Here is a 57227-nt window from a genome sequence, read left to right as displayed (position 1 = left end):
CGGCGGCCTCCTGGGCCGCCCGCAGCCTGCGCGCCCGCCGGCCCTCGCCCTCGATTCCCGGGGCCGGCGCGGTCTCGGCCTCCGGCAGGTCGTCGTCGACCTCGCGGCGCCGCCCCGGCAGCGCCATGACCAGCACGACCAGCGCCAGGAAGCCCTGCGCCCACACCCATCCGGTGTGTGCCGCGGAGGTCTCGTGGACCAGGTCCAGCCGGCCGCCCCCGGCGGGCAGTTCGAAGCCCTGCGCCCAGCCGTCCACGGTGACCGGCTTCAGCGCGCGCCCGTCGAGCGTCGCCCTCCAGCCCGGGTCGGCCGCGTCGGCGATCCGCAGCACCCGGCCGGCGGGGCCGGCGGGGACCTCGGCGTGGGCCTCGACCGGGCCGGCCGCGACGGTCACCGGCTCGGCCGCCTCGCCGTCGCGCGCGTCCTCCCCCGGCTTCCCGGGGACGACGGTGATCCGGGCGACCTGGTCGTCCACCCGCCACAGCGCGCCGCCGTCCTGCTGGCTCAGCCGGGTCAGGCCCGGCGTGGAGTCCAGCACCCGGGCGATCTCCCGGGGGGCGCCGTCGCGCACCAGGACGTAGCGGACGGCGTAGCCGCCGAGCTGGCCGGCCTGGTCTGCGCCGGAGCCCGCGACCAGGTTGCCGACGACCTCGCCCAGCCGCTCGTCGCCGCCGGTCCCGCGGGTCAGATCGCCGTCGCCCAGGCGGGCGCCGGAGCCCCGGACGAGGGTGTAGGAGACCCGGGACGCCCCGCCGGAGACGGTGTCCGGGCCGGCGCTCTCGCCGTCGAGGACGAGGGTGCGCGGCCGGTCGCGGGTGCCGCTCTCCTCCGCGACGAACGCCGGCACCTGCACCGGGCTGCGCCGTGACAGCGGCCCGTCCGCTCCGGCCGCCATCCAGGCGGCGGCGGACACCAGCGGCGCCGCGACGGCCGCGGCGGCGATGAGCGCGGCGACCGGCTGACGCCAGCCGAAGCTCTGCGCGGCGACCCGGCCGTACGCGCCCTCGGCGCCGACCGCGGCGGCGGCCAGCAGCGCCAGTCCGTAGACGAGGGTGGCCGGACCGGCCCAGCCGGAGCCGCCCGCGAGGACGGCGAAGACCAGGCCGGTCAGGGCGGCGGACCAGGCGGCGAGGATCGCCGTCCGCCGCTCGGAGCGCAGCAGCGCGGCGAGCGCGGCCAGCACCACGCCGGCGAACAGCGGGCCGCCCAGGGTCCCCGGTCCGCCGGGGTCGAGCATCAGCAGCCCGGTGGCGGAGGCGGTGCCCTCGCCGTACGGCAGCCCCGCCTCGTCCAGGAAGGCCGAGGGGCTGGTGAGCAGCCTCAGGGACCACGGCGCGAGCAGTGCCAGCGGGACCGCCAGCAGCACGGCGCCGCGGACCGCGTAGGCCGCCGCGTGGGCGCCCTGCCGCGCCCGCAGACCCACGACGGCCAGCGTGAGCACGGCGGCGACCGGCCAGATCACGGGGGTGAAGGCGGTGGTGAGGGCGAGCAGCAGAGCGCACGCCCACACGGCGCGCCATCCCGGCTTGTCGCCGGTCCGACTCAGGCCCGAGGCGGCGACCGCCGCGCGGGCCATCAGGGGCAGGGTGACGGCGAGGACGGCGGTGCCGAGCCGGCCGCCCGCCAGGGCTCCGGTGACGGCGGGGAGGAAGGCGTAGGCGACGCTGCCCCAGGCGCGCAGCAGCCGGGAGGAGACCAGCGGCCGGGAGGCGAAGTAGGCGGTGAGCCCGGCCAGCGGCACCGAGCACACCAGCAGCAGGGTGAGGGTGAATCCGGTGCTGCCGAGGAAGAGGGTGGAGAGGGTGGCGAGGATCGCCAGGTACGGCGGCGCCCACCCGGTGCCGCCGACGCCGACCGGCTGCCAGGACTCCAGGTGGCGGGCCCACAGGTCGCCGACGTCGCCGGGCGCGGGCAGCAGCGCGCCGCCCGCCAGGGCGCCGCCGCCCAGCAGGTTGCGGCAGGCCACGAGGGAGGCGAGGAGGAGGACGGCGAAGAGCACGGGTGCCGGTTTGCGGGCGATCCGCTTCAGCCGGGCGAACTGCTCGACCTCCAGGAAGTCCGCGTCCTCGTCCCCGGGGCCGGTCTCGACGGCGCCGTGCCGCCCTCCGGAGGAGAGGTCGGGGTCGGAGCGTCCGGCGAAGTTGCTCGCGACCTGCTCGACGGTGGCCCTCACCGTCGCACCGGGCGGCGGGAAGAGGGGGCGCATGTCGGAGTGGCTCACGACGGCTCTGCCGCGTCTGCGCCGGGCGGCGAGGACGAGGCCGGGGCGCAGCAGGACGCCGATCAGCCCGGTGAACTCGTCGAGCGCCTGCCCGGGCACCTTGCCGACCAGATAGGCCAGCATCCGCAGGAGGGTGCCCAGCACCAGCCTCAGCAGGACCCAGGGCAGCAGCTTGCCGGGGGCGTTGACGAGCAGGGTGTAGACCGCGCCCGCCTTGTCCACCCGGTGGGGGCCGGCGACCGAGCGCCCCACGCAGTCGATGGGCCGCCGTTCCCGGGCGGCGGCCTCGGCGTGCCGGAGGACGGCGTCCGGCGCGACGAGCACGCGGTGGCCGGCGGCCTGGGCCCGCCAGCACAGGTCCACGTCGTCGCGCATCAGGGGCAGGCGCCGGTCGAAGCCGCCGAGCTCCTCGAAGACGTCGCGGCGTATGAGCATCCCGGCCGTGGAGACGGACAGCACCTGCCGCACCTGGTCGTACTGGCCCTGGTCCTGCTCGCGCCGGTCCAGCCCGGTCCAGCGGCGCCCGCTGTTGGCGATGGAGACGCCGACCTCCAGCAGCTGGCGGCGGTTGTACCAGCTGCGCAGCTTGGGGCCGACGACGGCGGCCGAGGGGCTGGAGTCGGCGACCCGCAGCAGTTCGGCGAGGGCGTCCGGTTCGGGCGCGCAGTCGTCGTGCAGCAGCCACAGCCACTGGACGGGCTCGCCGTGGGGCAGTTCGGGCATGTCGTAGGCGTCGTCGCGCCAGGTCCGGGTGACCGGGTCCCAGCCGCTGGGCCGCCTGAGGTACGGCAGTTCGCCGGGGCCCAGGACGGGCGCGGTGCGGACCGCCTCCTCGACCGCCGCGCCGAACCCGGTGCGGCGGGCGAGGTGCAGGACCCGGTCGGGGCCGAGGGCCTCGGTGAGCAGCCGGGCGGAGTCGTCGGCGCTGCCGGTGTCGGCGGCGACGACGTTCTGCACCGGCCGCTCCTGTCCCATGAGTCCGGCCAGCGCGTCGGGCAGCCAGCGCTCGCCGTCGTGCGCGACGAGCACGGCCGTGACGACGTGCCGCGGGAACTCCGGTGGCCGGTCGGAACCGGACGCCCCTGGCTGGGGGGAAGCGAACGCTGCTGTGGCCGCCTCGTACTGGGCCGCCGGGTGGCTGTGCACGGACATCGGGGTAGGGGCCCTCCGGCCGGGGTCCGGGGGTCGCCCCCCGGAAGGCTGCTGCGTCGGACTGGCTGTGGACTGAGCCGGACGCGGGGCCGCACGGGCGGCCGCGTCGTGGATGGCCCCCACAGTAATGGCTGGGCGCGACCCGCCGTTCGGGGTCCCGCTGTTCGAGGGCGGGACCGGTCTCGGAAAAGCGGTCCGCCCCCCGCGCGGTGCGGGGGGCGGACCGGAGGCTGTGGGAAGTGTGCGGCGATGCGTGCCGGTTCGTCAGGGTTCGGAAGCCGGTCGGCCGGGCGGGCGGTCGGCGCCGGCGGCCCGGCGGCAAAGAGGCCGGCGGACCGTCAGACGGCCGCCTTCTTCAGCCGGCGGCGCTCACGCTCGGACAGGCCGCCCCAGATGCCGAAGCGCTCGTCGTTGGCGAGGGCGTACTCCAGGCACTCGGAGCGGACCTCGCACGCGAGGCAGACCTTCTTGGCCTCCCTCGTCGAACCGCCCTTCTCGGGGAAGAAGGACTCGGGGTCGGTCTGGGCGCACAACGCGCGCTCCTGCCAGCCGAGCTCCTCGTCCGCCTCGTCGACCAGCAGTTGTTCGAACAGCTCGACCATCCGTGCGCCCCTCGTCTGTCTTTATGTCCCCGTGATGCCGTCGTTATCGATCCCGGCCGAACGACACGAGTGAAATTACAAGTGTGTGCATCCACCCGAGTCAAGCCGGGATCTGCTATTGGGCCCGTTATTCACTCTGCGGAACCAAGGCCCTACATCATGTGTTTAAATCACTACAAACTATGACACGCAGATCGGACATCTCGCTCACTCCTTCCTCCCTGCCCGGAAGGACGCGAGCGGCGCCGACCGCGTTGCCCTCCCCCTGCCGAAGAGAAGTCGATCACAGTTGGATCACATCTCCGCAACGGCGTTCGTCTGTGCGGATGTTGCGCCACGTGTCCGCCTCCGGCCCGCATAAACCTTTCAGCTGCCCCTGCGACCGGATGTGGTGAAGGACACCCGCCAAACGGGCCATCCGGTTGACAGCGGGACGGAGTACCCGTTCTTCTTGATGTCATGCCAGCGATTCGCGCGTTCGATCCGGCCCGCCGCCGCGGGGCCCTTCGCGCTGCCCAGGTCTCCTGTCGCTGTTGCTGTCGCTGAGGCGTCCGTCGAAGCACCGAGGCCCCGCCTCCCCTCCGCTTCCCCGCCTCCTCCCCACCGCCCGGCCGCGCCGGGTTCCCTCCCGCTCCCCCTGCTCTGCCTTCGCTCCAGAGGACCCCCGAACGTGAACAGCGACGTCGAGATCGCCGGCGACCCGCTCGCCATCCCGCACCTCCTGCCGCCCGTCCCCGCCCACCCCTCCACCGTCGCCGGGTTCGCCGGCCTGGCCCGGACGATCGCGGCCGACCGCGCCGCATGGACCCCGCTCGTCCGCTACGACGCCACCACCCGCTGGTACCACCGGCTGCGCACCGGCCCCGGCTACGAGGTCTGGCTGCTGAGCTGGCTGCCCGGCCAGGGCAGCGGCCACCACGACCACGGCCCCTCCTCCGGGGTGCTCACCGTCCTCGACGGCGAGCTGACCGAGCGGAGCGCGGGCAGGGTCCGCGCTCTCGGCTCAGGCGCGCAGCGGGTCTTCGCACCCGGCTACGCGCACGAGGTCGTCAACGACACGCTCGAACCGGCGGTCAGCCTCCACGTCTACTTCCCCGGCCTCACCGAGATGCCGATGCACCCACCGCACGCCCTTTCGTGCACCCCCGCGCACCCGGACACCTCCGCGCACCGGGCGCCGTCCCCCGGCTGACGGCTCCCGGGCAGATCCCGCCCGCCACCCGACCTCCACCCCCGGAGGACAGCCTCCGGCCGAGAGCCCCGCCCGTCACCCGACCTCCACCCCCGGAGGACAGCCTCCGGCTGAGAGACTGTTGGGCATGCAGCGCATTGTGGTTCTGGCCGGGGGCATCGGTGGTGCCCGCTTCCTGCGTGGACTGAAGAAGGCCGTGCCCGACGCCGAGATCACGGTCGTCGGCAACACAGGTGACGACATCCACCTCTTCGGCCTCAAGGTCTGCCCGGATCTCGACACGGTGATGTACACCCTCGGGGGAGGCATCCACGAGGAGCAGGGCTGGGGCCGCGCCGACGAGACCTTCACGGTGAAGGAGGAACTGGCGGCGTACGGCGTCGGGCCGGACTGGTTCGGCCTGGGCGACCGGGACTTCGCCACCCACATCGTCCGTACGCAGATGATCGGCGCGGGCTATCCCCTCAGCGCCGTCACCGAGGCGCTGTGCGCGCGCTGGAAGCCGGGCGTCCGGCTGCTGCCGATGACCGACGACCGGGTCGAGACCCATGTGGTGATCGAGACGGAGGACGGCGGCCGCAAGGCCGTGCACTTCCAGGAGTACTGGGTGCGGCTGAGGGCGGCCCCGCCCGCGCAGGCGGTGGTGCCCGTCGGCGCCGAGCAGGCCAAGCCGGCGCCGGGCGTGCTGGACGCCGTCGCCCGGGCCGACGTCATCCTCTTCCCGCCGTCCAACCCGGTGGTCAGCATCGGCACGATCCTCGCCGTGCCCGGCATCCGCGAGGCGATCGCCGACGCCGGAGTGCCGGTGGTGGGCCTGTCCCCCATCGTCGGGGGCTCCCCGGTGCGCGGGATGGCCGACAAGGTGCTGGCCGCCGTCGGCGTGGAGGCCACGGCCGCGGCCGTGGCCGCGCACTACGGTTCGGGCCTGCTGGACGGCTGGCTGGTGGACACCGTGGACGCGGACGCCGTGCCCGAGGTCGAGGCGGCGGGCATCCGCTGCCGTGCCGTGCCGCTGCTGATGACCGACGTCGACGCCGCCGCCCGGATGGCCGGCGAGGCGCTGGCGCTCGCCGAGGAGGTGCGCGGGTGAATGGCCCGGCGAAGGTTCCGGAGTACCGCGTCTGGGCGCTGCCCGGCATCCCCGAAGTACGGCCCGGCGACGACCTGGTGAAGCTCATCGCCGACGCGGCCACCGCGCCCGGCCTGCCCGGACTGGCGCACGGGGACGTGGTGGTGGTCACCTCGAAGATCGTCAGCAAGGCCGAGGGGCGGGTGGTGGAGGCCGCCGACCGCGAGGCCGCCATCGAATCCGAGACCGTGCGGGTGGTGGCCCGGCGAGGCCCGGCGCGGATCGTGGAGAGCCGGCACGGCTTCGTGATGGCCGCGGCCGGGGTCGACGCCTCCAACACCCCCGCCGGGACGGTGCTGTTGCTGCCCGAGGACCCGGACGCCTCCGCGCGCCGCATCCGCGACGGCCTGCGCGGGGCGCTGGGCGTCGAGGTCGGCGTCGTGGTGACCGACACCTTCGGCCGGCCGTGGCGCGAGGGCCAGACCGACGTGGCGATCGGCGCCGCCGGGGTGCGGGTGCTCCAGGACCTGCGCGGCGGCACCGACATGTACGGCAATCCGCTGGGCGTGACGGTCACGGCGGTGGGCGACGAACTGGCCGGAGCCGGCGAGCTGGTGAAGGGCAAGGCCGACGGGCTGCCGGTCGCGGTGGTCCGGGGCCTGCCCCAGCACGTGGTGTCCGGGGACGGCGACGGCGGGGAGGACGGCGCGGAGGAGGCCGGCGCCCGCGCGCTGGTCCGCGACGCGGCGAACGACATGTTCCGCCTGGGCACCTCGGAGGCCGTCCGGGAGGCGGTGACGCTGCGGCGCACCGTCCGGGAGTTCACCGGCGAGCCGGTGGACGGCGCGGCCGTGCGGCGGGCGGTGGCCGCCGCGGTCACGGCCCCGGCTCCGCACCACACCACGCCGTGGCGCTTCGTCCTGCTGGAGTCCGGGGAGGCGCGCATCCGCCTGCTGGACGCCATGCGCGACGCGTGGGTGGCCGACCTGCGCCGGGACGGGAAGAGCGAGGAGAGCATCGCCAGGCGGATCCGCCGCGGCGACGTGCTGCGCAACGCGCCGTACCTGGCGGTGCCGTGCCTGGTGGCCGAGGGGGCGCACGCCTACCCGGACGCGCGGCGGTCGGCCGCCGAGCGGGAGATGTTCGTGGTCGCGGCCGGGGCGGGCGTGCAGAACTTCCTGGTCGCCCTGGCCGGCGAGGGCCTGGGATCGGCGTGGGTGTCCTCGACGATGTTCTGCCGCGACGTGGTGCGGGAGGTGCTGGACCTGCCCGCCGACTGGGACCCGATGGGCGCGGTGGCCATCGGCCGGGCGGCGTCCCCGCCCAGGCCCCGTCCCCCGCGGGCGGCGGACGACTTCACCGTCGTCCGCTGAGGGGGCCGGCCTCCGGGGCCCGCCCGGGGCGTGCGGCCGGACGTCCGGCCGCACGCCCCGGGTTCACAGGCGTGCGATGTCGACGCGCGGGAAGCGGGGCGCGCGCCGGGGCGGCGTGCGTCCCGTGGCCAGGATCAGCCGGGTGGCGCGGTGGCGCTGGCCCGCGTAGGGGGCGAGCAGTTCCAGCATCCGCTCGTCGTCGCCGTCCCGCTCGCCGGTGAGGGCGTAGACCACCTGTCCGGGCAGGTGGAGGTCCCCGACCGACACCGCGTCCGCGGCCCCGAGGACGCGCTGGAGCGTCTCGGCCGCCGTCCACGGCCCGATGCCGGGGATCGCCGTCAGCCGGGCCGCGGCCGCCGCCGGGTCCATGCCCGCCGCCTCCTCCATGCGGCGGGCGCGGGCGACGGCGCGGAGGACGGTCGAGGAGCGCTTGTGGTCCACGCCCGCCCGGTGCCACTCCCAGGAGGGGATCAGCGCCCAGGTGCGGGGCTCGGGCATCACGCGCATCGGCTCGGGAACCGGCCCGGAGGACGTCCCGGCCGGTCCCGGCGCGGGTTCGCCGTAGCGGCGCAGCAGCCGCCGCCAGGCGCGGTACGCCTCCTCGGTGGTGACCTTCTGCTCCAGGACCGAGGGGATCAGCGACTCCAGCACCAGCCCGGTGCGGACCAGCCGCAGTCCGGGGAGGCGGCGGTGCGCCAGGGCGACGAGCCGGTGGCGGGGGACGAAGGCCGAGGGGTCGTCGTCGGCGCCGAGGAGGGACGGAAGGCCGTCGAGCGCCCACTCGGCGCCCGGCCCCCACGCCCGTGCCACCACCTTGCCCGCGCCCGCGTCGGGCTCGACGCACAGGGTGGCCGGTCCGCACGGGGTCCGGGTGGCCCGCCAGACCGCGCCGCCGACCGCCCGCTGGGCGGGGTCGTACGCGCCGCGCTGGAGCACCCGCAGGTTGCGGTGCAGGTCGTGCGGTCCCCAGGGCTCCGGCGGGGCCCAGCGGCGGGTGGACACCGCGCCCGTCACGGCCGGATGCCCCCGGTCCCGGCGGAGGGGGCGTCTTCCGTCGCCGGTTCTTCCGTCACCGGTCCTCCCCGCTCCCTGGCTGTTCCCGGTCGCCCGCCGGCGTCGCGCCGGCGGCCGGGCCAGTGTAGGCCCGTCCGCCGGCGCGGCCGGGGGTCCGGGGGCGGGGCCCCGGGCCGGGAGCGGGGGCCGGCGGGCTACCTGCCCTGCAGACGGGCCGCGTTGTTGCGGATGGTGCCCAGCTTCGCGTAGAGCCGGTCGCCGGGGCAGCCGGTGACGTAGCCGTCCCGGTGCCCGGAGACGGTGTTGAACCTGACCTTGGTGCCCTTGGCGTACTTGCCGCCGCCGGAGGTCAGGACCGCGGTGCCCTTGGGGTTGACGCCGTGCAGGCCGAGCTTCCACGCGACCAGGCGGGAGACGGCGTTGACCGCGGCGCCGGAGGGGTTGGTGCTGTTGTACGTGCCGAGGACGGCGATGCCGGTGCTGTTGGCGTTGAAGCCGTAGGTGTGGGCGCCCATCACCGGCTTGGCCACGCCTCCGGCGCGGCCCTCGTAGATCTTTCCGCACTTGTCGACGAAGAAGTTGTAGCCGACGTCCCGCCAGCCGTTGCTCTTGACGTGGTAGCGGTAGATGCCCCGGATGATGGCGGGCGCTTCGGAGCAGGAGTAGCTGTTGCTCCCCGCCGTGTGGTGGACGAAGGCGGCCTTGACGGTGCTGGTGTAGAGGAACGAGCCGCGGATGCTCTCGTCGGCTCCCCAGCCCCGGCGGGTGACGATGGACGGGCGCGGGCCGATGGGCGCGAGGGTGGCGGCGTTCAGTTCACCGGCCGGGAGGGTGTCCGGGACGTCGGCCGGGAGGGTGCTCGGGGTGACGTCCGGGGCGGGCTCCGCGGGTTGCCCGGCCTGCTCCGCCTCCTCCGCCTGCTCCGGGTTCTGCCCGGTGCCCGTCTCCGACAGGTCGGCCTGGGACGCCTCCCGGTCCAGGGCGGGGATCTCGTGGGAGCCGACCGGGGCGAGTCCGGCGTTCGCCTCGCTGCTGGCGCGGGCCTGGGGGGTGAGGTCGTCGGCGGGGTCCTCGCCGGGGTTGACCAGGTCCAGGCGGAGCCCCTCGGGCAGTTCCGCCGTCCTGCCGGAGTCGGCGGACTCCTCCGGCAGGACGCGGACCTGCACGCCGTCGGAGTCGCCCACCCACAGCGGGGCCGTGGCCCCGCGCAGCGCGCCGCCTCCGCGTTCGTCCGAGTCGGGGTCGGGGAGGTCGGCGTGGGTCTCCAGGTCCTGCCAGGAGGACCAGGCGCCGGTGCCGGCGGCTCTGGTGCGCACCTGGACCCGGCCGTGCAGCTCTTCCTCCGGGTCGTTCCAGACCACGCCGAGCAGCGAGAAGGGTTCCACCTCGCGCGCCGGGAGGCCCAGGGACACGCCCTCGTCGGGCGGGCCGGACGGGCCGGGGGCGGGGGTCGCGCCGGGTTGGGTGAGCGGTACGAGCGGCAGTGACTGGGTGCTGCCCGGCAGCCGGGAGGAGGTCACGGGGACGGGGGCGGACGCGGTGGCCGCGGAGGCGCCGGCCGCCACTCCGGTGGGCAGGACCAGCGGGAGCGCCGCGGCGGCAGCGCAGGCAACGCCGATCGAGGATGCAATGAATGCACGCATAAATCCGATAGTGGGCAGAATCGGTAACACTGTCGAACGGAAGAGTGACCGACCGTGACGACCGGACATCCCCGCCGCCCGCCGGCGCCGATCCGCCCCGGCGGGCGGCCCGCGTACCCTGGCGCCGATGAACACCACCGACCGCACCCCCGCCGACCTGCTGCGATCCGCGCTGGCCGCGGACGCCGCCCGCCCGCTGGTGACCTTCTACGACGACGCCACCGGCGAGCGCGTCGAACTCTCCGTCGCCACCCTCGCCAATTGGGTGGCGAAGACGTCCAACCTCCTCCAGGACGACCTGTCCGCCGAGCCCGGCGACCGCCTCGCCCTGCTGCTGCCCGCCCACTGGCAGACCGCGGTCTGGCTGCTCGCCTGCTCCGCCACCTCGGTCGTCGCCGACCTGACCGCCGGGCCCGCCGCCGTCTCGGGCGCCGACCTCGTCGTCAGCGGCCCGGACACCCTCGACCGGGCCCGCGCCTGCACCGGCGAGCGCGTCGCGCTCAGCCTGCGCCCCCTGGGGGCCCGCTTCCCCCAGGCGCCGGACGGCTTCCTGGACTACGCGGTCGAGGTGCCCGGCCAGGGCGACCACTTCACCCCGTACTCCCCCGCCGACCCGGACGCGCCCGCTCTGACGGTCGGCGGCGAGGAACTGACCGGCGCGCAGATCGTCGAACGCGCCCGCGCCGACGCCGCCGCCCGCGGGCTCGGCCCCGGCTCGCGGCTGCTGTCGGTGCTGCCGTACGACTCCTGGGAGGGGGTGTCGGCCGGGCTGTTCGCACCCCTGGCCGCCGGCGGCTCGGTCGTGCTGTGCCGCCACTCCGAGCGGCTGGACGCCTCGGCGCTGGAGGCGCGGAGGAAGAGCGAGCGCGTCACCCACGTCGCCGGCTGACCCGGCCGGGAGGGGGCCCGTCCGGCACCGACCCGCGCCGGAGCGCCCGGGTGCGGGGCGGCGCCGGACGGCCGGTCGCCGCCCCGGCGATTTTTCCGCGCCGTCCGTACAACCCCGCGCGCCTTTCGGGTGTCTGTACAGGAGACCGGCGACCGCACGCCTGTGCGCGTACACGCCGCCGACCGTGCGAGGGATGAACGCAGACGTGACCGAACCAGAGGGTGCGCGCCCGGCCGACCTCCCGCTCCGCCCCCGTCGCCGCTGGCTGCGCTGGACGGCGCTGGGCGCCTCCGTCGTCGTGCTCGGAGCGGCCGGAGCGGTCTGGGCCCTCTACAGCAGACTCGACGGCAACATCCGTACGGATGTCGAGACCGTCAACCAGTTGCGGCGCTTCGAGAGCGAACGCCCGGAGCCCGTCGTGCGCGAGGCGGAGAACATCCTCCTCATCGGCTCCGACGACCGCGGCGGCGACAACGGCAAGTACGGCCGCGACAACGGGACCCAGCGCTCGGACACCACGATCCTGCTCCACCTGTCCGCCGACCGCTCCAGTGCCACCGGGGTGTCGATACCGCGCGACCTGATGGTCGAGATACCCGAGTGCGAGCGGCCGGACGGCACCACCACCGGGGCGCGGTTCGCCCAGTTCAACTGGGCCTTCCAGTTCGGCGGCGCGGGCTGCACGATCCGCACCGTCGAGAAGCTCACCGGCATCCGCGTGGACCACCACGTGGTGGTGGACTTCGCCGGCTTCACCAAGCTGGTGGACGCGGTCGGCGGCGTCGAGGTGTGCCTGGCCGAACCGGTGGACGACCCCGACGCCCAGCTCAGCCTGGACGCCGGTCCCCAGACGCTCGACGGCGAGCAGGCGCTCGGCTACGTCCGCACCCGCAAGGGCATCGGCGACGGCAGCGACACCCAGCGGATGGCCCGTCAGCAGGAGTTCCTCTCCCTGCTGGTGCGCAAGGTGCACGACGAGGGCATCCTGACCGATCCGGGCAGGCTCTACTCGGTGCTGGACGCGGTGACGTCCTCGCTCACCGCCGACCCGGGCCTGGACTCCCTCGCCGAGCTCTACGACCTGGCGGACAGCGTGCGGGGCATCCCGGCGGACCGGGTGCGGTTCATGACCGCGCCGCGGCAGCCGTACACCTACGATCCCAACCGCGACGAGCTGGTGCAGCCGGACGCCGACCGCCTGTTCACGGCGCTGCGCAACGACGAGCCGGTGCCGGAGCCGTCCTCGGAGGCCACGGCGTCGCAGGGCCCGGACGCGGAGACCACCGGTCCGGGGACCACCGCCCCGGGCTCCCCCTCCCCCACGGAGAGCGGGACCGGAGTGTCCAGGGCCGGGTTCGCGACGCCGGACGCCGGAACCGGAACACCCGGGCCGACCGCCTCGCCGTCGTCCGGTGCGCGGGCGTCCGCGGCCGGAAGTCTCTGTGGACGAGCCGGATGAAGCACGCGCCGGGGCGGGCCCGGGAGAGCCCGAAGAACATCGAGGGGCATCGGGAGCCACCGAGAGAAACAGCACACCGGCAGGCCCCGAAAAATAGCAGGAAATGCCCCTTTGGCGAAGAAGAGAACTTGCCGACAGGGGTGCTCCGCACTGGACTGTCCCAGATAGTGTGAGCAACCCGGTGCGCTCGCCCAGGCCGCTGCGCACCGCACGATGACTGACCAAGCGCCTTGACACCCTGAGGACGGGCGCTGCGTGGCACCGACGGAGGATTCAGGCGACCGTGGACGCGCAAAGCCGTGGGCGGGCGGGTGACATCGACCCCGCAGACCAGTGGGTGTTCGACCCGGACACCGGTGACTACAGACTGCGACTGCCTTCCTCCGAAGCGCGAACAGCCTCCGCTCCGGCCCCGCCCTCCGATTCCCCCCCTTCCGCCCCGTCCGGCTCCCCGGCTCCCCGCGTCCCCGGCTCCCGCGCCGGCGGCGCCCGGTCCGGGGCCTCCCGGACGGCGAACCGCGGATCGGCGTCCCCCCGCGGCGAGGTGCCCCGGCAGCGCCGCAGGCGCGCGGCGGCCGACGCCGGCCCGGCCGGGGACGACGCCCCGGCGGCCGGCAAGCAGGGCAGCCGGCGCAAGCCCAGGCCGAAGAACTCCCGCAAGAAGAAGGCGCTGATGTGGACCGGCGGCGCGACGGCCTTCCTGCTCGTCGGCACCTCGGCCGCCGCCTACTTCGCCTACCAGCACTTCAACGGCAACATCAGCACCGTCGACGTCGGTGACACGGGCGGCGGCGGTTTCGGCGAGGGCGGACCGATCAACATCCTGCTGATCGGCACCGACAAGCGCACCGGCAAGGGCAACGAGGGCTACGGGGACAAGGGCAGCGGCGGACACGCCGACACCACGTTCCTCTTCCACGTCTCCGAGGACCGCAGCAACGCGACCGTCCTGAGCATCCCCCGGGACCTGATCACCGACATCCCCGACTGCCCCACCAAGCAGCCGGACGGCTCCACCAGGATCATCCCGGGCACGCCGGGCACCCGGTTCAACAACAGCCTCGGGCAGGAGGGCCGTGACCCGGGCTGCGCCATGCGCACCGTCAAGGAGCTGACGGGCCTGGACGTCCACCACTTCATGATGGCCGACTTCAACGCCGTCAAGACGCTGACCACCGCGATCGACGGCGTCGACGTCTGCCTGGAGAAGCCCGTCAAGGACCCCAAGTCCAAGCTGGACCTGCCCGCGGGCGAGAGCACCATCATGGGCGAGGACGCCCTGGCCTTCGTCCGCACCCGGAGCAGCTTCGGGAACAAGAGCGACCTGGACCGCATCAAGGTCCAGCAGCAGTTCCTGAGTTCGATGATCCGCAAGCTCAAGTCCAACGACACCCTCACCGACCCGGGCAAGCTGTGGGACCTCGCGGAGGCCGCCACCAAGGCGCTGACGGTGGACACCGGCATAGGCACCATCAAGAAGCTGACCCAACTCGGCCAGGAGATCAGCGGGATCGACACCAAGAACATCTCCTTCGTCACCCTGCCGGTGGAGGACAACCCCGCGGAAAGGGTCAAGGCCACGGTCGTCCTCAACGAGGCCAAGGCGCGGCCGCTGTTCGCGATGCTGCAGAACGACGTCTCCCTCACCGAGGTGGAGAAGAAGGAGAAGGCGGCCAAGGACAAGGCCAAGAAGGAGCAGGAGGCGCTGCTCAAGGGCGACCGCGCCGAGGCGTCCGACGTACGGGTCGAGGTCCTCAACGGCGGGGAGGTCGCCGGCGCCGCGCAGACCACGCTCACCTGGCTGCAGAACTCCCAGGGCGTGCTGAAGTCCAGCAACGGCGGCAACGCGCCCGAGAAGATTGCCAGGACGACCCTGGAGTTCGCGCCCAACCAGGCCGACCAGGCCCGCAAGCTCGCGGACATCATGGGGCTGCCCGCCTCCGCCCTGAAGCAGGGCACCGAGGACGCCGAGCCGCTCGAACCGATGACCCTGACGCTGGGCTCCGACTTCAAGGGGGCCGGAATCCCCATCGCCGCTCCGACGAAGGTTCCGGAGGACCTCCCGAAGGTGGAGGCCGACAAGAAGATATGCGCCGGATGACGCCCGTGTGCCGCATCCCGGCCCGGGCCGACGACAGGGGAGGGCCCTTTGGGGCACAGCACCGTACGGGGGGAGGGGGCGCGCGGGAGGCGCTCCCCCGGTGCCGGGGATCTCGGCCGGAACGACGGCCACCGCGACAGGACCGGAGAGAGCGACGGGGAGGGCTCCGGGAGCGGCGGTGACGGTGGCCGCGGCGCGGTGCCCGGGCCCCGGGACGGCCGGCGGCCCGGGGCTTCCCGCCGCGCGCGCCGGCCGCGCCGCCGCGTGCGGGTGCTCCGCTGGGCGGCGCTCGGCCTCTCCGTGCTCGTCCTCGGCACCGCGGGCGCCGGCTACCTCTACTACGAGCACCTCAACGGCAGGATCGACAAGGACCCCCTCAACCTCGGCGACAGGGAGATGGGCTCGTCCGCGCCGAACGCGGCGGGCCAGCGCCCGCTGAACATCCTCCTCATCGGTTCCGACAGCCGGAACTCCGAGGAGAACCTGCGCCTCGGCGGCGCCAGGGACTCCCGGGGCTCCGAGCCCCTGGCGGACGTCCAGATGCTGCTGCACCTGTCGGCCGACCGCAGCAACATCTCGGCGATCAGCATGCCGCGCGACACCATGCTGAGGATCCCCAGGTGCACGGACCCGGACGACGGCACGGTGTACCCGGCCGACACCACGCCGACGATGACCAACGAGAGCCTCGGACGCGGCGGGCCCGGCTGCACGGTGGCCACCTGGTACGAGCTGACCGGCATCCCGATCGACCACTTCATGATGATCGACTTCGCGGGTGTGGTCTCCATGGCCGACGCCGTCGGCGGCGTCCCCGTCTGCGTGGACGCGAACATCCACTCCCGCACCCACGACGGCAAGGGCTCCGGGCTCAAGCTGACGAAGGGCACCCACCACGTCCAGGGCGAGCAGGCCCTGCAGTGGCTCCGCACGCGCTACGGGTTCGAGGACAACAGCGACCTCGGCCGTACCCGCGCGCAGCACATGTACATGAACTCGATGGTCCGCCAGCTCCGCAAGAACGCCCGGCTGTCCAACCCGGACAAACTGCGGCGGCTGGCCGAGGCCGCGACCGACGCGCTGGTCGTCGACCAGGGGCTGGGCAGTATCGGGAAACTGCTGGACCTGGGGAACGAGCTCAAGAAGGTCCCCCCGTCGCGCATCACCATGACGACCATGCCGTGGGTCTGGTCGCAGACCCACCGGGGCCGGGTGGAGCCGAAACCGGGTGACGCCGAGAAGCTGTTCGCCATGGTCCGGGACGACGTCCCGCTCGACGGCAAGGGCGGCGGCAAGGGCCGCAAGGACGGGAAGGGCGGCGGCGGGACCGGGAAGGCGAAGCCGGCGGATCCCGCGGCCGAGAAGTCGGAGATCGGCGTCGTCGTCCGGAACGGGACCGGGCACGACGCCCGGGGGCCGGTGTCCGGCCGCGCGTCCGCCGTCGCCGCGACACTCGTCTCGAAGGGCTTCACCCGGGCCGCGTCCGACCCGGCGCCCAGCCCGCGGGAGAAGACCGTGATCCGCTACCCGGACGCCGGCCTCGAAGGCGACGCCCGGGCGGTCGCGGACGCGCTCGGCCTGCCCGCAGACGCGCTGCGGAAGTCGGACGAGGTCACCGGGATCACCCTGATCGTCGGCGCGGACTGGCGCACGGGGACGCTCTACCCCCGGGCCGGGAAGGACGACGGCGGGGTGCCCGCCTCCGCCCGCGCCCTCAGCGGCGGCGACACCGGGGCCTGCATGCACGTCAACCCCGCCTTCACCTGGTAGCGCAGGTGGCCCGGACGCGCGGAGCGCGCGTCCGGGCCACCTGTCCGCCGGGTTCCTCCGCCGCTACGCGTCGGCCCGCGCCGCGGCCACCGGCCCCCGGCGGCTGGCCTTCACCTTCTCCGCCAGCTTCCGCGGGCTGGTGAGGAAGCCCCAGCCCCACGACATGTGCATGGTGGCCAGGGCGAGCGGGATCCTCACCCGCGCCCTCAGCGGCAGCCCCCTGCCCGCCGGGACCGATCCCGCGGTGATCGCCGCGAGGTAGCCCGCCGGGACGACCAGGCCCCACGGGGTGACCAGCGCGCCCGTCACCAGGCCCGCCGCGATGGCCACCACGGCCGCGGGCGGCGCCAGGTAGCGCAGGTTGATCGAACCGGAGTGGTAGCGGGCCACCACGTGCCGCCAGCGGCCGTAGTCGCGGTACTGCCTGGCCAGGGCGCGCACGCTGGGACGCGGCCGGTAGGAGACCAGCAGTTCCGGCGAGAACCAGATCAGCCCGCCGTCCTGGCGGATGCGGTAGTTCAGCTCCCAGTCCTGCGCCCGGATGAACTCCTCGTTGTAGCCGCCCAGCCGCTCCAGCACCTCGCGGCGGAAGACGCCCAGGTAGACGGTCTCGGCCTCGCCGGCCTCGCCGCCGGTGTGGAACGCCGCGTTGCCGACGCCGATGCGCGAGGTCATGGCGGCGGCCACCGCCTTCTCCCAGTCGTTCTCGCCCTCGGCGTGCATGATGCCGCCGACGTTGGCCGCGCCGGTCTCCTCCAGCAGCCGCACGGCGGTGGCGATGTAGTCCGGCGAGAGCATCCCGTGCCCGTCCACCCGCACCACGATCGGATGGCGGGAGGCGGCGATGGCGGCGTTGAGCCCCGCGGGGGTGCGGCCGGTGGGGTTGGGGACCGTGCGCACCCGCGGGTCCTCGCGGACCAGTTCCGCGGCGACCTCGTCGGTGCGGTCCTCCGAGGGCCCGAGGGCGATCACGACCTCCAGCTCACCGGCGTACTCCTGCTCCAGGATGTGCCGTACGGAGCTGCGCAGGTACCGCTCCTCGTTGAGCACCGGCATGATCACGGACACCGCGGGCGGCGCCGCGGCCGGGGAGGGGGATTCGGCTGGAGACGTCACCGGGCCACGGTACCGCGAACGGGTGAGCACCCTGCACGGCAGCCGGGTGGACCGCGGATCCCGGACGGCGTGTGGTCGCGGTCCGTAGATCGTATGGACCTATGTTGGCCCCTTCCCGGCCCCCGCCGCCACGGAGGTGGTTCCCCGATGCCCGCACGGTTCCGTCAGCGCGGCCGTCATGCCCGTCCCCGGTCCAGGCGGAGCTTCTCGTCCCGCTGGGGTATGCGGGCGGCCACGGCCGTCTCCGCGATGGTGCTGCTGGCGGGCGGCATCGGTCAGGCGGTGGTCAGCCGGCTGGACACCCGGCTGGAGCGGGTGGACCCCTTCCGCGGGCTCAGCCACCGGCCCGCGGCCGGCGACGGCACCAACTTCCTGGTCGTCGGGACCGACGACCGCAGCACCGTCACCGAGGAGGAGAAGCGGCGGTACTCCCTCGGCGGCACCCCCTGCAACTGCACCGACACGATCATGCTCGTGCACCTCTCCGCCGACCGGGACCGGGCCAGCGTGGTGAGCATCCCCCGCGACTCCTACGTCGAGTTCCCCGAGCACACCGACCCGGTCACCGGGGAACGCCGCACGGGCCGCACCGGGAAGATCAACGCCGCCTACTCGATCGGCGGGCCGGGCCTGACCGTGCGCACCGTCGAGGAGATGACGGGCGTGCGCATCGACCACTACCTGGAGGTGGGCTTCACCAGCTTCATGCGCACCGTCGACGCCCTCGGCGGGGTGCCGGTGTGCACCACACGGCCGCTGAGCGACAGCCGCAGCGGCCTGGACCTGCCGGCCGGCACCACCCGGCTGAACGGCGGTCAGGCGCTGCAGTACGTGCGCGCCCGGTACATCGACCCCGACGGCGACCTCGGCCGCATCAGACGCCAGCAGCGCTTCCTGGCCGCCGCCATCGACGAGGCCACCCGCAGCGGGGTGCTGACGAACCCCGCCCGGATCGGCCGGATCGCCTCCGCCCTGCTCGGCTCGGTGCGCGCCGACCCGGAGTTCGGCGCCGGCGAGATGATCGCCCTCGGCCGGGCCATGCGCGGTTTCACGTCCGCCTCGTCGGAGTTCGCCTCGGTGCCGGTGGCCGACCCCGACCACAACGTGCCGGGCGTCGGCTCGACGGTGGTCTGGGACCGGGAGGGGGCGGAGAGGCTGTTCGCCGCGCTCCGCCAGGACCGCCCCCTGGCGGGTGCGAGGACGGCGAGCGCCAAGAACCCGGAGGGTCCCGGCGGGAGGGCCGGACGGGAGGGGACGTCCCGGGAGCCCGAGCCCCTGCCGGTCGGGGTGGACCCGAAGACGGTCCGCGTCCAGGTGGAGAACGGCACCGCCGTCGCCAACCTCGGCGCGTGGCTGGACCGGGAACTGCGCGCCACCGGCTTCGACACCACCGGCACCCCGCGTCCCGCCGACCGTCAGGACGTGCGCCGCACCGTCATCCGCTACGACCCCGAGTGGGACCGCTCGGCCCGGGCCCTGGCCGCCGCCCTGCCCGGCGCCCGGCTGGAGAAGGCCGCGGGCCAGGGACCGGTGATGAGGGTCACGGTCGGCGCCGACCCCCTGGAGGTGCTGCGGGTGCGGCTGCGCCCCGACGTCCCGGAGCCGCGGGAGAGCGCGGGGAAGCGGGAGAAGAGCGCTCCGGCGGTCACGGGGGACGAGGTCGTCTGCCCCTGACGCGTCCCGTCCGGCCCCGGCCGCGTCTAGTCGTCGAGCATGCCCTCCGCCGCGCGCCGGTCGCGCAGCTCCTTGATCGCCCGGCGGCGGGCGAGCCGGTGGGTGCGCCGGATCTGGGCCTCCTGCCGGCGGCGCTCGTCCCGCTCGGTCTCGGGGATCACCGGCGGCACGGGCCGGGGCCTGCCGTTCTCGTCCACCGCGGTGAACACCAGGTAGGCCGAGGCGACCTGGGTGGCCGGAGTGGACTCGTTCCAGCGCTCGGCCATCACCCGCACCCCGACCTCCATCGAGGTCCGGCCCGTCCAGTTCACCTGGGCCTTCACATGGACCAGGTCGCCCACCCGGACCGGTTCCAGGAAGACCATCTCGTCCATCGACGCCGTGACCGCCGGCCCGCCCGAGTGCCGTCCGGCCACCGCGCCCGCCGCGTCGTCGACCAGCTTCATGATCACGCCGCCGTGGACGGTGCCGAGGAGGTTGGTGTCGCCCGCCGTCATGATGCGGGACAGGGTGATCCGGGACACGGAAGTGGGCTTGCCCGGCAGATCGTGCTGGGGAGCCTGGGCCTGAATGGTCATGCCCCCCACCCTATGCGCCCGCCCGGGTCCGCCCCGAAATGCATCAGCTCCGCAACAGGCGCGCTTCCGTTCCGTCCCCCCGTCTGTGCCTCACCCGTTCGGAGGGGGCACACTGCCTTCCATGACTGACTGGCCCAACAGCGGCAGCGCCGGCCCGCGCCCGGACCCGACCCGTGCCATGCCGACCGACCAGCACGGCGGCTACGGAGGCCACACGGGCTACGACTCCGGTTACAACACCGGCCAGGTATACGCCGGTTCCGGCTACGGCGGGCCCCGCGGCGGCTCCGACCGCGGCGTCGTCGGCCCCGTCGACTGGGGCCGCCGGATCAAGTTCGGTCTGATCACCCTCCTCGTGGTGGCGCTCGTCTGGTCGGTCGGCACCTACTTCTGGGCCGACTCCAAGCTCCGCCGCGAGGTCGACCTCGGCATCGTGAAGGACAGACCGGAGGAGGGCGAGGGCACCACGTACCTGATCGTGGGCTCCGACAGCCGTGAGGGCCTGTCCGACGAGGAGCGGAAGAAGCTCCACACCGGCTCGGCCGACGGCAAGCGCACCGACTCGATGATCCTCCTCCACGTCGGCGACCAGGGGACCACGATGATCTCCCTGCCGCGCGACTCCTGGGTCACCATCCCGGACTTCACCGGATCCGAGAGCGGCAAGGACTTCCCCTCCCCCGGCGCCCGCAAGCTCAACGCGGCGTACTCCATGGACGGCGCCCCCCTGCTGGTCCGCACGGTCGAGTACAACACCGGCCTGCGCATCGACCACTACGCGGAGATAGGCTTCGGCGGCTTCGCCAAGATCGTGGACGCGGTCGGCGGCGTCGAGATGGACATCCCCCGCGACATCAAGGACAAGAACTCCGGCGCCGACTTCAAGAAGGGCCGCCAGACCCTCGACGGCGCCCAGGCCCTCGCCTTCGTCCGCAACCGCTACGAGGCCGGCAGCGACCTGGAACGCACCAAGAACCAGCAGAAGTTCCTGGCCGCCCTGGCCAACCAGGCCGCCACCCCCTCCACCGTCCTCAACCCCTTCCGGCTCTACCCGACGCTGGGCGCGGGCCTGGACACCCTGATCGTGGACGAGGACATGGGCCTGTTCGACCTCGCCTCGATGTTCTGGGCCATGAAGGACGTCACGAGCGGCGAGGGCACCTCGATGAACATGCCGATCGCGGGCAGCGCCCCGCAGGGCTCCCTCAAGTGGGACATGGAGAAGGTCAAGCTGCTGGTCGGCCAGCTGAAGAACGGTGAGAAGGTGACGGTCGAAGGCGACTGACCGCGCCTCACCCCCGCTCGCGCGCGGGGCCCGGACCGTCCGCACGGTCCGGGCCCCGAACGCGAAGGGGCACCCCCGAAGGGGTGCCCCGGGCCGCGGAGACGACGTGGAACGGCGCCTTACGGCAGGTTGCGGGACATCACGATCCGCTGGACCTGGTTGGTGCCCTCGTAGATCTGCGTAATCTTTGCGTCGCGCATCATCCGCTCGACCGGGTAGTCGCGGGTGTAGCCGTAGCCGCCCAGGAGCTGGACGGCGTCCGTGGTGATCTCCATGGCGACGTCCGAGGCGAAGCACTTGGCGGCGGCGCCGTAGAAGGTCAGCCCCTCGGACTTGCCGTCGGCGCCGAGGGTGACGCGCTCGGAGCGGGCGGCGGCGGCGTAGGTGAGCTGGCGGGCGGCCTCCAGCTTCATCGCCATGTCGGCGAGCATGAACTGGATGCCCTGGAAGTCGGCGATGGCCTTGCCGAACTGCTTGCGCTCCTTGACGTACCCCTTGGCGTAGTCCAGGGCGCCCTGGGCGATGCCGAGGGCCTGGGCCGCGATGGTGATGCGGGTGTGGTCCAGGGTCTTCATGGCGGTGGCGAAGCCGGTGCCCTCCTCGCCGATCATGCGGTCGGCGGGGATGCGGACGTTGTCGAAGTAGACCTCGCGGGTCGGGGAGCCCTTGATGCCCAGCTTCTTCTCCGGGGCGCCGAAGGAGACGCCCTCGTCGCCCTTCTCCACCACGAAGGCCGAGATGCCCTTGGAGCGCTTCTCGGGGTCGGTGACGGCCATCACCGTGTAGTACTCGCTGACGCCGGCGTTGGTGATCCAGCGCTTGACGCCGTTGAGGATCCAGTGGTCGCCGTCGCGCACGGCGCGGGTCTTCATGCCCGCGGCGTCCGAGCCGGCCTCGGGCTCGGAGAGGCAGTAGGAGAACATCGCGTCGCCCTTGGCGAGCGGGGCGAGGTACTTGTGCTTCAGCTCCTCGGAGCCGGAGAGGATCACCGGGAGCGAGCCGAGCTTGTTGACGGCCGGGATCAGGGAGGAGGAGGCGCAGACGCGGGCGACCTCCTCGATCACGATGACGGTCGCGAGGGCGTCGGCGCCCGCGCCGCCGTAGGTCTCGGGCACGTGGACGGCGTGGAGGTCGTTGGAGACCAGTGCGTCCAGGGCCTCCTGGGGGAAGCGGCCCTGCTCGTCCACCTCTGCGGCGAAGGGTGCGATCTTCGCCTCGGCGAGCGAGCGCACCGACTCGCGGAGCATCTCGTGCTCGTCGGACGTCCGGTAGAGGTCGAAGTCGGTCGGTCCCGCCACGGTCTCTCACTCCCTGGGTACGGTGCTGCTAATTACCGTTAAGTAACACAATTCTAGTGCCGGGGCCCGCCCCCGGCTCCCCCCGGTCGCATGACATTGCCGACACTGGCCGCGACACCGGCCGGTTATGCTCGCGGACAGCACCTCGCCCGTCCTCCAGGAGCACCCCATGGCCCTCAGAATCACCGTGATCGGCACCGGCTACCTCGGCGCGACGCACGCCGCCGCCATGGCCGAGCTGGGCTTCGAGGTGCTCGGCCTGGACGTGGTGCCCGAGAAGATCGAGACCCTGTCCCGGGGCCGGGTGCCGTTCTACGAGCCGGGGCTGGAGGAGCTGCTGCGCCGCCATGTCGCCGGGGTGGAGGGGTCGACCGGGCGGCTGCGCTTCACCACCTCCTGGGAGGAGGTCGGCGCGTTCGGCGACGTCCACTTCGTCTGTGTGAACACTCCCCAGAAGCAGGGCGAGTACGCCTGCGACATGTCCTACGTGGACAGCGCGGTCGACTCGCTGGCCCCGCACCTGACGCGGCCCGTGCTGGTGGTGGGCAAGTCGACCGTGCCGGTGGGCAGCGCCGACCGGCTGGCGCGGCGGCTGGCGGAGCTGGCCCCGGCGGGCGAGGCCGTGGAACTGGCCTGGAACCCGGAGTTCCTGCGCGAGGGCTTCGCCGTCGAGGACACCCTGCGCCCGGACCGCATCGTGGTGGGAGTGCGCTCGGAGCGGGCGGAGGAGCTGCTGCGCGAGGTGTACGCGAAGCCGGTGGCGGAGGGCTCGCCGTTCGTCGTCACCGACTTCCCCACCGCCGAGCTGGTGAAGACGGCCGCCAACTCCTTCCTGGCGACCAAGATCTCCTTCATCAACGCCATGGCCGAGGTCTGCGAGGCGGCCGGCGGCGACGTGGTGAAGCTGGCGGAGGCGATCGGGTACGACGACCGGATCGGGCGGAAGTTCCTGCGCGCCGGGATCGGCTTCGGCGGCGGCTGCCTGCCCAAGGACATCCGGGCGTTCATGGCCCGGGCCGGCGAGCTGGGCGCCGACCAGGCGCTGACCTTCCTCCGCGAGGTCGACTCGATCAACATGCGCCGCCGCTCCCACATGGTGGAGCTGGCCCGCGAGACGGTCGGCGGGACCTTCCTGGGGCAGCGGGTGGCCGTGCTGGGCGCGACCTTCAAGCCCGACTCCGACGACGTGCGGGACTCGCCCGCGCTGAACGTCGCCGGGCAGATCCACCTCCAGGGCGGTCAGGTGACCGTCTACGACCCCAAGGGGATGGAGAACGCCCGGCGGGTCTTCCCCACCCTGGCCTACGCCGGCAGCGCGCTGGAGGCGGTGCGCGGGGCGAGCGTGGTGCTGCACCTGACGGAGTGGCGGGAGTTCCAGGAGCTGGACCCGCAGGTGCTGGGCGAGGCCGTGGCGGACCGGCGCATCCTGGACGGCCGCAACACGCTCGATCCGGAGCTGTGGCGCAAGGCGGGCTGGTCCTTCCGCGCGCTGGGCCGCCCGGCCGCCTAGTCCCCGTCCCCCTCCGGGGGCCTCCCGTCCCCGGGGGACCGGCCCCCGGACGACCGCCGCGCGCGGTACGTCCGCATCTTCGCCCGGCTGCCGCAGACGGCCATGGTGCACCAGCGCCTGCGGCCGGCCGGGCTCCTGTCGTAGTACGCCCAGCGGCAGTCGTGCGCCTCGCACACCTTCAGGCGGGCCCAGGTCCCGTCGCCCGCGGCGGCGGCGACGGCGGCGGCGATCCGGGCGGTGAGCGCCGCGGCGCCCGGGGGGACGTCCGCGGGTTCGAGCGATGCCGCCCCCTCCTCGTCGACGGTCACGGTGAGCGGCGCGCGGCGCAGCAGCGCGGCCAGTTCGGCCGCCGTCCCCTCGGGCACCCGTGCGCCGGTGTGGGCCAGGCAGGCGGCGCGCAGGCCCTCGCGCAGCCGGACGACGTCCGGAACGTCGTGTTTGGTCAGCCCCAGCCCGGTCAACCCGTGGTCGTGCGCGAACGCGGCGAGACCGCCGTCGGCGGCGAGGGCGTCGGCTCCGGCCTCCACGTCCAGGGTGTTGATCAGGTCCCGCACCAGGCGGAGCCCCGGCGGGGTGGGATCCCGGTCCTCCTGCTGTTCCACCCTTGCCACGTTACTGCCAGAGCGCCATCATGGGGTAACTCGTTACCTGTTGAAGGCTTCAAGGAGTAACGAGTCTCGGGTACGGAAACCACCGCACAGGAGGAGCACCATGGCCATCACCACGCTGCGGGCCGTCGTCGTGCTGGACTGCCCGGAACCGGGGCGGCTCGCCGACTTCTACGCACGCCTGCTGGGCGGGAAGGTCGAGGGCGAGGGGCGCTGGGTCGAGGTGACGTTCGACTCGGGCGTGCTGAAGGACCGGACGCTGGCCTTCCAGGAGGCTCCCGGCCATGTGCCGCCCTCGTGGCCGAGCGCCGAGCGCTCGCAGCAGTTCCACCTCGACCTCTACGTGCCGCGGGAGGAGTTGGACGCGGCCGAACGGGAGGCGCTGGAGCTGGGGGCGGAGCTCCTGGAGGGCGACGACGGCGGCAAGCGCGACTTCCGCGTCTACCGGGACCCGGCGGGGCACCCGTTCTGCCTCTGCGCGGACTGACCGCGCCGCACGGGAGGAACCGGCCGGGGGATGGAGAAACCGAGCGAGGCGGGCGGGGAGCGAAGTGTGTGGACACTCCGCGCCCCGCCCGCCTCGTGCTGTCCCGGAGAGGGGTCACACGGTCCGCGGCGGACCGTTCGGCGTGGCTCAGATGCTGACGCCGTTGGCCCTCAGGTAGGCCAGCGGGTTGATGTCCGAGCCGTAGCCGGGACCGGTGCGCACCTCGAAGTGCAGGTGCGGGCCGGTGCTGTTGCCGGTGGAGCCGACGGCGCCGATCTGCTGGCCGACGCTCACCTTCTGGCCTGCGGCGACCGACATCGAGGACAGGTGGCCGTACTGGCTGTAGCGGCCGTCGTCGTGGCGGATGACGACCTGGTTGCCGTACGCGCCGCCCCAGCCCGCGGAGACCACGGTGCCGTTGGTGACGGCCTTCACCGGGGTGCCGGTGCCGGCGGCGAAGTCCTCGCCGGTGTGGCCGTTGGACCAGCGGGCGCCCGCGGCCTTGTAGGAGCCGGACGGGGCGGCGTTCACCGGGGCGGTGTAGCCGGCGGAGGCGTTGGCGGAGGCGCCGCCGCTGCGGTCGGCGCGCTCGGCCGACTGCCGCGCGGGCTCGGGGTTGGTCTCGGCCTTCTCGACCTTCTGCTCGGCCTTCGCCTCCGGCTTGGCCTCCGGCTTGGCGGCGGCCTTCTGCTGGACGGCAGTGCCGCCCAGGGAGAGCTCCTGGCCCGGGTGGATCACGTTGGGGTCGGCGCCGATGACCTGGCGGTTGTCCTCGTAGACCTCCTGCCAGCCGCCCGCGATGCCGTGGGCGTCGGCGATCTTGAACAGGGTGTCGCCGCCGACGACCCGGTACGAGGTGGCTTCCTCGGCCCGCTCGGCGCGGTCGGCCCGCTCCGGCCGGGCCTGCTCGGCCTCGGTCTCGTTCCCGGCCTCGGGCGCGGACTCGGGCTCGGGAGCCTGCTGCTCCTGGGCGGCCGGGGCCTGCTGCTCGTCCGCCTCGCCCTGTCCGTCGGGGGAGACGGCGGGGGCGGGGCCGCCCTTGGTCAGACCGGCCTTGACCGAGCACACCGGCCAGGCGCCCGGGCCCTGGCCGTCCAGGACCTTCTCGGCGACGGCTATCTGCTGGTCCTTGGTGGCCAGGTCGGCGCGGGGGGCGTACTGGGTGCCGCCGAAGGCCTCCCAGGTGCTCTGCGTGAACTGCAGGCCGCCGTAGAAGCCGTTGCCGGTGTTGATGCTCCAGTTGCCGGTGCTCTCGCACTGGGCGACTCGGTCCCAGGTGTCGACGGAGGCGGCGTTGGCGTTGCCGGCGGCCATCAGGGGCAGGGCCACACCGGCGCCGCCCACGGAGATGGCCAGGGACAGGCGGGCGAGGCGGCTGTTACGGGCACGACGATGACGTCCGCGTGCGGACATACGGGGCTCCTCTCCTACGCCTGCGAGGTGAGCTGTCGGGTTCGGGCTGGAGTTGCCCGGCCGTGTGGGCCACGACCTCCGGGTCGTGACACGGCTTCACCCCAAGCCGTCCCGTGCGGACACGGTCCGGCGCTTACCTTGGGTCCCCCGCTCCTGCCGATGACGGGTGTGGATGGTCCAGCCCGCTGCCGTCGGCAGGACTCGGCGTACCGACAGCGGGCCCGCCGCACATTCGTACGGCGCGGCCAGAACCGTAAACAGAACGTTTCCGCCATAACAAGCCGATGGGTCACAGGAAGCCCGTTTCGCAGCTATTGCCTGCGTCTCATTCGCGACCGTGCGTGACGGATCCGTCCACGCGGAGTGAGATCAGACGGCCCTGACAGCTCGTCATATCCCTTTTGTGACCAGGGGGTATGACAGAGCGGGACCTCCGGCCGCACGGAGTGCGACGGGCTCGGAGATCCCGCTCGTGAGTTGCGTCACCGACAGGGGTTCGGCGTCATCCGTCCAACTGCCCGATGGTGGCGATCGACGGGCCGCGCCGGGCCTGTTCGTCCCGGGCCACGGCCTCCGCGTCGCGGAGGACCCGCACCGCGTTCTCCCAGGTGAGCTTGGCCAGATCGGCCTCGGACCAGCGACGGTCCAGCAACTCGGCCACCAGGTTCGGATATCCGGACACATCACCCAGATCGGACGGAGTGAAGGCCGTGCCGTCGAAGTCGCCGCCGATGCCGACGTGGTCGATGCCCGCGACCTCGCGCATGTGGTCCAGGTGGTCGGCGACCGTCGCCGCCGTCGCCACCGGGCGCGGGTTGGCCTCCTCGAAGGCCCGCTGGACCTCCCGGCCCCGCTCCGTGCCGTCCAGGGGGTGGAGACCGTGGGCGCGCATGTTCTCGTCGGCGGCCTCGGTCCAGGCCACGGCGGCGGGAAGGACGAACTTCGGCACGAATGTGGCCATCGCCACACCGCCGTTGGCCGCCAGGCCCTCCAGCACGTCGTCGGGGACGTTCCGCGGGTGGTCGCACACCGCGCGGGCGGAGGAGTGCGAGAAGACCACCGGCGCCGTGGAGACCCGCAGGGCGTCCCGCATGGTGGCCGGCGCCACATGGGAGAGGTCCACCAGCATCCCCAGCCGGTTCATCTCCCGCACGACCTCTTCGCCGAACCGGGTCAGGCCGTTGTGGCGCGGGGCGTCGGTGGCCGAATCCGCCCAGTCGATGGTGTCGTTGTGGGTGAGCGTCATGTAGCGCACGCCCAGGCTGTACAGGGCGCGCAGCGTGGCGAGGGAGTTGTTGATGGAGTGGCCGCCCTCGGCGCCCATCAGGGAGGCGATGCGGCCCTCGGCCCGCGCCGCCTCCATGTCGTCGGCGGTGAGGGCGAGCCGCAGGTCGTCCGGGTAGCGGTCGGTCAGCCGCCGCACCACGTCGATCTGCTCCAGGCAGGCGCTGACCGCGGCGTCTCCGGTCAGGTCGGTGCGCACGTAGACGGACCAGAACTGCGCCCCCACCCCGCCCGCCCTCAACCGCGGGATGTCGGTGTGGAGATGGGCCGACTGGTCGCGCGCGATGTCGCGCCGGTCGAGGTCGTAGGCGACCTGCTCGCGCAGCGCCCACGGCAGGTCGTTGTGGCCGTCGACGACGGGGTGGGCGGCCAGCAGCGCGCGGGCCCGCTCCAGCAGTTCCTCGCCGCGGGCCACCTCACTTGCTCCCGAAGCCGAAGCCCGCGCCGCCCGCGGCGACCTTGGCCCGCAGCCGCCGGCCCTTCTCCTGGGCCTGCTCCTTCAACTCCGACTGGAAGCGCTCCATCCGCTCCCTCAGGTCCGCGTCGTGGGCCGCCAGCATCCGCACCGCGAGCAGCCCGGCGTTGCGGGCACCGCCGACCGAGACCGTGGCGACGGGGACGCCGGCGGGCATCTGGACGATGGACAGCAGGGAGTCCATGCCGTCCAGGTGCGACAGCGGCACCGGCACGCCGATCACCGGCAGCGGGGTGACGGAGGCCAGCATGCCCGGCAGGTGGGCCGCTCCCCCGGCGCCCGCGATGACCGCCTTCAGACCGCGGTCGGCGGCCCGGTCGCCGTAGGCGATCATCTCGTGCGGCATCCGGTGCGCGGAGACCACGTCGACCTCGTGGGGGACCTCGAACTCGTCCAGGACCTCGGCCGCGGCCTTCATGACGGGCCAGTCGGAGTCGGAGCCCATGACGATGCCCACGACGGGGGCCGGACCGGGGGTGGAAGCGGGGGTGGGGGCGTTGCTCATTCGGTGATGGTCCCTCGCAGGTAGGCGGCGGCGTGGGCGGCGCGCTCACGGACGTCCGCCAGATCGTCGCCGTAGGTGGTGACGTGGCCCACCTTGCGGCCGGGCTTCACGTCCTTGCCGTACATGTGGATCTTCAGCCGCGGATCGCGGGCCATGCAGTGCAGGTAGCCCTGGTACATGTCGGGGTAGTCGCCGCCGAGCACGTTGACCATCACCGTCCACGGCGCGCGGGGGCGCGGGTCGCCCAGCGGGAGGTCGAGCACGGCCCGCAGGTGGTTGGCGAACTGCGAGGTGACCGCGCCGTCCTGGGTCCAGTGGCCGCTGTTGTGGGGGCGCATCGCCAGCTCGTTGACCAGGACGCGGCCGTCGGCGGTCTCGAACAGCTCGACCGCCAGGTGCCCGACGACGCCCAGCTCGCGGGCCACCGTCAGCGCCAGCTCCTGGGCGTGGCCGGACAGCTCGGGCGACAGGTCGGGCGCCGGGGCGATCACGGTGTCGCAGACGCCGTTCACCTGGATGGACTCCACCACCGGGTAGGCCACGGCCTGCCCGTGCGGGGAGCGCACCACGTTGGCCGCCAGCTCGCGGACGAAGTCCACCTTCTCCTCGGCCAGGACGGCCACGCCCGCGCGGAAGGGGTCGGCGGCCTCCTCCTCGGAGCGCACCACCCACACGCCCTTGCCGTCGTAGCCGCCGCGGACGGTCTTGAGGACGACCGGCCACCCGCCGGCCTCCTCCGCGAAGCGCGCCACGTCCGCCGGGTCCGCCACGATGCGGTGCCTGGGGCACGGGATGCCGATCGCGGTGAGCTTCTCCCGCATCACCCCCTTGTCCTGCGCGTGCACCAGCGCGTCGGGGCCGGGCCGCACGGGGATGCCCTCCGCCTCCAGGGCCCGCAGGTGCTCGGTCGGGACGTGCTCGTGGTCGAACGTGATCACGTCGCAGCCGCGGGCGAAGTCACGCAGCGTGTCCAGGTCGCGGTAGTCGCCGACGACGACGTCGCGGACCACTTGGGCGGCGGAGTCCTGTGGGGTGTCGCTGAGCAGCCGGAACCTGACACCGAGGGGGATGCCCGCCTCGTGGGTCATCCGTGCGAGCTGACCGCCGCCGACCATGCCGATCACAGGAAATGTCACGGCCGTAGCCTATCGGCCGCCCGGACGGGTACCCCGTTCGGCGCAGGGTCGTGGCCCGGGCCGTGGATAACATGGCGGTCACGGAAGCGGAGAGACGGCCGGCACGAGCCGGCGGAACGGGGCAGCGGATCTCTATGGGGAGCTCCAGGGAAGAACGGCAGGCACTCCGCCTCCGCCTCCGGCGGCTCCGGCGCGAGGCCGCCAAGTTCGGCACGGTGGGCGCCCTGGGCTTCCTCGTCAACGTCGCGGTCTTCAACCTCTGCATCCACGGCCTGGGCCTGGCCCCGGTGCGGTCCGGGGTGCTGGCCACGGCGGTCGCCATCGCGACCAACTACCTGGGCAACCGCTACTGGACGTACCGGCACAGCGACAAGAGCCGGGTGTCCCGGGAGGCGGGGCTCTTCCTGCTGTTCAGCGGGATCGGCCTGGTGATGGAGAACGGGGCCCTGGCCGTCTCGCACTACGTGCTGGGCCTCACCTCGCCGCTCGCCGACAACATCGCCAAGAACGTCGTCGGCATGGGCGTCGCCACGGTCTTCCGCTTCTGGTCCTACCGCACCTGGGTCTTCCGCGGCGGCTCAGCCGGCGGCCGGCTCCTCGGCGTCCCGGCTGAGGAAGAGCGCGAAGACCGGCGGGTGCTGCTGAAGTAGCTCCAGCCGCCCGCCGTCCGCCTCCGCCAGGTCGCGGGCGACGGCCAGTCCCAGGCCCGTGGAGTTGCGCCCGCTGACCGTGCGCTCGAAGACGCGGGCGCCCAGCGCCGGGTCGACGCCCGGCCCCTCGTCCGTCACCTCGACCACCACCTGGTTGCCGGCGATGCGGGTGCGCAGGGCGACCGTGCCGCCGCCGTGCATCAGGGCGTTCTCGATGAGCGTGGCGAGCACCTGCGCCACCGCGCCCGGAGTGCCCACCGCCCGCAGGCCCGGCCGGCCGGAGCGGACGATGACCCGCCCCGCCTTGCGGTACGCCGGGCGCCACTCCTCGATCTGCTGCTTGACCACCTCGTCCAGGTCGAAGCCCACGGCCGAGCCCGAGCGGGGGTCGCGCGAGTTGGTCAGCAGCCGCTGCACCACGTCGGTCAGCCGCTCGACCTGGGCCAGGCCGATCATCGCCTCCTCCCTGATGGTGGCGACGGCGGCATGGTCGGCGGTGGGCACGGCGTCGGCGGCGTCGGCGGCCGAGACGATCTCCTCCAGCCGCATCGACAGCGCCGTCAGCGGTGTGCGGAGCTGGTGGGAGGCGTCCGCGGCCAGCCGCCGCTCGGCGGTGAGCATCCGGGCGATCCGCTCGGCGCTGGCGTCCAGCACGTCCGCCACCCGGTCCAGCTCGGGCACCCCGTAGCGGCGGTGCCTGGGGCGGGGATCGCCGGAGCCGAGCCGCTCGGCGGTCTCGGCGAGGTCGGTGAGCGGGGCCGCGACCCGGCGGGCCTGCCGGACGGCGAGGAACACCGCCGCGAGCACCGCGAGCAGCGCCACCGCCAGGATGATCAGCAGGGTGCGGCCCACCTCGGCACGGACCGTGCTCCCGGGGAGCCGGACGGTGACGGACACGCCCTGGGCGCCGACCGCGCGCTCCTCGATGACGTCCCCGGTGGGGCGCTCGCCCAGCTCGATGGGGGCCCGGCCGGGCACGTCGATGCGGACGTGGCGGTCCCCGGGCACCTGGGTGCGCATGGACTCGGCCGTCACCCGCTCCTCGGCGACGATGCGGCTCTCGACGACCGAGACCAGCCGCGCGGCGTCGGACCGGACGCTCTCGCGGGCGCTCCCCTCGATGGTGCGGGTCTCCACGATGACCAGCGAGATCCCGAAGACGGCGATCACGACGAGGACCACGGCCAGCGTGGAGTTGATCAGGCGTCTGCGCACGGCTCGGCCTCAGCCCTTCCAGGTCTTCAAAAGGTCCCGCTGGTTCCCGGGCCGGTCAGTCCTTCTCGAAACGGAAGCCGACGCCGCGGACCGTGGCGATGTAGCGGGGGTTGGCCGCGTCGTCGCCGAGTTTCTTGCGCAGCCAGGAGATGTGCATGTCGAGGGTCTTCGTCGACGACCACCAGGTGGTGTCCCAGACCTCGCGCATGAGCTGCTCGCGGGTGACGACCCGGCCCGCGTCGCGCACCAGCACCCGCAGCAGGTCGAACTCCTTCGCCGTGAGCTGGAGCTCCTCGTCCCCCATCCAGGCCCGGTGCGACTCGACGTCGATCCGCACGCCGTGGGTGGCGGCGGGCTGGGCGGGCTCGACCGAGCCGCGCCGCAGCAGGGCCCGCACCCGGGCGAGCAGCTCGGCCAGGCGGAACGGCTTGGTGACGTAGTCGTCGGCGCCGGCGTCCAGGCCGACGACGGTGTCCACCTCGTCGGCGCGGGCGGTCAGCACCAGGACCGGGAAGGTGTGCCCCTCGGTGCGCAGCCTGCGGCAGACCTCCAGACCGTCCATGCCGGGCAGACCGAGGTCCAGCACGAGCAGGTCGACGTCCCCCCGCTGTCCGGCCTCCAGGGCGCCGGGGCCGTTCTCCCGCACCTCGACCTCGTACCCTTCGCGGCGGAGGGCACGGGCCAGCGGCTCCGAGATGGAGGCATCGTCCTCGGCGAGCAGTACTCGGGTCATGGCCCGATGGTAGACCTCGCGGAGGCACCCCCGGAGATGTGTGCGAGCCACCCGGGAACCCCGGGACGGTTCCCCGCCCGGGTGTGAAATGCGCCTCCCGGCCCTGGGTACCCGTCATCCACCCGGCAGGCGGTGGCGTACCCTGACCCAGGCGTTTGCCCAGGAGCGGCGGTCACCGGACGCGCCCCGGCGCACCGGACCGCGGCCAGGGGGCCCTCCCGTCCGGGAGGGCGGGGAGAGCTCCGCGCGGGCTCCCCCGGGCCGGGCGCCGGCCGCCCGGGTCCGGCCGCACGGCAACGCCCAAGGACCTGTCGGCCTGGACCGGACGCGCACATGGGTGGGGGGCGCGGCGCCGGGGCCGACCAACCGCCCCGGGCGCGTGTGCACCACATCTCACGCGTCCCGACCGAGCAAGGAACCACCACCATGGCGTCCAGTCTCACGAAGGACTCCGCCGGCACGTCCGGCAAGACCTTCTTCGGCCATCCACGCGGCTTGGCCACGCTCTTCATGACCGAGATGTGGGAGCGCTTCTCCTGGTACGGAATGCGCGCCATCCTCGTCCTCTACCTGATCGCGGGCGTCCTCGACGGTCCGCTCGCCGGACGTGAGGCCCTCGCCGCGGCGATCTACGGCGTCTACAACGCCGTCGTCTACATGGCGGCCATGCCCGGCGGCTGGGTGGCCGACCGGCTCTGGGGGGCCCGCAAGGCGGTCCTGGTCGGCGGCATCGTGATCGCGGCGGGCCACTACACGCTGGCCATCCCGTCCGACGTGGCGTTCTTCGTCGGCCTCGGCCTGATCGCCGTCGGCACCGGCCTGCTGAAGCCGAACATCTCGGCGATGGTCGGCGGCCTCTACGAGGGCCAGCCCAGCGCCCGCCGCGACGCCGGCTTCACCATCTTCTACATGTCGATCAACATCGGCGCGATGTTCGCGCCGCTGGTGGTCGGCTACCTCGGCGAGAACGTCAACTGGCACCTGGGCTTCGCCGTCGCCGGCATCGGCATGACCCTGGCCGTCGTCCAGTACGTCCTGGGCGGCCGCTACCTCGGCGACGTCGGCCGGCACCCCGGGACCCCGGCCTCGCCGGAGGAGAAGCGCTCGGTGCTGCGCAAGGCCGCGCTGTGGACCGGTCTGGCCCTCGCCGCGCTGCTGGTGGACCTGGCCCTGGGCACCTACGACATCGAGCACGTGGTGAACTTCCTGGCCGTCCTGGGCGTGGTCGTGCCGATCCTGTACTTCGTCTCGATGTACCGGAACCCGGAGCTGACCGGCGAGGACCGGCCGCGCGTCAAGGCGTTCGTGTGGTTCTTCGCCACCGCCGTGCTGTTCTGGATGATCTACGACCAGTCCGGCTCGCTGCTGACGATCTTCGCGGACAACGACACCGACCGCATGATCGGCGGCTGGGAGTTCCCGGCCTCGTGGTTCCAGTCGGTCAACCCGGTCATGATCATCGTCCTGGCGCCGCTCTTCGCGAGCCTGTGGGTCTGGCTGGCCAAGCGCAACCGCGAGCCCGGCGCCCCGATGAAGTTCGCGCTGGCCATGCTGCTCATCGGCGGTTCCTTCGGCCTGATGGGCCTGGCGGGCGCCGCCGCGGCGAACAGCGAGACCGGCAAGGTCACCGTCTTCTGGCTGCTGGGCGTGTACCTGCTCCAGACGCTCGGTGAGCTGTGCCTGTCCCCGGTGGGCCTGTCCCTGTCGACCAAGCTGGCGCCGAGGCAGTTCGTCGGCCAGATCATGGGCCTGTGGTTCCTCGCCACCGCCACCGGCAACGCCCTCAACGGCTGGGCCACCCAGCTCAACGAGCCGATGGGCGACGCCGCCTACTACACCATGTGGGGCGTCATCGCCGTGGTCGCGGGCTTCGCCTTCATGACCGCCGGGAAGCGGATCCGCGCCCTGATGGGCGACGTGCGGTAGCGGCCCGCAGACGGAGACGAGCCGGGCCCCGGACCTTGCGGCAAGGTCCGGGGCCCGGCTCCGTCACGGAGGTCCGGTGAGGGGCCCGCGCACCCGGTGGGGCGGCCCGGCGGGCTCAGTCCGCGTCGGGCCCGGCGAGCTCGGCCCAGACTGTCTTCCCCGGCGTCCCGTCGGGGTTGCGCACCACGCCCCAGTCCAGGCAGAGGCGCTGGACGATGAACATCCCGTGTCCGCCGGGGCGGCCGGGACGGTGCGGCGTGCGCGGCGAGGGAAGACCGGCGCCCCGGTCGGCGACCTCGATCCGCAGCAGCTTGGGCCCGAAACCTATCCGGACCTCCTCGGGGCCGTCGGCGTGCAGGCAGGCGTTCGTCACCAGTTCGGAGACGACGAGGAGGGCGTCCTCGGCGGCGGCGCGCTGCTCGGCCGTGGCCGCGGGCAGCCATCCCCAGTCGTGGAGGGCCTGGCGGGTGAAGTCACGGGCGCGCGGCACGGCGCCGCTGGCCCCCATGAGCCGCAGCCTTCGAACCTGGCGCATCTCGCGCACCTGACCGACCGGTGCGGCTGCGGTCGTGGCCGTGCCCTCCGGCTCCGGGCCACGCTCGCCCGCCGGTTGCGGTCGGGTGGTGCTCATCAGTGCTTCACCTCACCGATTGACCAATTCGTCGGTTCTCGCTCGGTCTGCGGACAAACTGTTTCGGGGGCATTTCAGGGACTCTCCTGCCCGACCGCGCCGGGAGAACACCCCTCGATCCCGCAGGAATCATTTTCCCCGCGTAACGCTCTGGTTACGGCCCGGGACCCGGACGGGCTGCGGCCCTCGTCACGGCTTCTAGGACTGTGCCGTTTCCTTCAGGGCGTCGGCCAGGCTTTCGTGGAGGGCGAACACACCGTCGGCGCCCGTGATCTCGAACACACGCGCCACGACCGGCCGCATTCCGGCCAGGTGGATGCCGCCGCCGGCGGCCTCGGCCTTCAGTCTGGCGCCCAGCAGGACGTTGAGCCCGGTGGAGTCGCAGAACTCGAGCTTCGAGCAGTCGACGAGGACCAGCTTGCAGCCGTCCTCGAGCGCGCCCTCCAGCGGTTCGCGCAGCAGATCGGCGGTGTGGTGGTCGAGTTCACCGTCCGGTGTCACCACCAGACTCGCGCCGTGGCGCTCCACGTCGACCGTCAGCCGGCCCCGGTGGCTGGTGCTGCCGGGCATCCCGCGGTCCATGCACACCCCTTCACGTTCGTCGAGTGGCCGATCACTGCCGTCAGAAGATGGACGTTCGAACCCTACGCCTTTACCGCCGCAACCGGTAGCCGCACAACCAGCACATTGGGTCATATTCGGACAACCACCACTTGCCATGCCCCCGTGAGAGCAGGTAGGCGTAGGAGAAACCCCCGAAACACGTCGGCTTTGGAGGCGCCGCACCCCAGTAGTGCAGGAACGGCTTCGGCAGCCATATGCCGAGAACGATGGAGGACACCATGTCACCCCGGCTCGACGAATCGCCCGCCGCGTCGTCGATCGTATCGCCCGAACAGAGCGGGAGCGGGCATCCGGATGCGGCTCCGGAACAGGCCGAGCGCCTGGCCGACCGGCTCCGGCTCCCCGACATCCCGCCGTACGACGAGGTGGGGCCGCTGGACGCGCGAGCCCTCTCCCGGACCCTCTTCGAGCGCCTGAAGACGCTCCAGGAAGGCACGCACGAGCACGCGTACGTCCGCAACACCCTCGTCGAGCTCAATCTCGCCCTGGTGAAGTTCGCCGCCGCCCGGTTCCGCTCCCGCAGCGAACCCATGGAGGACATCGTCCAGGTGGGCACCATCGGGCTGATCAAGGCGATCGACCGCTTCGAGATCGGACGCGGGGTCGAGTTCCCCACCTTCGCCATGCCGACGATCGTCGGCGAGATCAAACGCTTCTTCCGCGACACCTCCTGGTCCGTGCGCGTCCCCAGGCGCCTCCAGGAGCTCCGCCTGGACCTGGCCAAGGCCGGGGACGAGCTCGCGCAGCAGCTCGACCGCTCCCCGACCGTCGGCGAGCTGGCCGACCGGCTGGGCATCTCCCGCGAGGAGGTGATCGAGGGGATGGCGGCCAGCAACGCCTACACCGCCAGCTCGCTCGACGCCCAGCCCGAGGAGGACGAGACGGAGGGCGCCCTCGCGGACCGCATCGGCTACGAGGACCACGGGCTGGAGGGCATCGAGTACGTCGAGTCCCTCAAGCCGCTGATCGCGGAGCTCTCGCCACGCGACCGCAGAATCCTCTCCCTGCGCTTCGTGGCGAACATGACCCAGTCCGAGATCGGCGAGGAACTGGGGATCTCCCAGATGCATGTCTCCCGTCTGCTCTCCCGGACGCTGGGCAAACTCCGCAAGGGGCTGCTGGCCGAGGAGTGACCGCGCCCCGCGCGGCGCCCTCCCCACCGACTCGTCGGGCCGCTCCGGCAGACGCCGGGGCGGCCCGGGCCGTCTCCGGGGGGCTCCCCCAACCCGGCGGACGCGGGACCGGGGCGCGGGACCGGGACGCGGGGACCCGGCGGAACGGGGCCGGCCGCGGAGGGACTGTGCGGAACGTCACAGCACCCGCGTGCCGCGCTGCCAGACCGCCGCCACCAGCGGAACGCCGGGCCGGTAGGCGAGGTGGACGTGCGAGGGGGCGTCCAGCAGCACGAGATCGGCGCGCGCCCCGGGCGTCACGCGTCCGATGTCGATGCGGCGCAGGGCCGCGGCGCCGCCCGCGGTGGCGGCCCAGACCGCCTCGTCGGGCGTCATCCCCGTCTCCCGGACGGCGAGGGCCACGCAGAACGGCATGGAGCTGGTGTAGGACGACCCCGGGTTGCAGTCGGTGGACAGTGCGACGGTGACGCCCGCGTCCAGCAGCCGGCGGGCGTCGGGGTAGGGCGCGCGGGTGGAGAAGTCGCAGCCGGGCAGCAGCGTGGCGACCGTGCGGCCGCTCGCCAGGGCGTCGACGTCGGCGTCGGTCAGGTGGGTGCAGTGGTCGGCGGAGGCGGCGTCCAGCTCGACGGCGAGCCGCACGCCGGGGCCGTGCCCGAGCTGGTTGGCGTGCACCCGCGGGACCAGGCCGCGGGCGATCCCGGCGGTGAGGACCGCGCGGGCCTGGTCGGCGTCGAAGGCGCCCCGCTCGCAGAAGACGTCCACCCAGCGGGCGTGGAGGGCGCAGGCGTCCAGCATCGGGCCCGTGACGAGGGCGACGTAGCCGTCCGGGTCGCCCTCGTACTCGGGCGGGACGACGTGGGCGCCCAGGTAGGTGACCTCGTCCACGTGCTCCTCGGCGATCCGCAGGGCCCGGGCCTCGTCCTCGACGGTGAGGCCGTAGCCCGACTTGGTCTCCAGGGTGGTGGTGCCCTGGCGCAGCGCCTCCCGCACATGGCGCTCCAGGACCGCCGCGAGCTGCTCGTCGGAGGCGGCGCGGGTGGCCTCGACGGTGGCGCGGATGCCGCCGGCGGTGTAGGGGCGGCCCGACATCCGCGCGGCGAACTCCCCGCCGCGGTCGCCGGCGAAGAGCAGGTGGGAGTGGGAGTCGACGAAGCCGGGCAGCAGCGTCCGGCCGCCCGCGTCGAGGCGCCGGTCGGCGGCGGGCGCCCGGCCGGCCGGGCCGGCCCAGGCGACGCGGTCGCCGTCGACGACGACGGCCGCGTCCCGGACCAGGCCGAGGATGCCGTCCTCGGCGCCCTCGACGGTCTCGTGGTCGTTGGTGACCAGGGTGGCGATGTTGGTGATCAGGGTGCTGGTGGCGGCGCCCGGCGGGGCGGTCGTCGTGGTCGTCAACGGGCTGCTCCTTCCTGGATGGCGTCCGCCAGGGCCGCGGGGACGTCCGGCACGCTCCGGTGTACTCCGTCCCGCACCACATGGCGACCGCCGACGACCGTGTGGCGTACGTCGGCCGCGGTCGCCGCGAACACGGCGGTCTGGGCGGCCAGCCGGGGCGGGGGGCCCGCGGTGCGCACCGAGTCCAGGGCGATCGTGGTGAAGTCGGCGAGCCGCCCGGCCTCCAGGCGTCCGGCCTCGGGCCAGCCCAGGGCGGCGTGGCCGGACTCGCCGGCGAAGTCCAGCAGCCGGGCGGCGGTCCAGTGGCCTCGGGTGCGGCTGCGCAGCCGCTCGTCCAGCTCCAGGGCGCGGGCCTCCTCCAGCAGGTCGATCACGGCGTGGCTGTCGCTGCCCAGGCACAGCGGCGACCCCGCGTGCGCCAGGTCGGCGGCGGGGCCGATGCCGTCGGCGAGGTCGCGCTCGGTGGTGGGGCACACGCACACCCGGGTGCGGGTCCCGCCGAGGAGGGCGATGTCCTCACCGGTGAGGTGCGTGGCGTGGACGGCGGTGGTGCCGGGGCCGAGCACGCCGTGGTCGGCCAGGAGCCGGGTGGGGGTGCGTCCGAGGGCGGCCAGGCAGGCGTCGTTCTCGGCGGGCTGCTCGGAGAGGTGGACGTGCAGGGGCGCGCCCCGCTCCCGGGCCCACTCGGCGACGGCGCCCGCCTCGGCGGCCGGCACGGCGCGCACGGAGTGGACCGCCGCGCCCACCCGGGCGTGGTCCCCCTCCGGGACCAGGGCGGACGCCCGCTCGGCCCAGGCGGCGGCGCTGCCGTCGCCGAAGCGGAGCTGGTGGCGGTCGAGGGCCCTGCCGCGGTGCTCGGTGAGGATCCCGGAGGCCAGGTAGCAGGTGTCCAGGAGGGTGATGCGGATGCCCGCCTCGGCGGCGGCCGCGATCAGGGCGTGCCCCATGGCGTTGGGGTCGCCGTAGGGGGTGCCGCCGGGGGCGTGGTGGAGGTAGTGGAACTCGCCCACGCAGGTGATCCCGGCCAGCGCCATCTCGGCGTACACGGCCCGGGCGAGGGCGAAGTAGCTCTCGGGGGTGAGGCGGTCCGCGACGGAGTACATCACCCGGCGCCAGGTCCAGAACGTGCCGGAGCCGGTCTGGGCGGTGCCGCGCAGGGCGCGGTGGAAGGCGTGGGAGTGGGCGTTGGCCAGTCCGGGGAGGGTCAGGCCGCGCAGCGGCTCGGCCCCGGGCGGCGGGGAGCCCGCCCCGGTGCGGACGGCGGTGATCCGGCCGCCGGCCGTCTCGATCACCGTGCCCGGTTCGACGGCGCCGCCGGTCCAGGCGTACTCGGCCCAGTACACGGCCGCGGGCGCCGCCGGGTCCGTCGGGTTCACCGGCATGCCAGGTCCTCCAGTACGCCGGCGAGGGAGCGCACCCCGGCGGCGCAGTCCTCCTCCGCCGCCGACTCGGCGGGCGAGTGGGAGACGCCGGTGGGGTTGCGCACGTGGAGCATGGCGGTGGGGACCTCGGCGGACAGGATGCCCGCGTCGTGGCCCGCGCCGGTGGGCAGGACGGGCGCGCCGCCGAGCAGCCGGGCCAGCCGGTCGCGCAGGCCGTGGGCGAACTCCACGACGGGGGTGAAGGACTCGCGGGTGACCGTGACGTCCACCCCGTCGCGCTTCCCGCGTTCGGCGGCGGCGCGTTCGATCTCGGCGACGACGGCGGCGAGGGTCTCCTCGTCGGGGGCGCGGGAGTCGAGCCAGCCGCGGACCAGGGAGGCGATGGCGTTGACGCCGTTGGGTTCCACGGCGACCTTGCCGAAGGTGGCCAGCGCCCCGGCGAGGCGGGCCTTCTTCCGGGCGGCCAGCACGGTGTTGGCGTAGGTCAGCATCGGGTCGCGGCGGTCCTCCAGGCGGGTGGTCCCGGCGTGGTTGGCCTGGCCGCGGAAGTCGAACCGCCACCGGCCGTGGGGCCAGATCGCGGAGGCGACGCCCACCGGGTGGTCGCCGGGGAGGGCCGCGAGGGTGCGGCCCTGCTCGATGTGGAGTTCGACGAACGCGCCGATGCGGGCGAGCCGCTGCGGGTCGGCGCCGAGGGCGCCGGGGTCGTGTCCGGCGCGTTCCATGGCCCGGGCCAGGGTGGTCCCGTCCGCGTCGCGCAGTCCGCGGGCCTGTTCGGCGGTGAGCTGCCCGGTGGTCAGCCGGGAGCCGACGCAGGCGAGGCCGAAGCGGGCGCCCTCCTCGTCGGTGAAGTTGACGACGGCCAGCGGCCGGAGGGGACGGGCGTCCCGTTCGTGCAGGGCGTCGAGGGCGGCGAAGGCCGAGACCACGCCGAGGGGCCCGTCGAAGGCGCCGCCGTCGGGCACGGAGTCCAGGTGGGAGCCGGTCACCACGGCGTCCCCGGCCTCCGGGTCGCCGAGCCAGGCCCACTGGTTGCCGTTGCGGTCCACCTCGTAGGCCAGTCCGCGCGCCGCGGCCTGCTCCCGGAACCAGGCGCGGCACTCGGCGTCCGCGCCGGTCCAGGCGTGGCGCCGGTAGCCCCCGCCCGGGGACCGTCCGACGGGCAGCAGGCCGTGCCACATCTCGTGGAAGGAGGGGCCCCGCCGCCATGCGTCCCGCGGCGCGGGGCCGGGCGCCGGACGGGAGGGTTCCGGGGTCACGCGGCACCCCCGTCCCCGCCCGCCGCGCCCTCGCGCATGGGGATGCGGACGCCGCGCTCGGCCGCGACCTCCTCGGCGCGCTCGTACCCGGCGTCGACGTGGCGGATGACGCCCGTGCCCGGGTCGTTGGTGAGCACCCGGCGGATCTTCTCCCCGGCCAGCGGCGTGCCGTCGGCGACGGTGACCTGGCCGGCGTGGATCGAGCGGCCCATGCCCACGCCTCCGCCGTGGTGGATCGAGACCCAGGAGGCGCCGGAGGCCACGTTGACCATGGCGTTGAGCAGCGGCCAGTCGGCGATGGCGTCGGAGCCGTCGAGCATGGCCTCGGTCTCGCGGTAGGGGGAGGCCACCGAGCCGCAGTCCAGGTGGTCGCGGCCGATGACGATCGGCGCGGCCAGTTCTCCGGAGGCGACCATGTCGTTGAAGCGCTCCCCGGCGCGGTCGCGCTCCCCGTGGCCGAGCCAGCAGATGCGGGCGGGCAGGCCCTGGAACCGCACGCGCTCCCCGGCCATCCGGATCCAGCGGGCCAGGGACTCGTTCTCGGGGAAGAGGTCGAGGACGGCGCGGTCGGTGGCGGCGATGTCCCTCGGGTCGCCGGAGAGCGCGGCCCAGCGGAAGGGGCCCTTGCCCTCGCAGAACAGCGGCCGGATGTAGGCGGGGACGAAGCCGGGGAACGCGAAGGCCCGCCCGTAGCCGGCGAGTTCCGCCTCGCCGCGGATGGAGTTGCCGTAGTCGAAGACCTCGGCGCCGGCGTCCATGAAGCCGACCATGGCCTCCACGTGACGGGCCATCGACTCCCGCGCCCGCGCGGTGAAGTCGGCGGGTTTCCCGGCCGCGCAGGAGGCCATGTCCGCGAAGTCCACGCCCAGCGGGAGGTAGCTGAGCGGGTCGTGGGCGGAGGTCTGGTCGGTGACGACGTCGATCGGCGCGCCCATGGCCAGCAGGCGCGGCACCACGTCGGCGGCGTTGCCCAGGACGCCGACGGACAGGGGGCGCCGCGCGTCGCGGGCCTCGGTCGCCAGGCGCAGGGCGTGGTCGAGGGAGTCGGCGCGGACGTCGAGGTAGCGGTGCTCGATGCGGCGCTCGATGGCGCGCGGGTCGCAGTCGACGCAGAGGGCGACGCCGCCGTTCATGGTGACCGCGAGCGGCTGGGCGCCGCCCATGCCGCCGAGTCCGGCGGTGAGGGTGATCGTGCCGGCCAGGGAGCCGCCGAAGCGCTTGGCGGCGACGGCGGCGAAGGTCTCGTAGGTGCCCTGGAGGATGCCCTGGGTGCCGATGTAGATCCAGGACCCGGCCGTCATCTGGCCGTACATGGTGAGCCCGAGGGCCTCCAGGCGGCGGAACTCCTCCCAGGTGGCCCAGTCGCCCACCAGGTTGGAGTTGGCGATCAGCACGCGCGGCGCCCACTCGTGGGTGGTGAGCACGCCGACGGGCCGCCCCGACTGGACGAGCATCGTCTCGTCCGGCCCGAGGGTGGTCAGGGTGCGGACCATGGCGTCGAAGGAGCGCCAGTCGCGGGCCGCCTTGCCGGTGCCGCCGTAGACGACGAGCTTCTCGGGATGCTCGGCGACCTCGGGGTCGAGGTTGTTCATCAGCATCCGCAGGGCGGCCTCCTGCGGCCAGCCCCGGGCGGTCGGCACGGTGCCGCGCGGCGCCCGTACGGTTCGCGGTCCCGACGGCCCCGACGGTTCGGTCATGGCCCCTGCCCTCCGTGTGAATCGGACTCTACAGTCACTCTATGCAGTGAATAGAAGTAGTCAACAGGAGGTGTCGTCCACGCGCACGGGCATGCTCGTCCCGTTATGACTTCCACGCGCCGCGCCGCCTCTCCCACCGGTTCCCCGGACGCCTCCCAGGACGCCGCTCTGGACGCCTCTCCGGACGCCGCCGCGGCCGTCCGCCGCCGCCGGCTCGCCGTCCGGGCCGCGGTGGAGCAGGGCCTGCTCTCCGACGCGCACCCGGTCGCCGCGCTGCTGGACGTGGCGTCCGTCCGGGAGAACGCCGCCTGCCTCCACGCGGCCTTCGCCGCCGTGGCCGCTCCGGGTCAGCCCGTGCTCCACTGCTTCGCCGTCAAGGCGTCCTCCCTGGTGCCCGTGGTGCGGCTGCTGGCCGGCCTCGGGCTGGGCTGCGAGGTCGCCGGTCCGGGCGAGCTGGCCGTGGCGCGGGCCGCCGGGGTGGGCCCGGAGCGCATCGTGCTGGACTCGCCCGCCAAGACGTGGAGCGAGCTGCGCGGGGCGCTGGAGCTGGGCGTCGCCCTCAACGCCGACAACCGCCAGGAGCTGGCGCGGCTGGACGCCCTGCTGGCCCCCGGCGCCCGGCCCGCCCGGTCCGTCCCGCCGGTCGGCCTGCGCGTCAACCCCCAGCTCGGCGGGGGCGGCATCGGCGCGACGAGCACCGCGACGGCCACCTCGAAGTTCGGCTTCCCGCTGCGCGACGAAGGGGCGCGCGAGTTCGTCGTGCGCGCCTGTGCGGAGCGGCCCTGGATCACCCGGCTCCACTGCCACGTCGGCTCCCAGGGCATGCCGCCGGAGACGATGGCGGCGGGGGTGGCCGCCTTGTACGAGCTGGCCGAGGAGGTCAACCGGGCTGCCGGGGAGCGGCGGATCGACACCCTGGACATCGGCGGCGGCCTCCCGGTCGACTTCGCCTCCGAGGAGACCTCCCCGACCTTCGCCGAGTACGCCCGGCTGCTGCGCGACACCGTCCCCGGCCTGTTCGACGGGCGCTACGGGCTGGTCACCGAGTTCGGGAGGTCGCTGCTGGCCAAGTGCGGACTGATCCTGGCACGCGTGGAGTACGCCAAGCGCGCCGGGGGCCGTCCCGTGGCGATCACCCACGCGGGCGTCCAGGTGGCCGCGCGGACGGTCTTCGCGCCCGAGGCGTGGCCGCTGCGGGTCGCCGTCCACGACCGGCACGGGCGCCCCAAGGAGGGGCCCGGGGTCGTCCAGGACGTCGCCGGGCCCTGCTGCTTCGCCGGGGACCTCGTCGCCCGGGGCCGGGAGCTGCCCGAGTTGGAGGCGGGCGATCTGGTGGCGCTGCTGGACACCGGGGCGTACTACTTCTCCACCCCGTTCGACTACAACAGCCTGCCCCGGCCGGGCGTGTACGGCTTCACCACCGGGGCGGACGCGGGAGAGGGCGCGGACGCCGGCGGCCGTACGGACGGCGTGCGCTTCCTGACCGTACGGCCGCCGCAGACCCTCGACGAGGTCGTCGCCGCCTCCGGCGGGGATCAGCGCGACGCGCTCACCGCGCCGCCGCCGTGACCCTGGCCCGGGGGCGGCGCTCCCGGGCGGCGGCCGCCGCGGGACGGCGGCGCGCACCGCCCGGCGCGGCGTCCCCGGCCAGCGGGCCGGTGGTCATCCAGCCGCGCACCTTCCCGCGGGCCGGGCTGCGTCCGTCCGCCCACTCCGGGCGCACCCACAGCAGCTTCTCGTTGCTGCGCTCCCAGGCACCCAGCCACACCGCCTTGGCCCGCAGCCCCAGACCGATCCCGGCCAGCAGCATGCCGCCCGCGGCGGGCAGGGCGGCGGAGGAGGCCACGGCCGCCAGGAAGGCGGCGGTCAGCCACCAGCGGTTGGCCCGCAGCCAGACGCGGACGGTCACCGCGCGGTCGTGCAGCACCACCCACTTGCCCGCCGCGGTCGCGCCCCTGAGCAGCGTCCCGCAGCGGCGGCGGCGCACCAGGAAGGCGGTGAAGGCGGCGACGACCAGGAGCGCGGCGCCCGCCAGCACCCCGATCCGCCGCCCGGTCAGGCCGGGCATCGCCACCCCGACCACCGCGGCCGCCGCACCGGTCCACCACAGCGCGACACCGGCCGTCCGCACGTACACCGCCACTCTCGCCAGCGCATAGGCCCCGCGCCCCACGACAGTCCTCCTTCGTCTCTCCGGCGCTCTGCTTCGTTCACCCTCATGCCGTCAGGGCCTCCCGGCGGAAGGCCGGGGAAGGCCCGGGGACAGCCTAGGAACACAGGATGAGATTCTTCTGAGAGGCCGGGCAAGTGCCCGTGCGCGCGATCCGCCGGATCCCCCGCCGGCGCGGGTCGCTCCGCGAACACGGGTCACTCCACGAACAGCCCCCGCTCGGCGGCGCGCGCGTCGAACTCCTCCAGCCGGGCCTGCGCGTCCGGCAGCTCGTCGCACATCGCCTCCAGCAGCACCCGCCCCAGCATCATGGGCGCGCAGGCGGTGTCGAAGGACAGCGCGGTGCCGACGGCGGCGGGCAGCAGCAGGTCCCCGGGGCGGGCCACGGGCGCGAAGGCGCTGTCGGCGACGGTGACCACCCGCAGGCCGGCCTCCCGCGCGTGGTCCAGCGCCGCCGCCGACTCGCGCGGATGGCGGGGCAGGGCGAAGCACAGCAGCGCGCTCGCCCCGGCCCGCACGGCCGCGTCGAGGCGGTCGGCCAGCATCGAGCCGCCCTCGTCCAGCAGCCGTACGTCGGGGTGGACCTTGGCGGCGAAGTACGCGAAGCCGCGCGCCTGGGCGGCGGCGGCCCGCAGTCCCAGGACGGGCAGGGGCCGGGAGGCGGCCAGCAGGCGTCCGGCCTCGGCGACGGGGCCGGGGTCGGCGAGCTGCTCGGCGAGCCGCCGCAGGTGCTCGATCTCGGCGTGCACGGCCTGCTGGTAGGCGTTGCGGCCGTCCCGCCCGTCCCCGCCGTCCGCCGGCCCCGGCCCCGGCCGCTCCTCGCGCAGGTGCCTGCGCAGCGCCGGGTAGCCGTCGAAGCCGAGCGCCACGGCGAAGCGGGTCACCGACGGCTGGCTCACCCCGGCCAGCTCCGCGAGCTCGACGCTGGAGAGGAACGGCGCGTCGTCGGCGCGCCGCACCAGGCAGTGGGCGATCCGCCGCTGGGTCGGGGTCAGCCGGCGCCCCTCGAACAGCTTCAGCAGCCGCGCGCCCGCCGAGCCGCTCACCGCGCCCGTCCGCACTCGTCCGCCCGCATCGGTCTGCCCTTCTTCAGCGCTCCCCGTCCCGCATGACTCTATTCAGTATTCGGCACGGCACGCCCTCCGGGCCCCGGTCTGCGGTCTCCGGGCGGAGGCCGGCCCCCGTCCGTTCCGGGGGACAGCCCCACCGCCCCGGCGGGCCCGCGCCCGTAGCGTGGGGGCATGGACGCAGAAGGACTCGGTCCGGAGCTGAGGAAAGAGCTCGACGCGACCCTGCAGACGCGCGGGGAGCTCGGGCCGGAGTACGAGTCGGAGCTGGTCGACTCCTTCCTGGAGAAGGTGGACCGGCGCCTGGACTCCGTGATCGAACGCCGTGTGCGGCGGCAGGTGGCCGAGCAGCGGACGGCCGAGGCCCGGGAGGCCCGCACCCGGGGGGACCACTCCGCGGAGGGGCCGGGCGCCGCCTTCGGACTGGCCGCGATCTCGCTGGTGCTGGCCATCCCGCTGTCCGCGATCGCCGTGCTCAACGCGGGACGGGCGGGGCTGCTGATCTGCTGGGCCGGGATCGTCGGCGTCAACGCCTTCCACTCCGCCGGACGTCTGCCGTGGTTCCGCGGCCGCCTGGAGCGCGACGGGGCGTCCGGCGACTGGGACTGAGCCCCGCCCCGCGCACACCGCGGGGCGGGCGCGGGCGGGAAGGGGGCCGCGCGGGGACCGCCGCACCCCGGTGCGCGCACCAGGGGCGGGACGACGGCGGTCCCCGCGAGACGCGGGGGCCCGGAGCCCGTCCGCGTCCAGGGCGCCTGGGGAAGGTCCGGGAGCCGCTCCGGAGTTCCCGGCGCCGACGTGTTCAACGGTGCCCCACCCGTGTTAACCCCGTTTTGCGGGGCCGTGACGCCTGGGTACTACTTCGCCCCGCCGGCCGCTCCCCGGGCCAGGAACGCCAGCAGGTCCTGGCGGCTGACCACCCCGGTCGGCTTCCCCTCGACCAGCACGATCGCCGCGTCGGCCCGCTCCAGCACCGGCATCAGGTCGGCGACCGGCTCGCCCGAGCCGACCTGCGGCAGCGGCGCGCTCATGTGCTTCTCCAGCGGGTCGTCCAGCTTGGCGCGCTGGGTGAACAGGGCGTCCAGCAGCTCGCGTTCGACGATCGAGCCGATGACCTCCGCCGCCATCACGTCCGGGTGCCCGGCGCCGGGCTTGACCACGGGCATCTGCGAGACGCCGTACTCGCGCAGCACCTCGATGGCCTCGCCGACCGTCTCGTCCGGGTGCATGTGGACCAGGGACGGCATCGCGCCCTCCTTGTGGCGCAGGACGTCGCCGACGCGGGCCTGGGTGGGCTCGCCCTCCTCCAGGAAGCCGTAGTCCGCCATCCACTCGTCGTTGAAGATCTTCGAGAGGTAGCCGCGTCCGCCGTCCGGCAACAGGACGACGACGGTGTCGTCCGGCCCGAGGCGCTCGGCCACGCGCAGCGCCGCCACCACGGCCATGCCGCAGGAGCCGCCGACCAGCAGCCCCTCCTCGCGGGCCAGCCGCCGCGTCATCTGGAAGGAGTCCTTGTCGGAGACGGCGATGATCTCGTCCGTGACCTCGCGGTCGTAGGCGCTGGGCCAGAAGTCCTCGCCGACGCCCTCGACGAGGTACGGCCGCCCGGAGCCGCCCGAGTACACCGATCCCTCCGGGTCGGCGCCGATCACCCTGACCTTCCCGCCGGAGACCTCCTTCAGGTAGCGGCCGGTGCCGCTGATCGTGCCGCCGGTTCCGATGCCCGCCACGAAGTGGGTGATCCGCCCGCCGGTCTGCTCCCACAGTTCGGGGCCGGTGGTCTCGTAGTGGGAGCGCGGGTTGTTGGGGTTGCTGTACTGGTCGGGCTTCCAGGCGCCCGGCGTCTCGCGCACGAGCCGGTCGGAGACGTTGTAGTAGGAGTCGGGGTGCTCGGGGTCGACCGCGGTGGGGCAGACCACGACCTCCGCGCCGTACGCGCGCAGCACGTTGATCTTGTCCGTGGACACCTTGTCCGGGCAGACGAAGATGCAGCGGTACCCCTTCTGCTGCGCGACGATCGCCAGTCCGACCCCGGTGTTGCCGGAGGTCGGCTCGACGATGACGCCGCCCGGCTTCAGCTCGCCGGAGCGCTCGGCGGCCTCGATCATCCGGACCGCGATCCTGTCCTTGACCGAGCCTCCGGGGTTGAAGTATTCGACCTTCGCCAGCACGGTGGCCCGGATCCCCGCCGCCACGCTGTTCAGCCTGACGAGCGGGGTGTTGCCGACAAGCTCGATCATCGAATCGTGATACTGCACCTGGTTCTCCGCTGTCGGGGGCAGTCGCCGTCGCCTGCCCGTAGGGCCAGCCTAGGGGGACGCTCGGGTTCCGGTGACGCGCGTTGCACGACCGACCGCAGTGGGCAACACACCCGTAGTGACGTGTGGTGACGCGCGTGGACCGCGCGGGCGCACGGGTGGCCGGAGCCGTGGGGGCGCGGCGGAGCGAGCGGAGGTTCCCATGTCGAGAGCGAGGGTGGCGCGCAGGATCGTGACCGCCGCGGCGTACGGCGGCGGGGGCGTGGGGCTGCTCGGCGGGGCCGCCGTCGGTCTGCTGATGGCCGAGGCGCGGCTGGCGCGGAGGCGGGTGGGCGAGTCGGACGCCGTGCCGCCGTCGGCGGACGGGCTGTACGGCGCGGCCCTGGCGCACCAGGGTCCCGGTGCGCGGCGGACGCCGCTGAGGCTGGCGGTGCTCGGCGACTCCACGGCCGCCGGGCTGGGGGTGCGGCGGGCGGGGCAGACGCCGGGCGCGCTGCTCGCCTCGGGCCTGGCCGCGGTGGCGGAGCGGCCGGTCCTGCTGCGCAACGTGGCGGTGCCCGGTGCCCGCTCCGACGACCTGGAACGCCAGGTGACGGAGCTGCTGGGCGGGGACGGGACGGGCGGCGGGGACGAGGCCGGCGGGACGGGCGGCGCACCGGACGTGTGCGCGGTGATCGTCGGCGCGAACGACGTCACCCACCGCGTGCCGCCCGCCCGTTCGGTGCGGCTGCTGTCGGCGGCGGTGGCGCGGCTGCGGGCGGCCGGGTGCGAGGTGGTGGTGGGCACCTGCCCGGACCTGGGCACGATCGAGCCGGTCGCCCAGCCGCTGCGCTGGATGGCCCGCCGGACGAGCCGGCGGCTCGCGGCGGCCCAGACGATCGCGGTGGTGGAGCTGGGCGGCCGCACGGTCTCGCTGGGCGACCTGCTGGGCCCGGAGTTCGAGGCGAACCCGCGGGAGCTGTTCGGCCCGGACCACTACCACCCCTCGGCCGAGGGGTACGCCACCGCGGCCATGGCGTTCCTGCCCACGCTCTGCGCCGCACTGGGCCTGTGGCCGGAGGACGAGCGTCCCGACGCCGCCCGCCGCGAGGGCATCCTGCCGGTCGACCGGGCGGCCGTGGCGGCGGCCGAGGAGGCCGGTACGGAGGTGGCCGCGGTCCGCGGCCCGTGGGCTCTGCTGAAGCACCGCCGCAGGCGGCGGCTGCCGGAGGCCGAGGAGGCGCTCCCCGCGCCGCCGCAGGGGGCCGGGACGCCTCCCGCGCTCCCCTGAGGGGCGTCCGCGGCACCCGGCGCGAACGCCCCCCGCCCCCCTACTGAGCAAGCGCTTAGAAAAGAGGTCCGTATCACACGTGGCGAGTCGTGACCGCCGCTTTACGGACGGGTAGGTTCCCAACCATCCGCACCCTCCACCCTCGTTCCCGGGAGCCGTGATGCCCGAAGCAGTGATCGTCTCTGCCGCCCGCTCGCCGATCGGGCGCGCCTTCAAGGGCTCGCTCAAGGACATGCGGCCGGACGATCTGACCGCCGAGATCGTCAGGGCCGCCCTCGCCAAGGTGCCGCAGCTCGACCCCACCGAGATCGACGACCTGATGCTCGGCTGCGGCCTGCCCGGCGGCGAGCAGGGCCACAACCTCGGCCGGGTCGTCGCCGTGCAGCTGGGCATGGACCACCTGCCGGGCTGCACCATCACCCGCTACTGCTCGTCCTCGCTGCAGACCACCCGCATGGCGATGCACGCCATCAGGGCGGGCGAGGGCGACGTGTTCGTCTCGGCCGGCGTGGAGACGGTGTCCCGGTCGGTCAAGGGCACCTCCGACGGTCTGCCCGACACCCACAACCCGCTCTTCGCCGACGCCGAGGCCCGCACCGCCGCCCGCGCCGAGTCCGGCGGCGAGGGCTGGCACGACCCGCGCGAGGACGGCGAACTGCCCGACGTCTACATCGCCATGGGGCAGACCGCCGAGAACCTGGCCCGCCTCAAGGGCGTCACCCGCCAGGAGATGGACGAGTTCGGCGTGCGGTCGCAGAACCTCGCCGAGAAGGCCATCGCCGACGGCTTCTGGCAGCGCGAGATCACCCCGGTCACCCTGCCCGACGGCACGGTGGTCTCCAAGGACGACGGCCCGCGCCCGGGCGTGACGATGGAGGGCGTGCAGGGCCTCAAGCCGGTCTTCCGCCCCGACGGCCTGGTCACCGCGGGCAACTGCTGCCCGCTCAACGACGGCGCCGCCGCCCTGGTGATCATGTCCGACACCAAGGCGCGCGAGCTGGGGATCACTCCGCTGGCCCGGATCGTCTCCACCGGCGTCTCCGCGCTGTCCCCCGAGATCATGGGCTACGGTCCGGTCGAGGCGTCGAAGCGGGCGCTGAAGCTGGCCGGGATGACCATCGACGACATCGACCTGGTCGAGATCAACGAGGCGTTCGCCGCCCAGGTGATCCCCTCCTACCGGGACCTGGGCATCGACCTGGACAAGCTCAACGTCAACGGCGGCGCCATCGCCGTCGGCCACCCCTTCGGAATGACCGGCGCCCGCATCACCACCACGCTGATCAACTCGCTCCAGTGGCACGACAAGCAGTTCGGCCTGGAGACGATGTGCGTCGGCGGCGGCCAGGGCATGGCCATGGTCATCGAGCGGCTGAGCTGAGCCGCCGCACCCGGCGTGATCCGGCGCGTTCCGGACCGGCCGCGCCCACCGCCGGTACGCCGGTGAGACCCCGGTGATACCGAAGCGCCCCCAGGATGTGACCTATCTCCTGGGGGCGCGGCGTTTCTCCTGCTCACAGGCGTTCCCGTCCCCCGTTCGGCACCTTCCGGAGGCCCTCGCGGCGGCGTTCCGGGCCTTTGTCGGCAGGAGATTTCCGGCAGGCTGCGGTAGGAATTCAAAAGATCGGAGTTTTGACCGGGAGTACGTCAGTGAGCGCCATATCCATCCTCCTGCTGCTGGCCGCCGCCGTCGCCGCGGTGGTGGGCGGCGCGGCCCTGTACGCCGTCCGCGGCCTGCGCCGCGAACTCGCGGGGCTGCGCGCGCAGCTCGCCCCGGCGGAGCACGGCGCCCCGGCGCGCTCCACGGTCCCGGCGCCGCGTACGTCCCCGGACATCGAGGACATCCGGTCAGCCGTCGCCGAGGCCCTGGCCGAGGAGCGCGAGCGCGAACTGGCCGAGGCCCGCGCGTTCTGGGCCGCCCAGGAGGCGCGCGACGCCCGCGCCGACGGCCCGCTGCTGGAGGGACGCGGCACCGAGTACGAGGGGACGGGCCTGGACGCCGCCATGCTCGACGCGCTGCTGGAGCGCGCCCTGGGCGGCGTGCACGAGGGCGAGGTGTTCCTGCCCCGCCACCCGGGCCGGGAGGGCGCCGAGCCCGGAGCGGACGCCCCGCGGCCCGCCGGGCCCGCGTCCGGCGAGGAGGCCGGGGCCGCGGAGGAGTCGGAGGACGGGGACGCGGACGGGGAGCCCGACCCCGCCGAACTGGCCGCCGCCCGCCGGCGCCACCCCTCCGACCCCCGCCACGGCCTCGACGGCGAGCCCGTCGGCCGCGCCCCGGGCGGCCCCGAGACGGGCGACTCCACCCGTCGGCGCCTGGCGGAGCTGGCCGACTCCCGTACGCCGCTGACCGACGTGCGGTCCGGTCCGCTGGGCACGCTGGACGTCTACGTCTTCGCCGACGGCACCACCGTCTGCCTGGCGCCGGGCCACCGCGAGCCCGCCGAGCGGCTCGCCGCCGCCCTGGACGAGGGCGCCCAGCCGGTCCTGGTGGGGGGTTCGGGCGTCCTCGGCGCGTACAGCCTGACCTTCGCGTACGGCGAGGAGAGCGTCTACGTCCTGGCGGACCGGGTCATCGCCTCCCCCTGAGCGTCCCGTTCCCGGCGGCCTCGGCGGCCTCCACCAGCGCCACGGCCTCGGCCAGTTCGGCGGCGGTCCCGGCCGTGCGCAGCGCCTCCGCCAGGTCGTGCCCGGCCACGGCCAGTTGGTCCCCGACGGCGAAGACGCCCGCGTCGGGCAGCTCGCGGGGGGCGCGGCCGGGGAACTCCAGGCACTGGGAGCGCCGGGCCAGCTCCCTGGCCAGCGCCAGTCCTCCGGCCGCGGCGCCCCGTGTCAGGGCGCTCTGCGGCATGGCGCGCAGGCGGTCGGCACAGCGTTCCACGGCGGTGAGCAGGGGGGTCACGTCGAGCACACCACCACCCTATGCGCCCGCCCGGGCCGCCGTCCCCGCGGACGTCCGGGCGGGCGGCGGGGAACGCGAAGGGGCCCGCGAGGCTTGCGCCTCGCGGGCCCCGACTGCCCGGACCGGCCGGGTCCGTGCCCGGCCGGCCGCGGGTCAGTCGCTGCTCTGCAGGATGGACACCAGCCGCAGGAGCTCCAGGTAGATCCACACCAGGGTCATGGTCAGACCGAAGGCGGCCAGCCAGGACTCCTCGCGGGGGGCGCCGTAGGCGATGCCGTCCTCGACCTGCTTGAAGTCCATGGCGAGGAAGGCGGCGCCGAGCACGACGCCGACGATGCCGAACAGGATGCCCAGGCCGCCGCTGCGGAAGCCGAGGCCGTCACCGCCGCCGAAGACCGCGAACAGCAGGTTCACCGAGGTCAGCAGGAGGAAACCGATCGCGGCCGCCATCACGTAGCGGTAGAAGCGCCGCGTGACGCGGATGATGCGGGCCTTGTACATGATCAGCACACCGGCGAAGACCGCCATCGTGCCCAGCACGGCCTGCATCGCCGCACCGTTGACCCAGCTGTCGACGTAGTTGCTCAGGGCGCCGAGGAACAGGCCCTCGAAGGCCGCGTAGCCCAGGATCAGCGCGGGGGACGGCTTGCGCTTGAAGGACTGGACGAGGCCGAGGACGAACGCGACCAGCATCGCACCGATGGCCAGGCCGAGCGTCATGTCCGTGACCCACGCGACCGCCGCCATCACGACGACCAGGCCCAGCGTCATGCCCGTCCGGGTCACGACGTCGTCCATCGTCATCCGGCCGGCGGCCGGCGGAGCCACCGGCGGGAAGCCCTGGGGCGCGCCGGCGGTCTGGGGCTGGGCGTAGGGGTTGGTGGCGTAGGGGTTGGTCGCGTACGGGTTCCCGGCCTGCGGCTGCTGCGTGGCGTCGAAACCCGCGTAGCCGTTGTCTCGGCTGAATCCCCGTCGCGAGAAGACCGGGTTGCTGCTCCTCATCTCACTCCTCCATGGCCGCACCGCGCGGCCCTTCCTCAAGAGTAATGCTTTAGCAAAGACCGCACGGTAGTGCACTGGGACGAACGTTGGAAGGAGTCGTGATGTTCCTGGTACCCGGTCCGGCGCGGGGAAGTCCCGCGCGGCGGGGAAACCGGTGTGCCCGGAGCCGGATTCGAACCGGCACGGCCTGTAGGCCAACGAGGTTTAAGCTCGTCGTGTCTGCATTCCACCATCCGGGCACCGGATCATGGACCGTCCGACTGGCTACGGCCCTCCCCTGGACGCTCAACGAGCCTATCCATGACGCCTCCTCGGACAACGGGACCTTGGCTCGAAGTTGTCTGATTTTATTGGCAACTGATGGGCAATCAGCGGCGCGCGCCCCTCTCGGACGCAGGGCCGGCGTCCCCGCCGGACCGCCAGGAATGACGGAAAGTCGCTGCCCAGCCACGGGACGGCATCAGGGTCGCCGTCCTCCTCAGGGATGACCCGCGGGCCCTCCCATCCCCCTGAAGGCGCTCCCCGAGACCGGAGCCGGGACGGACGTGAGTGACCGAATCCGCACGGACGATGGAGGGGATCCGTCAAGCCGTTGCGACAGGAGTCCCTCTCCGTGACCACCAGCACCCACTCCGAGACACCCTCCGCGCCGTCCGTCCCCTCCGGTGCCGCGGCCGCCCGCGCCCGGGACCTGACCAAGGTCTACGGGCAGGGCGAGACGCGGGTGGTCGCCCTGGACTCCGTCTCCGTGGAGTTCCGGCGGGGGCAGTTCACGGCGATCATGGGCCCGTCGGGTTCGGGCAAGTCCACGCTGATGCACTGCATGGCGGGCCTGGACTCGATCTCCTCCGGCTCCGCCTGGATCGGCGACACCGAACTGTCGGCCCTGAAGGAGAAGAAGCTCACCCGGTTGCGGCGCGACAAGATCGGTTTCATCTTCCAGGCGTTCAACCTGCTGCCGACGCTGAACGCGCTGGAGAACATCACGCTGCCGATGGACATCGCCGGCCGGAAGCCGGACCGGGAGTGGCTGGACCGGGTGGTGGAGACCGTGGGCCTGGCCGGGCGGCTCAAGCACCGGCCCAACCAGCTCTCCGGCGGCCAGCAGCAGCGGGTCGCGGTGGCGCGGGCGCTGGCGGCGCGGCCGGAGATCATCTTCGGTGACGAGCCGACGGGCAACCTGGACTCGCGGGCGGGCGCCGAGGTGCTGGGCTTCCTCCGCAACTCCGTGCGGGAACTGGGCCAGACCGTGGTGATGGTCACCCACGACCCGGTGGCCGCCTCCTACGCCGACCGCGTCGTCTTCCTCGCCGACGGCCGGATCGTCGACGACATGGCCGACCCCACCGCGGAGAGCGTCCTGGACCGCATGAAGGCGTTCGACGCCCGGGGCCGCACGAGCTGAGCCCCACAGCACCCGGTCCACCACCCCCGGCCGCCGCACCGGCCCCCACCACACCAGGATCACGACACCCCATGTTCCGTACCGCCCTGCGCAATGTGCTCGCGCACAAGGCCAGACTGCTGATGACCACGCTCGCCGTCATGCTCGGCGTGGCCTTCGTCTCCGGCACCCTGGTCTTCACCTCCACCCTCTCGGACGCCTACGCCAAGGGCGCCGCCAAGGGCTTCGAAGGCGTCGACGTCGCCGTCCGGCCCGGCGGCGACGGCGGGGACGACCTCCGCGGCCCCTCCGACCTCCCCCGCGAACTGCTGGACCGGCTGGGCCGGGTGCCCGGCGTCGCGTCGGCCACCGGGGCCGTCTCCGGCTTCGCCGCCCTCGCCGACAAGGACGGCGGACTGGTCGGCGAGGGCTGGTCCACCCAGGGCGGCAACTACGACGCCGGCCCCGACGGGAAGAAGGAGGACCCGCGCTACGACCTGCGGGACGGCCGCGCCCCGCTGCGCTCCGGCGAGATCGCGCTGGACGCGAAGACCGCCGGGCGCACCGGCTACGGCGTCGGCGACACCGTGCGGATGTCCGTCAACGGCCCCGTCCGCGAGGAGAAGGTCGTCGGCGTCTTCGACACCGACGACGGCAGCGTCGCCGCGGGCGGCACCCTCGTGCTGTTCGACACCGCCACCGCGCAGGAGCTGTTCTCCCGGCCCGGCCACTACAGCGAGATCGTCCTGACGGCCGACGACGGCGTGAGCCAGCGGGAACTGGAGAAGCGCGTCGAGGAGGTCCTGCCCGAGCAGGCCGAGGCCACCACCGGCCGGAAGCTCGCCGACGAGCAGGCCCGCATGATCGAGCAGGGCATGGAGGGCATGCGGACCGGTCTGCTGGTCTTCGCCGGCATCGCGCTGTTCGTGGGCATCTTCATCATCGCCAACACCTTCACCATGCTGGTCGCCCAGCGCACCCGGGAACTGGCCCTGCTGCGCGCGGTGGGCGCGAGCCGCCGCCAGGTGACCCGCTCGGTGCTGGTGGAGGCCCTGGTCGTCGGCGCGGTCGCGGCGCTGGTCGGTCTGCTCGCGGGCGTCGGGATCGGCGCCGGGATGCGCTCGCTGATGGGCTCCCTCGGCGCCACCGTGCCGGACGGTCCGCTGATCGTGGCCCCGTCCACCGTGGTCGCCTCGCTGGTCGTCGGAATCGCCGTCACCGTGGTCGCCGCCTGGCTGCCCGCCCGCCGTGCCGCCAAGGTCCCGCCGGTCGCCGCCATGGGCGGCGTCCACGCCCCCGCCACCCCGCGCGGCCTGCTCGTCCGCAACACCATCGGCGCGCTGCTGGCCGGGGCCGGGACCGCGCTGGTGCTGTACGCGAGCGGCATCGGCATGGACGACGGCAAGCTGCCGATGTCGGCCGGCGCCGGGCTGCTGGTGATCGGCGTGTTCGTGCTGACCCCGCTGCTGTCGCGCCCGGTCGTCGGAGCGGCGGCCCCCGTGCTGCGCGTCTTCGGGGTCTCGGGCAGGCTGGCCCGGCAGAACGCCGTGCGCAACCCGCGCCGCACCGCCGCCACCGCCGCGGCCCTGATGATCGGCCTGACCCTGATCACCGGCATGACCGTGATCGCGGGCAGCGTCCAGAAGGGCATCGACAAGCTGGCCACCGCCGCGATCAAGGCCGACTACACCGTCTCGATGGCCAACTTCCTGCCCCTCTCCCCCGAGGTCGAGCAGACCCTGGCGAAAGAGGAGCAGGTCACGGCCCTCAGCCCGCTGCGCAACTCCCCGTCCCGGATCGACGGCGACTACGAGCCGCTCACCGGCGTCGACGGCGAGGCCCTCGACGACCTGCTCGAACTGGACTTCACCCAGGGAACCATCGAGGGACTCGGCGGCGAGAAGGTCATCGTGGACGCCGCCACCGCGAAGCGGCACGGCTGGAAGGCCGGTTCCTCCTTCGACGTGGTGTACGAGGACGGCGAGCGCGGCGAACTGACCGTCTCGGGCGTCTACGAGGGCAACGAGATGATCCGCGGGATCATGCTCGACACCGCCACCCTCGACCCGCACCTGGAGCAGGCCACCAGCATGCAGGTGATGGTGAAGACCGCCGACGGGGCGAGCGACGCGGTGAAGGCCTCGCTGGAGAAGGCCCTCGGCGACAACCCGGCGATCCTGGTCCAGGACAAGAAGGACCTGTCAGAGGACATCGCCCAGATGTTCACGATGATGCTGAACATGCTCTACGGGCTGCTGGCCATGGCCGTGATCGTCGCGGTGCTGGGCGTGGTCAACACCCTGGCCATGTCCGTCTTCGAACGCTCGCAGGAGATCGGCATGCTGCGCGCGATCGGCCTGGACCGGCGCGGCGTCAAGCGGATGGTCCGGCTGGAGTCGCTGGTGATCTCCCTGTTCGGCGGAGTGCTCGGCATCGGCCTGGGCGTCTTCTTCGGCTGGGCGGCGGGCGAGCTGATCTCCGGCTCGATGCCCACCTACGAACTGGTGCTGCCGTGGGGCCGGATGGGCGTCTTCCTCACCCTGGCGGCGCTGGTGGGCGTGCTGGCCGCGCTGTGGCCGGCGCGGCGGGCCGCGCGGCTGAACGTGCTGGAGGCCATCAAGACCGAGTGACGCGCGGAAGGCGGCGACGCGGCGGGGCCCGGACCGTGCACGGTCCGGGCC

General features: G+C 73.8%; 46 protein-coding genes, 1 tRNA gene and 1 riboswitch (1 of these 48 running past the window's edge). Of the genes, 21 read left to right on the top strand and 26 right to left on the bottom strand.

The genetic code is table 11. From position 1 onward, the window contains the following. Together ABD358_RS25225 and ABD358_RS25220 are read right to left on the bottom strand one after the other, a co-directional pair. Positions 1-3373, bottom strand: the 5' portion of a protein-coding gene (locus tag ABD358_RS25225; protein ID WP_344633445.1) for a glycosyltransferase family 2 protein. Its footprint begins 491 nt before the window's first position; only the first 3373 of its 3864 coding nucleotides appear in the window; its start codon is at positions 3371-3373; the stop codon falls past the left edge of the window. A 338-nt stretch (positions 3374-3711) separates the two neighbouring features. Then, the gene (locus ABD358_RS25220) at positions 3712-3975 is read right to left on the bottom strand and encodes a WhiB family transcriptional regulator (protein ID WP_344633444.1); all 264 of its coding nucleotides are present in this window, start codon (positions 3973-3975) and stop codon (positions 3712-3714) included. Positions 3976-4645: 670 nt separating this feature from the next. On the opposite strand from ABD358_RS25220, the gene ABD358_RS25215 reads away from it, so the two are divergent. The 3 genes from ABD358_RS25215 to ABD358_RS25205 all read left to right on the top strand — a co-directional run bounded on the left by ABD358_RS25215 (position 4646) and on the right by ABD358_RS25205 (position 7609). After that, positions 4646-5167 (top strand): cysteine dioxygenase, encoded by a 522-nt coding sequence (locus tag ABD358_RS25215; RefSeq protein WP_344633443.1) that lies wholly within the window; start codon positions 4646-4648, stop codon positions 5165-5167. 127 nt (positions 5168-5294) lie between these two features. Continuing rightward, a complete protein-coding gene (gene cofD / locus ABD358_RS25210) occupies positions 5295-6257 on the top strand; it encodes a 2-phospho-L-lactate transferase (RefSeq protein WP_344633442.1) in 963 nt (320 codons plus the stop codon). Beyond that, positions 6254-7609, top strand: coding sequence for a coenzyme F420-0:L-glutamate ligase (locus ABD358_RS25205; RefSeq protein ID WP_344633441.1), 1356 nt, complete (start codon positions 6254-6256; stop codon positions 7607-7609). The genes cofD and ABD358_RS25205 overlap by 4 nt, the downstream gene beginning before the upstream one ends. Positions 7610-7672: 63 nt before the next feature. Here ABD358_RS25205 and ABD358_RS25200 read toward each other — a convergent pair whose 3' ends face one another. Together ABD358_RS25200 and ABD358_RS25195 are read right to left on the bottom strand one after the other, a co-directional pair. After that, complete coding sequence (locus ABD358_RS25200) at positions 7673-8623, bottom strand: DNA-3-methyladenine glycosylase family protein (RefSeq protein ID WP_425576419.1); 951 nt, start codon at positions 8621-8623, stop codon at positions 7673-7675. A gap of 194 nt (positions 8624-8817) precedes the next feature. Beyond that, positions 8818-10266: a peptidoglycan recognition protein family protein gene (locus ABD358_RS25195; RefSeq protein ID WP_344633440.1), complete on the bottom strand. Its 1449-nt coding sequence runs from the start codon at positions 10264-10266 to the stop codon at positions 8818-8820. Between the two features lie 127 nt (positions 10267-10393). On the opposite strand from ABD358_RS25195, the gene ABD358_RS25190 reads away from it, so the two are divergent. The 4 genes from ABD358_RS25190 (at position 10394) to ABD358_RS25175 (ending at position 16485) form a co-directional block, all read left to right on the top strand. Then, positions 10394-11155, top strand: coding sequence for a TIGR03089 family protein (locus ABD358_RS25190; RefSeq protein ID WP_344633439.1), 762 nt, complete (start codon positions 10394-10396; stop codon positions 11153-11155). A 193-nt stretch (positions 11156-11348) separates the two neighbouring features. Further along, the gene (locus ABD358_RS25185) at positions 11349-12614 is read left to right on the top strand and encodes an LCP family protein (RefSeq protein WP_425576418.1); all 1266 of its coding nucleotides are present in this window, start codon (positions 11349-11351) and stop codon (positions 12612-12614) included. Positions 12615-12897: 283 nt separating this feature from the next. Beyond that, a complete protein-coding gene (locus tag ABD358_RS25180; RefSeq protein ID WP_344633437.1) occupies positions 12898-14715 on the top strand; it encodes an LCP family protein in 1818 nt (605 codons plus the stop codon). Positions 14716-14763: 48 nt separating this feature from the next. Next, on the top strand, positions 14764-16485 hold the full coding sequence (locus ABD358_RS25175; protein ID WP_425576417.1) for an LCP family protein: 1722 nt from the start codon (positions 14764-14766) through the stop codon (positions 16483-16485). Between the two features lie 63 nt (positions 16486-16548). On the opposite strand, the gene ABD358_RS25170 is transcribed toward ABD358_RS25175, so the two are convergent. Beyond that, a complete protein-coding gene (locus tag ABD358_RS25170) occupies positions 16549-17601 on the bottom strand; it encodes a glycosyltransferase family 2 protein (RefSeq protein WP_344633435.1) in 1053 nt (350 codons plus the stop codon). Between the two features lie 147 nt (positions 17602-17748). Between ABD358_RS25170 and ABD358_RS25165 the strand changes: the two genes are divergently transcribed. After that, on the top strand, positions 17749-19275 hold the full coding sequence (locus tag ABD358_RS25165) for an LCP family protein (protein WP_486388657.1): 1527 nt from the start codon (positions 17749-17751) through the stop codon (positions 19273-19275). A gap of 26 nt (positions 19276-19301) precedes the next feature. On the opposite strand, the gene ABD358_RS25160 is transcribed toward ABD358_RS25165, so the two are convergent. Beyond that, on the bottom strand, positions 19302-19853 hold the full coding sequence (locus tag ABD358_RS25160) for an acyl-CoA thioesterase (RefSeq protein WP_344633433.1): 552 nt from the start codon (positions 19851-19853) through the stop codon (positions 19302-19304). A gap of 178 nt (positions 19854-20031) precedes the next feature. Here ABD358_RS25160 and ABD358_RS25155 point away from each other — a divergent pair, with 178 nt between their 5' ends. After that, positions 20032-21138, top strand: a complete 1107-nt coding sequence (locus tag ABD358_RS25155) for an LCP family protein (protein ID WP_344633459.1) — start codon at positions 20032-20034, stop codon at positions 21136-21138. A 119-nt stretch (positions 21139-21257) separates the two neighbouring features. On the opposite strand, the gene ABD358_RS25150 is transcribed toward ABD358_RS25155, so the two are convergent. Then, a complete protein-coding gene (locus ABD358_RS25150; protein WP_344633432.1) occupies positions 21258-22436 on the bottom strand; it encodes an acyl-CoA dehydrogenase in 1179 nt (392 codons plus the stop codon). A 169-nt stretch (positions 22437-22605) separates the two neighbouring features. Between ABD358_RS25150 and ABD358_RS25145 the strand changes: the two genes are divergently transcribed. Continuing rightward, positions 22606-23946 (top strand): UDP-glucose dehydrogenase family protein, encoded by a 1341-nt coding sequence (locus ABD358_RS25145; protein ID WP_344633431.1) that lies wholly within the window; start codon positions 22606-22608, stop codon positions 23944-23946. On the opposite strand, the gene ABD358_RS25140 is transcribed toward ABD358_RS25145, so the two are convergent. Further along, positions 23943-24548: a CGNR zinc finger domain-containing protein gene (locus tag ABD358_RS25140; RefSeq protein ID WP_344633430.1), complete on the bottom strand. Its 606-nt coding sequence runs from the start codon at positions 24546-24548 to the stop codon at positions 23943-23945. The two genes, ABD358_RS25145 and ABD358_RS25140, sit on opposite strands and share 4 nt — an antisense overlap. A 109-nt stretch (positions 24549-24657) precedes the next feature. Here ABD358_RS25140 and ABD358_RS25135 point away from each other — a divergent pair, with 109 nt between their 5' ends. After that, positions 24658-25041 (top strand): VOC family protein, encoded by a 384-nt coding sequence (locus ABD358_RS25135; protein ID WP_344633429.1) that lies wholly within the window; start codon positions 24658-24660, stop codon positions 25039-25041. 147 nt (positions 25042-25188) lie between these two features. Here the strand turns inward: ABD358_RS25135 and ABD358_RS25130 are convergent, their stop codons facing one another. The 4 genes from ABD358_RS25130 to ABD358_RS25115 all read right to left on the bottom strand — a co-directional run bounded on the left by ABD358_RS25130 (position 25189) and on the right by ABD358_RS25115 (position 29854). Further along, positions 25189-26454, bottom strand: a complete 1266-nt coding sequence (locus ABD358_RS25130; RefSeq protein WP_344633428.1) for a transglycosylase family protein — start codon at positions 26452-26454, stop codon at positions 25189-25191. Between the two features lie 4 nt (positions 26455-26458). Next, a riboswitch (cyclic di-AMP (ydaO/yuaA leader) is annotated at positions 26459-26633 on the bottom strand. 323 nt (positions 26634-26956) lie between these two features. After that, complete coding sequence (locus tag ABD358_RS25125; RefSeq protein ID WP_344633427.1) at positions 26957-28153, bottom strand: dipeptidase; 1197 nt, start codon at positions 28151-28153, stop codon at positions 26957-26959. A gap of 1 nt (position 28154) precedes the next feature. Continuing rightward, positions 28155-28718: a 5-(carboxyamino)imidazole ribonucleotide mutase gene (gene purE, locus ABD358_RS25120; RefSeq protein ID WP_344633426.1), complete on the bottom strand. Its 564-nt coding sequence runs from the start codon at positions 28716-28718 to the stop codon at positions 28155-28157. After that, a complete protein-coding gene (locus ABD358_RS25115) occupies positions 28715-29854 on the bottom strand; it encodes a 5-(carboxyamino)imidazole ribonucleotide synthase (protein WP_344633425.1) in 1140 nt (379 codons plus the stop codon). The genes purE and ABD358_RS25115 overlap by 4 nt, the downstream gene beginning before the upstream one ends. Positions 29855-29988: 134 nt before the next feature. Here ABD358_RS25115 and ABD358_RS25110 point away from each other — a divergent pair, with 134 nt between their 5' ends. Then, a complete protein-coding gene (locus ABD358_RS25110; protein ID WP_344633424.1) occupies positions 29989-30504 on the top strand; it encodes a GtrA family protein in 516 nt (171 codons plus the stop codon). Here ABD358_RS25110 and ABD358_RS25105 read toward each other — a convergent pair. Both ABD358_RS25105 and ABD358_RS25100 read right to left on the bottom strand, forming a co-directional pair. Beyond that, a complete protein-coding gene (locus ABD358_RS25105) occupies positions 30433-31719 on the bottom strand; it encodes an ATP-binding protein (RefSeq protein WP_344633423.1) in 1287 nt (428 codons plus the stop codon). The genes ABD358_RS25110 and ABD358_RS25105 overlap by 72 nt on opposite strands. A gap of 55 nt (positions 31720-31774) precedes the next feature. Continuing rightward, entirely contained in the window at positions 31775-32452 is a 678-nt protein-coding gene (locus ABD358_RS25100) for a response regulator transcription factor (RefSeq protein ID WP_344633422.1), read from the bottom strand. Between the two features lie 426 nt (positions 32453-32878). On the opposite strand from ABD358_RS25100, the gene ABD358_RS25095 reads away from it, so the two are divergent. Then, complete coding sequence (locus ABD358_RS25095; protein ID WP_344633421.1) at positions 32879-34378, top strand: peptide MFS transporter; 1500 nt, start codon at positions 32879-32881, stop codon at positions 34376-34378. A 115-nt stretch (positions 34379-34493) separates the two neighbouring features. Here the strand turns inward: ABD358_RS25095 and ABD358_RS25090 are convergent, their stop codons facing one another. Both ABD358_RS25090 and ABD358_RS25085 read right to left on the bottom strand, forming a co-directional pair. Further along, a complete protein-coding gene (locus tag ABD358_RS25090; RefSeq protein ID WP_344633420.1) occupies positions 34494-35009 on the bottom strand; it encodes an ATP-binding protein in 516 nt (171 codons plus the stop codon). A gap of 198 nt (positions 35010-35207) precedes the next feature. Beyond that, entirely contained in the window at positions 35208-35591 is a 384-nt protein-coding gene (locus ABD358_RS25085; RefSeq protein WP_344633419.1) for an STAS domain-containing protein, read from the bottom strand. 248 nt (positions 35592-35839) lie between these two features. Between ABD358_RS25085 and ABD358_RS25080 the strand changes: the two genes are divergently transcribed. Then, positions 35840-36766: an RNA polymerase sigma factor SigF gene (locus tag ABD358_RS25080; protein WP_344633418.1), complete on the top strand. Its 927-nt coding sequence runs from the start codon at positions 35840-35842 to the stop codon at positions 36764-36766. A 177-nt stretch (positions 36767-36943) separates the two neighbouring features. Here the strand turns inward: ABD358_RS25080 and hutI are convergent, their stop codons facing one another. From hutI to hutU, 4 genes are all read right to left on the bottom strand, one after another. After that, positions 36944-38158 (bottom strand): imidazolonepropionase, encoded by a 1215-nt coding sequence (gene hutI, locus ABD358_RS25075; protein WP_344633417.1) that lies wholly within the window; start codon positions 38156-38158, stop codon positions 36944-36946. After that, positions 38155-39540: a formimidoylglutamate deiminase gene (locus ABD358_RS25070; protein WP_344633416.1), complete on the bottom strand. Its 1386-nt coding sequence runs from the start codon at positions 39538-39540 to the stop codon at positions 38155-38157. Before ABD358_RS25070 ends, hutI begins: the two co-directional genes overlap by 4 nt. Further along, positions 39531-40721, bottom strand: coding sequence for an allantoate amidohydrolase (locus tag ABD358_RS25065; RefSeq protein WP_344633458.1), 1191 nt, complete (start codon positions 40719-40721; stop codon positions 39531-39533). Before ABD358_RS25065 ends, ABD358_RS25070 begins: the two co-directional genes overlap by 10 nt. A 74-nt stretch (positions 40722-40795) precedes the next feature. Beyond that, positions 40796-42496, bottom strand: a complete 1701-nt coding sequence (gene hutU / locus ABD358_RS25060; protein ID WP_344633415.1) for a urocanate hydratase — start codon at positions 42494-42496, stop codon at positions 40796-40798. 105 nt (positions 42497-42601) lie between these two features. On the opposite strand from hutU, the gene ABD358_RS25055 reads away from it, so the two are divergent. Beyond that, positions 42602-44065 (top strand): type III PLP-dependent enzyme domain-containing protein, encoded by a 1464-nt coding sequence (locus ABD358_RS25055; protein WP_344633414.1) that lies wholly within the window; start codon positions 42602-42604, stop codon positions 44063-44065. Here the strand turns inward: ABD358_RS25055 and ABD358_RS25050 are convergent. Together ABD358_RS25050 and ABD358_RS25045 are read right to left on the bottom strand one after the other, a co-directional pair. Further along, positions 44046-44669, bottom strand: a complete 624-nt coding sequence (locus ABD358_RS25050; protein ID WP_344633413.1) for a hypothetical protein — start codon at positions 44667-44669, stop codon at positions 44046-44048. The genes ABD358_RS25055 and ABD358_RS25050 overlap by 20 nt on opposite strands. A gap of 194 nt (positions 44670-44863) precedes the next feature. Further along, positions 44864-45727 carry a MurR/RpiR family transcriptional regulator gene (locus tag ABD358_RS25045; protein ID WP_425576416.1) on the bottom strand — a complete coding sequence of 288 codons (864 nt, stop codon included), beginning with the start codon at positions 45725-45727 and terminating at the stop codon, positions 44864-44866. 180 nt (positions 45728-45907) lie between these two features. Here ABD358_RS25045 and ABD358_RS25040 point away from each other — a divergent pair, with 180 nt between their 5' ends. Beyond that, positions 45908-46342: a hypothetical protein gene (locus ABD358_RS25040; RefSeq protein WP_344633411.1), complete on the top strand. Its 435-nt coding sequence runs from the start codon at positions 45908-45910 to the stop codon at positions 46340-46342. Between the two features lie 248 nt (positions 46343-46590). On the opposite strand, the gene ABD358_RS25035 is transcribed toward ABD358_RS25040, so the two are convergent. After that, positions 46591-47991 (bottom strand): cystathionine beta-synthase, encoded by a 1401-nt coding sequence (locus ABD358_RS25035; protein WP_344633410.1) that lies wholly within the window; start codon positions 47989-47991, stop codon positions 46591-46593. A 202-nt stretch (positions 47992-48193) separates the two neighbouring features. Here ABD358_RS25035 and ABD358_RS25030 point away from each other — a divergent pair, with 202 nt between their 5' ends. From ABD358_RS25030 to ABD358_RS25020, 3 genes are all read left to right on the top strand, one after another. After that, the gene (locus tag ABD358_RS25030) at positions 48194-49261 is read left to right on the top strand and encodes an SGNH/GDSL hydrolase family protein (protein WP_344633409.1); all 1068 of its coding nucleotides are present in this window, start codon (positions 48194-48196) and stop codon (positions 49259-49261) included. Between the two features lie 160 nt (positions 49262-49421). Next, entirely contained in the window at positions 49422-50642 is a 1221-nt protein-coding gene (locus tag ABD358_RS25025) for an acetyl-CoA C-acetyltransferase (protein ID WP_344633408.1), read from the top strand. Between the two features lie 269 nt (positions 50643-50911). Continuing rightward, entirely contained in the window at positions 50912-51847 is a 936-nt protein-coding gene (locus ABD358_RS25020; protein WP_344633407.1) for a hypothetical protein, read from the top strand. Here the strand turns inward: ABD358_RS25020 and ABD358_RS25015 are convergent. The 3 genes from ABD358_RS25015 to ABD358_RS25005 form a co-directional block, all read right to left on the bottom strand. After that, positions 51831-52169, bottom strand: a complete 339-nt coding sequence (locus ABD358_RS25015; protein ID WP_344633406.1) for a hypothetical protein — start codon at positions 52167-52169, stop codon at positions 51831-51833. The genes ABD358_RS25020 and ABD358_RS25015 overlap by 17 nt on opposite strands. Positions 52170-52313: 144 nt before the next feature. Further along, positions 52314-53162, bottom strand: a complete 849-nt coding sequence (locus ABD358_RS25010; RefSeq protein ID WP_344633405.1) for a Bax inhibitor-1/YccA family protein — start codon at positions 53160-53162, stop codon at positions 52314-52316. A gap of 157 nt (positions 53163-53319) precedes the next feature. After that, positions 53320-53401, bottom strand: a tRNA-Leu gene (locus ABD358_RS25005). A gap of 374 nt (positions 53402-53775) precedes the next feature. Between ABD358_RS25005 and ABD358_RS25000 the strand changes: the two genes are divergently transcribed. Together ABD358_RS25000 and ABD358_RS24995 are read left to right on the top strand one after the other, a co-directional pair. Beyond that, positions 53776-54567 (top strand): ABC transporter ATP-binding protein, encoded by a 792-nt coding sequence (locus ABD358_RS25000; protein ID WP_344633404.1) that lies wholly within the window; start codon positions 53776-53778, stop codon positions 54565-54567. Between the two features lie 71 nt (positions 54568-54638). Next, positions 54639-57176 (top strand): ABC transporter permease, encoded by a 2538-nt coding sequence (locus ABD358_RS24995; RefSeq protein ID WP_344633403.1) that lies wholly within the window; start codon positions 54639-54641, stop codon positions 57174-57176. Positions 57177-57227 lie beyond the last annotated feature (51 nt).

This window comes from Streptomyces glaucosporus, assembly GCF_039533345.1.
GTDB lineage: Bacteria > Actinomycetota > Actinomycetes > Streptomycetales > Streptomycetaceae > Streptomyces > Streptomyces glaucosporus.
The sequence above is the reverse complement of the archived record's forward strand: the minus strand, read 5'-3'. Positions and strand labels throughout refer to the sequence as shown.

What these genes read in the sequence shown, in the direction of transcription:
- ABD358_RS25010 (WP_344633405.1), bottom strand. Translation starts at nt 53,162, where the DNA reads ATGAGGAGCAGCAACCCGGTCTTCTCGCGACGGGGATTCAGCCGAGAC.
- ABD358_RS25135 (WP_344633429.1), top strand. Translation starts at nt 24,658, where the DNA reads ATGGCCATCACCACGCTGCGGGCCGTCGTCGTGCTGGACTGCCCGGAA.
- hutU (WP_344633415.1), bottom strand. Translation starts at nt 42,496, where the DNA reads ATGACCGAACCGTCGGGGCCGTCGGGACCGCGAACCGTACGGGCGCCG.
- ABD358_RS25095 (WP_344633421.1), top strand. Translation starts at nt 32,879, where the DNA reads ATGGCGTCCAGTCTCACGAAGGACTCCGCCGGCACGTCCGGCAAGACC.
- ABD358_RS25165 (WP_486388657.1), top strand. Translation starts at nt 17,749, where the DNA reads ATGCCCGCACGGTTCCGTCAGCGCGGCCGTCATGCCCGTCCCCGGTCC.
- ABD358_RS25130 (WP_344633428.1), bottom strand. Translation starts at nt 26,454, where the DNA reads ATGTCCGCACGCGGACGTCATCGTCGTGCCCGTAACAGCCGCCTCGCC.
- ABD358_RS25090 (WP_344633420.1), bottom strand. Translation starts at nt 35,009, where the DNA reads ATGAGCACCACCCGACCGCAACCGGCGGGCGAGCGTGGCCCGGAGCCG.
- ABD358_RS25040 (WP_344633411.1), top strand. Translation starts at nt 45,908, where the DNA reads ATGGACGCAGAAGGACTCGGTCCGGAGCTGAGGAAAGAGCTCGACGCG.
- purE (WP_344633426.1), bottom strand. Translation starts at nt 28,718, where the DNA reads ATGAGCAACGCCCCCACCCCCGCTTCCACCCCCGGTCCGGCCCCCGTC.
- ABD358_RS25080 (WP_344633418.1), top strand. Translation starts at nt 35,840, where the DNA reads ATGGAGGACACCATGTCACCCCGGCTCGACGAATCGCCCGCCGCGTCG.
- ABD358_RS25030 (WP_344633409.1), top strand. Translation starts at nt 48,194, where the DNA reads ATGTCGAGAGCGAGGGTGGCGCGCAGGATCGTGACCGCCGCGGCGTAC.
- ABD358_RS25065 (WP_344633458.1), bottom strand. Translation starts at nt 40,721, where the DNA reads ATGTGGCACGGCCTGCTGCCCGTCGGACGGTCCCCGGGCGGGGGCTAC.
- ABD358_RS25160 (WP_344633433.1), bottom strand. Translation starts at nt 19,853, where the DNA reads ATGACCATTCAGGCCCAGGCTCCCCAGCACGATCTGCCGGGCAAGCCC.
- ABD358_RS25110 (WP_344633424.1), top strand. Translation starts at nt 29,989, where the DNA reads ATGGGGAGCTCCAGGGAAGAACGGCAGGCACTCCGCCTCCGCCTCCGG.
- ABD358_RS25100 (WP_344633422.1), bottom strand. Translation starts at nt 32,452, where the DNA reads ATGACCCGAGTACTGCTCGCCGAGGACGATGCCTCCATCTCGGAGCCG.
- ABD358_RS25070 (WP_344633416.1), bottom strand. Translation starts at nt 39,540, where the DNA reads ATGCCGGTGAACCCGACGGACCCGGCGGCGCCCGCGGCCGTGTACTGG.
- ABD358_RS25185 (WP_425576418.1), top strand. Translation starts at nt 11,349, where the DNA reads ATGAACGCAGACGTGACCGAACCAGAGGGTGCGCGCCCGGCCGACCTC.
- ABD358_RS24995 (WP_344633403.1), top strand. Translation starts at nt 54,639, where the DNA reads ATGTTCCGTACCGCCCTGCGCAATGTGCTCGCGCACAAGGCCAGACTG.
- cofD (WP_344633442.1), top strand. Translation starts at nt 5,295, where the DNA reads ATGCAGCGCATTGTGGTTCTGGCCGGGGGCATCGGTGGTGCCCGCTTC.
- ABD358_RS25055 (WP_344633414.1), top strand. Translation starts at nt 42,602, where the DNA reads ATGACTTCCACGCGCCGCGCCGCCTCTCCCACCGGTTCCCCGGACGCC.
- ABD358_RS25190 (WP_344633439.1), top strand. Translation starts at nt 10,394, where the DNA reads ATGAACACCACCGACCGCACCCCCGCCGACCTGCTGCGATCCGCGCTG.
- ABD358_RS25085 (WP_344633419.1), bottom strand. Translation starts at nt 35,591, where the DNA reads ATGGACCGCGGGATGCCCGGCAGCACCAGCCACCGGGGCCGGCTGACG.
- ABD358_RS25145 (WP_344633431.1), top strand. Translation starts at nt 22,606, where the DNA reads ATGGCCCTCAGAATCACCGTGATCGGCACCGGCTACCTCGGCGCGACG.
- ABD358_RS25195 (WP_344633440.1), bottom strand. Translation starts at nt 10,266, where the DNA reads ATGCGTGCATTCATTGCATCCTCGATCGGCGTTGCCTGCGCTGCCGCC.
- ABD358_RS25155 (WP_344633459.1), top strand. Translation starts at nt 20,032, where the DNA reads ATGCCGACCGACCAGCACGGCGGCTACGGAGGCCACACGGGCTACGAC.
- ABD358_RS25025 (WP_344633408.1), top strand. Translation starts at nt 49,422, where the DNA reads ATGCCCGAAGCAGTGATCGTCTCTGCCGCCCGCTCGCCGATCGGGCGC.
- ABD358_RS25220 (WP_344633444.1), bottom strand. Translation starts at nt 3,975, where the DNA reads ATGGTCGAGCTGTTCGAACAACTGCTGGTCGACGAGGCGGACGAGGAG.